Source organism: Psychrobacter sp. UBA5136 (assembly GCF_002414005.1).
In the GTDB taxonomy this organism is placed as follows: Bacteria; Pseudomonadota; Gammaproteobacteria; order Pseudomonadales; family Moraxellaceae; genus Psychrobacter.
In genome coordinates this window covers 67892-108470 of record NZ_DHYG01000054.1, presented here as the reverse complement: position 1 = coordinate 108470, position 40579 = coordinate 67892, and the positions used below count along the sequence as shown (strand labels likewise).

32 protein-coding genes and 1 riboswitch are annotated in these 40579 nt (G+C 44.9%); of the genes, 19 read left to right on the top strand and 13 right to left on the bottom strand.

Annotated features, from left to right (window positions below; all coding sequences use genetic code 11):
• The 4 genes from B4240_RS08875 to B4240_RS08860 form a co-directional block, all read right to left on the bottom strand.
• A partial coding sequence (locus tag B4240_RS08875; protein WP_296238451.1) for a hypothetical protein occupies nucleotides 1-425 on the bottom strand: 425 nt, incomplete at its 3' end.
• Between the two features lie 26 nt (nucleotides 426-451).
• Nucleotides 452-1000, bottom strand: a complete 549-nt coding sequence (locus tag B4240_RS08870) for a hypothetical protein (protein ID WP_296238449.1) — start codon at nucleotides 998-1000, stop codon at nucleotides 452-454.
• 124 nt (nucleotides 1001-1124) lie between these two features.
• On the bottom strand, nucleotides 1125-1382 hold the full coding sequence (locus tag B4240_RS08865; protein ID WP_296238448.1) for a YheV family putative metal-binding protein: 258 nt from the start codon (nucleotides 1380-1382) through the stop codon (nucleotides 1125-1127).
• Complete coding sequence (locus tag B4240_RS08860; protein ID WP_296238446.1) at nucleotides 1383-3542, bottom strand: M3 family metallopeptidase; 2160 nt, start codon at nucleotides 3540-3542, stop codon at nucleotides 1383-1385. It abuts the gene before it with no gap.
• A gap of 416 nt (nucleotides 3543-3958) precedes the next feature.
• Here B4240_RS08860 and B4240_RS08855 point away from each other — a divergent pair, with 416 nt between their 5' ends.
• From B4240_RS08855 to B4240_RS08845, 3 genes are all read left to right on the top strand, one after another.
• Nucleotides 3959-5068 carry a hypothetical protein gene (locus tag B4240_RS08855; RefSeq protein ID WP_296238443.1) on the top strand — a complete coding sequence of 370 codons (1110 nt, stop codon included), beginning with the start codon at nucleotides 3959-3961 and terminating at the stop codon, nucleotides 5066-5068.
• 185 nt (nucleotides 5069-5253) lie between these two features.
• Complete coding sequence (locus B4240_RS08850) at nucleotides 5254-6012, top strand: endonuclease/exonuclease/phosphatase family protein (RefSeq protein ID WP_296238441.1); 759 nt, start codon at nucleotides 5254-5256, stop codon at nucleotides 6010-6012.
• 75 nt (nucleotides 6013-6087) lie between these two features.
• Nucleotides 6088-7086 carry an NADP-dependent oxidoreductase gene (locus B4240_RS08845; protein WP_296238439.1) on the top strand — a complete coding sequence of 333 codons (999 nt, stop codon included), beginning with the start codon at nucleotides 6088-6090 and terminating at the stop codon, nucleotides 7084-7086.
• Between the two features lie 35 nt (nucleotides 7087-7121).
• Here the strand turns inward: B4240_RS08845 and B4240_RS08840 are convergent, their stop codons facing one another.
• From B4240_RS08840 to B4240_RS08830, 3 genes are all read right to left on the bottom strand, one after another.
• On the bottom strand, nucleotides 7122-7736 hold the full coding sequence (locus B4240_RS08840) for an alpha-ketoglutarate-dependent dioxygenase AlkB family protein (RefSeq protein WP_296238437.1): 615 nt from the start codon (nucleotides 7734-7736) through the stop codon (nucleotides 7122-7124).
• A gap of 32 nt (nucleotides 7737-7768) precedes the next feature.
• Nucleotides 7769-8671, bottom strand: a complete 903-nt coding sequence (locus B4240_RS08835) for an alpha/beta fold hydrolase (protein ID WP_296238435.1) — start codon at nucleotides 8669-8671, stop codon at nucleotides 7769-7771.
• A 72-nt stretch (nucleotides 8672-8743) separates the two neighbouring features.
• Nucleotides 8744-10681 (bottom strand): ABC transporter ATP-binding protein, encoded by a 1938-nt coding sequence (locus B4240_RS08830; RefSeq protein WP_296238432.1) that lies wholly within the window; start codon nucleotides 10679-10681, stop codon nucleotides 8744-8746.
• 292 nt (nucleotides 10682-10973) lie between these two features.
• Between B4240_RS08830 and B4240_RS08825 the strand changes: the two genes are divergently transcribed.
• Together B4240_RS08825 and B4240_RS08820 are read left to right on the top strand one after the other, a co-directional pair.
• The gene (locus tag B4240_RS08825) at nucleotides 10974-11822 is read left to right on the top strand and encodes a DMT family transporter (protein WP_296238430.1); all 849 of its coding nucleotides are present in this window, start codon (nucleotides 10974-10976) and stop codon (nucleotides 11820-11822) included.
• A gap of 160 nt (nucleotides 11823-11982) precedes the next feature.
• Complete coding sequence (locus B4240_RS08820; RefSeq protein WP_296238428.1) at nucleotides 11983-12873, top strand: fructose bisphosphate aldolase; 891 nt, start codon at nucleotides 11983-11985, stop codon at nucleotides 12871-12873.
• Between the two features lie 91 nt (nucleotides 12874-12964).
• Here the strand turns inward: B4240_RS08820 and thiC are convergent, their stop codons facing one another.
• The 3 genes from thiC to argH all read right to left on the bottom strand — a co-directional run bounded on the left by thiC (nucleotide 12965) and on the right by argH (nucleotide 17511).
• The gene (gene thiC, locus B4240_RS08815; RefSeq protein ID WP_296238425.1) at nucleotides 12965-15040 is read right to left on the bottom strand and encodes a phosphomethylpyrimidine synthase ThiC; all 2076 of its coding nucleotides are present in this window, start codon (nucleotides 15038-15040) and stop codon (nucleotides 12965-12967) included.
• 261 nt (nucleotides 15041-15301) lie between these two features.
• Nucleotides 15302-15424, bottom strand: a riboswitch (TPP riboswitch).
• Nucleotides 15425-15604: 180 nt separating this feature from the next.
• Entirely contained in the window at nucleotides 15605-15895 is a 291-nt protein-coding gene (locus tag B4240_RS08810) for an oxidative damage protection protein (RefSeq protein WP_068407860.1), read from the bottom strand.
• A gap of 242 nt (nucleotides 15896-16137) precedes the next feature.
• Nucleotides 16138-17511, bottom strand: coding sequence for an argininosuccinate lyase (argH, locus tag B4240_RS08805; RefSeq protein WP_296238459.1), 1374 nt, complete (start codon nucleotides 17509-17511; stop codon nucleotides 16138-16140).
• Nucleotides 17512-17750: 239 nt separating this feature from the next.
• Between argH and B4240_RS08800 the strand changes: the two genes are divergently transcribed.
• The 6 genes from B4240_RS08800 (at nucleotide 17751) to B4240_RS08775 (ending at nucleotide 23849) form a co-directional block, all read left to right on the top strand.
• Nucleotides 17751-18776 (top strand): sensor histidine kinase, encoded by a 1026-nt coding sequence (locus B4240_RS08800; RefSeq protein ID WP_296238423.1) that lies wholly within the window; start codon nucleotides 17751-17753, stop codon nucleotides 18774-18776.
• Nucleotides 18777-19050: 274 nt separating this feature from the next.
• Nucleotides 19051-19788 carry a LytR/AlgR family response regulator transcription factor gene (locus B4240_RS08795; RefSeq protein WP_296238422.1) on the top strand — a complete coding sequence of 246 codons (738 nt, stop codon included), beginning with the start codon at nucleotides 19051-19053 and terminating at the stop codon, nucleotides 19786-19788.
• Nucleotides 19789-20044: 256 nt separating this feature from the next.
• Nucleotides 20045-21094: a hydroxymethylbilane synthase gene (gene hemC, locus B4240_RS08790; RefSeq protein ID WP_296238421.1), complete on the top strand. Its 1050-nt coding sequence runs from the start codon at nucleotides 20045-20047 to the stop codon at nucleotides 21092-21094.
• A 190-nt stretch (nucleotides 21095-21284) separates the two neighbouring features.
• Nucleotides 21285-22283, top strand: coding sequence for a uroporphyrinogen-III synthase (locus tag B4240_RS08785; RefSeq protein WP_296238420.1), 999 nt, complete (start codon nucleotides 21285-21287; stop codon nucleotides 22281-22283).
• A gap of 69 nt (nucleotides 22284-22352) precedes the next feature.
• On the top strand, nucleotides 22353-23309 hold the full coding sequence (locus B4240_RS08780) for a hypothetical protein (RefSeq protein ID WP_296238418.1): 957 nt from the start codon (nucleotides 22353-22355) through the stop codon (nucleotides 23307-23309).
• Nucleotides 23310-23357: 48 nt separating this feature from the next.
• Nucleotides 23358-23849 carry an acyl-CoA thioesterase gene (locus B4240_RS08775; protein WP_296238416.1) on the top strand — a complete coding sequence of 164 codons (492 nt, stop codon included), beginning with the start codon at nucleotides 23358-23360 and terminating at the stop codon, nucleotides 23847-23849.
• 107 nt (nucleotides 23850-23956) lie between these two features.
• Here B4240_RS08775 and ribBA read toward each other — a convergent pair whose 3' ends face one another.
• Together ribBA and B4240_RS08765 are read right to left on the bottom strand one after the other, a co-directional pair.
• Nucleotides 23957-25069 carry a bifunctional 3,4-dihydroxy-2-butanone-4-phosphate synthase/GTP cyclohydrolase II gene (ribBA, locus tag B4240_RS08770; RefSeq protein ID WP_296238414.1) on the bottom strand — a complete coding sequence of 371 codons (1113 nt, stop codon included), beginning with the start codon at nucleotides 25067-25069 and terminating at the stop codon, nucleotides 23957-23959.
• Nucleotides 25070-25444: 375 nt separating this feature from the next.
• Entirely contained in the window at nucleotides 25445-26740 is a 1296-nt protein-coding gene (locus B4240_RS08765) for a replication-associated recombination protein A (RefSeq protein ID WP_296238412.1), read from the bottom strand.
• 291 nt (nucleotides 26741-27031) lie between these two features.
• On the opposite strand from B4240_RS08765, the gene B4240_RS08760 reads away from it, so the two are divergent.
• Nucleotides 27032-27490 (top strand): type IV secretion protein Rhs, encoded by a 459-nt coding sequence (locus B4240_RS08760; protein WP_296238409.1) that lies wholly within the window; start codon nucleotides 27032-27034, stop codon nucleotides 27488-27490.
• A gap of 179 nt (nucleotides 27491-27669) precedes the next feature.
• Entirely contained in the window at nucleotides 27670-28659 is a 990-nt protein-coding gene (locus B4240_RS08755) for a hypothetical protein (RefSeq protein WP_296238407.1), read from the top strand.
• Between the two features lie 91 nt (nucleotides 28660-28750).
• Here B4240_RS08755 and gltA read toward each other — a convergent pair whose 3' ends face one another.
• Complete coding sequence (gene gltA, locus B4240_RS08750; RefSeq protein ID WP_296238405.1) at nucleotides 28751-30031, bottom strand: citrate synthase; 1281 nt, start codon at nucleotides 30029-30031, stop codon at nucleotides 28751-28753.
• Nucleotides 30032-31200: 1169 nt separating this feature from the next.
• On the opposite strand from gltA, the gene sdhC reads away from it, so the two are divergent.
• The 6 genes from sdhC to odhB all read left to right on the top strand — a co-directional run bounded on the left by sdhC (nucleotide 31201) and on the right by odhB (nucleotide 40421).
• Entirely contained in the window at nucleotides 31201-31587 is a 387-nt protein-coding gene (sdhC, locus tag B4240_RS08745) for a succinate dehydrogenase, cytochrome b556 subunit (protein ID WP_296238403.1), read from the top strand.
• Nucleotides 31588-31607: 20 nt separating this feature from the next.
• Complete coding sequence (gene sdhD, locus B4240_RS08740) at nucleotides 31608-31994, top strand: succinate dehydrogenase, hydrophobic membrane anchor protein (protein WP_296238457.1); 387 nt, start codon at nucleotides 31608-31610, stop codon at nucleotides 31992-31994.
• A gap of 429 nt (nucleotides 31995-32423) precedes the next feature.
• Entirely contained in the window at nucleotides 32424-34274 is a 1851-nt protein-coding gene (sdhA, locus tag B4240_RS08735; protein WP_296238401.1) for a succinate dehydrogenase flavoprotein subunit, read from the top strand.
• A gap of 186 nt (nucleotides 34275-34460) precedes the next feature.
• Nucleotides 34461-35171 (top strand): succinate dehydrogenase iron-sulfur subunit, encoded by a 711-nt coding sequence (locus B4240_RS08730; RefSeq protein ID WP_296238399.1) that lies wholly within the window; start codon nucleotides 34461-34463, stop codon nucleotides 35169-35171.
• 946 nt (nucleotides 35172-36117) lie between these two features.
• Nucleotides 36118-39003 (top strand): 2-oxoglutarate dehydrogenase E1 component, encoded by a 2886-nt coding sequence (locus B4240_RS08725; RefSeq protein ID WP_296238397.1) that lies wholly within the window; start codon nucleotides 36118-36120, stop codon nucleotides 39001-39003.
• Nucleotides 39004-39158: 155 nt separating this feature from the next.
• The gene (gene odhB, locus B4240_RS08720) at nucleotides 39159-40421 is read left to right on the top strand and encodes a 2-oxoglutarate dehydrogenase complex dihydrolipoyllysine-residue succinyltransferase (RefSeq protein WP_296238395.1); all 1263 of its coding nucleotides are present in this window, start codon (nucleotides 39159-39161) and stop codon (nucleotides 40419-40421) included.
• Nucleotides 40422-40579: the final 158 nt, after the last annotated feature.

Here is a 40579-nt window from a genome sequence, read left to right as displayed (position 1 = left end):
TTATTGGGTTTGGTATTATAAACAAGCGGACGTGCTAATAGGGCAATTCTGCGCACCCCTTGATAACGGACAAGCGGGATAAGCTGTTGTTGTAAATCGACCAAAGCGGCCGTTAACCAGCGTGACCTTGATGGATGATAAGGATGGTCTGTTATCACAAGGTTGGCGATGTAACTTGGTTGACTACCATTGCTGCTGACGCCAAGCCCAGCTTGCTCACGTGCGCGTTTGTGCAGTAAACAGCTACCAACCATTAAGCTACCATCGCGGCAGGCACGATAGTAGCGTTGGTAATTATCAGGGTATAGATTTTTGCTGCGCGTAAGGATAGGGTCCAACAAAATACCAGCGTTATTCACAGGCAATATCAGCAGCTGTGCACTGCTATTTAAAATAGGGGCGTGGGTTAGTTGTAAAGTCGCCATCATCGTCCCCTTTGTAAAAATTTACGTTATTTGGCGCTGGCTTCAGCGCCTTCAGCCGCTTCTAGTTGGGCAATTTGCTGCTCAAGTAAGGCGATTTGCTCAGCCTTCATCTCTGTCAGCTGTTTATTCATTGCCAATTGCTCAGCGGCTAACTTTTCTTGTTCTGCTAAGCGCTGACGCTCATCTTCTAAACGATCTATCTCTTCTTTCGCCAAGCTATCGGTTTCTGGCAAAGGTGCGTTTAGGATAACTTCGGGATCTGGTATCTGACTGTCTGTGCTTATAGAGTCATCGGTGTTTAAAGCTGGATCATTATTATCCGCCGTATCGTTACCATTGTCTAAGGGCGTCGTATTTGATTGTGCAGCGCTGTCATTGTCTTGCTCAGTAGTCTCGGAGGTTGGTGGCACACTTTCAACAGGCGCGGTGTTGGTTTGCGGCGAATTGTTTTTCCAAACCAAGTAGCCAACTAGGAAAACAGCCAGTATGACAATTGGCCACCATTTTTGGCGCCATTTAGTAGATTTCTTTTTCGGCGAGTTAGACGTTAAAGGACGCATTTTTTTCTTATTCATACGATAATCGATTTATATCAAAAATATAAGTAAACATACTATAGCAAACTCAAAATAAAAAGCCCATCTATTGCTAGATGGGCTAGGAGTTGGAAGCACTTGAGCTGATGACTAGGTACTATATTTAGGGTTTAAACTTCACCGTACCACTGGTGCCCGTTGACATCGCATCACGGCTTAGCTGGTCCTCTAACTGATTTTTGGCACTGATAGCATCTGGGTCAGGGCGATGCTCGGTATGTCCGCACTGGGTGCATTCGATGTATTCATCAGGTTCGGGTGTGACGATATTAACTTGCCTCACCGCATCGAGCGCCTGACATTTGGGACAGCGTACACCTGCTAAAAACCGACGTTTTGGCGTTGATGATTGATAGCGCATTTAGATGACCTCGCGCGTCGTTTTAGCTTTATCAGCGTCATTTTTAGCGTGCTTAAAACCGCTGTGCCGTAGCAATGCATCGATACTGGCGCTGCGCCCGCGGAAATTTTCAAAGTTGGTCTTGGCAGGAAAACTACCACCCACTGATAAAATGGTTTCGCGGAAGGCTTTGCCTGTGATTGGGTTAAATATGCCGTCTTCTTCAAACTTACTAAAAGCATCGGCAGACAACAGCTCCGCCCATTTATATGAGTAATAACCCGCCGCATAACCGCCTGCAAAAATATGACTAAAGCCATTGGCAAAACGGTTATAATCTGGCGTCTGCATGATAGCAATATCGTCTCGAACACTATTTAGCGTCGCCAAAATACCATCATAATCAAGCGCTGGCGTGTGCGCATGAATCAACAAGTCAAAAAGCGCAAACTCGATCTGACGTAGGGTTTGCATGCCGCTTTGAAAGTTTTTTACCGCGAGTAAGGCTTCAAGTTTATCTGTCGGTAGTGGCTCGCCTGTTTCGACATGGCTACTAATTAGGGCAATGCCTTCGGCATCCCACGCCCAGTTTTCCATAAACTGGCTGGGCAGCTCGACCGCATCCCACTCAACGCCATTAACGCCAGCGACATCGCCAACGGTGACTTGGGTCAATAAATGGTGTAAGCCATGACCAAACTCGTGGAACAAGGTGAGCACTTCATCGTGGGTTAATAAGCTTGGCTTACCACCTATGGCGGGGGTAAAGTTACCGACCATAAAGCAGACAGGTAGCTGCTCGTGATCTTGCTCAGCATACGCATAACGTGACTGGAACCCACTCATCCACGCGCCGCCGCGTTTACCGCTACGGGTAAATAAGTCGAAGTAAAAACCCCCGAGCAATGTATCATCGGCGTCAAACAACTGATAAAAACGCACGTCGTCATGCCAGCGTGACACAGATTCGCTTTGCTCTTGTACTTTGATACCGTATAAACGCTCTACAATCGTAAATAATCCGCTGATGACCTTTGGCAAAGGAAAATAAGGTCTGATCTCTTCTTGCGATAAGCTAAACTCGCTTTGTTTGACTTTTTCGGCGATGTACGCGCTGTCCCATGGCTGTAACTCCTCAATGCCATAATCCTGCGCGTATTTTTGCAGCTGAGCTAAGTCTTGTTTGGCCGTCGGCGTTGCTTGCGCAGCCAAATCGCGTAAAAAGGTTTCAACTTCTGTCACGCTATCCGCCATTTTGGTCGATAATGAGACTTCTGCATAATTATCAAAGCCTAACAATTTGGCCTTTTGCTCTCTTAATTGCAGAATTTGACCCATGATATCGGCGTTATTGAGTGATTCGCCTTTGGCATTGCTATGAGTATCAAACTCAGAGGCGCGGGTAACATAAGCGCGGTATAGCGTCTCGCGCAGATTGCGATCATCGGCATGGGTCATGACGGCAAGATAAACCGGAATATTTAAGCTTACTACATAATAAGGCGTTGGCAATGCGTCGATATCCGCTTGCGTAAGCGCGCCGCTAGCAAGCTCACGCGCTTTATATTGCTCGCCTGCATCTGCCAATAGCGCCAAACCACTTTCAGTTAAACCTGCCAATTGTTCCTGCGCTAGCGGTAGCGCGTACGCTTGGGTGGCGTCCAATATGTGGTCTGAAAACGTCGCTGATAAAGTAGATAGCTCACTTTGAATGGCGGCAAATTTTTCTTGCTCAGCTTTTGGTAGCGCGACGCCTGATAACTCAAAGCTGCGTAGCGCAAGCTCAACGGCGCGCGCCCGTGCTGGCTCTAGGGCAGCAAAAAACTCTGTGTCATTGACGATGGCCTGATAACGGCTAAATAACGGCTGGTGCTGACCAACGCGCGTGCCATAAGCGGAAAGTTTGGGCAGCAGTTCATGATGGACGTGACGGATGTCATCGTTACTCATCACGCTATTTAGGTGCGACAAAATTCCCCAACTACGATCCAAGGCCAGATTCATATGGTCAAAGCGCATCACATCTGCTAACGCTTGCTTAGCGCTGATGTTGCTATCTGCTGGCATGGCATCTAAAAAGGCATTGGCCGCATCGATAGCGCTGATGACTTGATCTTGTAAGGTGTCAGGTGTGGCATTAGTAAAATCAACAAGGTGTAATTCTGAAGGTGTAGAGGTCATAAAGGTATCCGATATTCTGGTAGGGATGAATGATTATTGGCCAGATAAAGTGTTATGGATGTTATTTAAAAGGAGAGTTATCTAAAAGATGGGTATGACGCGGTTGAAATACAAGCCAGCGGTTAGATGACGTTATAAAGTATAGGGAAACTTAAATAAAAAAAGTACAGGCTTTAGGACGTGCTACTTAAAATTGGCTAAGCTTCACTTACAAAGCGCCATCATTTGCTTGCAAATTAACCCTACAGGGAGCGCGGGCAAGTTGTTAGCATCTTAGGAATAGCAGGACTAAATATAATAAATATAAGATAAATAACTATTAACTACTAATTATTAAAAATCTAACCACTAACTATTAAAAAATCCTTTTAGTCTTAAGGTATAAACCAACGATAATAAAATAAGGAGCAGTATTTATGAAAGCCACTCTTAAAAGTTTACGTGAGACCAAAGCCGACCCAGCCGTCAGTATTTTTGTCAAAACTCACCGTGAGCATCCTGAAAATCAAAAAGATCCCATTGCGCTAAAAAACCAATTAAAAGTCGTCGAAGAACGCTTAACCAATGAGTACGATAAGCGTACCGCATCCACTATTTTAGAAAATATTCAAAATAAAACCAGCGACCTTAATCACAATTATAACTTAGACACGTTAGCGATATTTGCCAGCACGGATGATGTACAAATCATTCGTATTCCCATTGATACCGCAGAGCGTGTGGTCATCTCAGACAGATTTGTGACACGTGACTTGGTCCGTGATATGGCCAGTGCGGTACACTATTATACCGTGGTGTTGACACGCGAGAATGCGCGCCTGATTGAAGCGTCTAATGATCGGGTCATCAGAGAGTTCGATAAAGACCACGATGCGCAAAATAATATGGAAGGCATCCCATTTCCTATCGAAAACAACAGCTTATACCTCACAGGCGATGGGGGTTCTGATCGCTCAGCCAATAATGAGAGTAGCTCTCTAAAAGAGTTCTTTAATCAGGTTGATAAAAGCGTGCAAGAGCTATGGGGCGAGCATAAAATGCCGCTAATTATCGTCGGCGATGCAAAAAATATCGGTTATTACCAAGAGGTTTGTGACCGTCCAGATAATATCATCGGTACCGTGACAAACGCCACCAATTTAGAGGGCAGCGCCCAGCATATCATTGATAGCGTACAAGAAGCGGTAGAAGGCTATCGCACGTCGTTACACGAAGCGGCTATGGGTGAGATTGATAAAGCGCGCGGTGCCAATATGCTACAGACCGATTTACAAGAAGTCTATCGCAGTGCTTTCCAAGGTGTCGGCGAAACCTTATACGTACGCCGCGGCTATATGCAACCTGCTAAGATAGATGAGCAGGCGCAGACGTTAACGATGGCCGATGATGCCACAGCAGAAGGCGTCACTGATGATGCGGTTGGCGAAATCATCGAGCATGTCATCCATAATGGCGGCAAAGTCGTATTTATGCCAGAAGAGATGATGGGTGAAGATCAGCCAATTGCTCTCGTTACTCGCTATTAATCGATTGCTGATTGCTGATATTTGTTAATGAATTAGCCATCGTTACGGCATAGGTATAATATGGGGCATTGGTTCGAGATGAATCAATGCTCTTTTTTATACTGATATTTTTATATTGAAATAGGTTTTAATAAAGCGCTCCCCAACTTTACTCTCACAATACTGAGTTGATGACTGATACATTTATGACTAATACCACCTCTTTTGTCTTAACCAGCTACAACATTCATAAAGGCATGTCGCCGATGAATCGCCAAGTCAAGATACAAGGCATCGCCCAAGCGCTTGATATCATTGGCTCAGACATCCTTTGCTTGCAAGAAGTACAAGGTCAAAATCTCAAGCGTAATTTGCAATACAACGAATATCCTGACCAATCGCAGCATGAATGGTTTGGTGAATATCTGCAACTGCAAAACAGCTATGGCAAAAACTCAGAATATGAAAACGGTCATCATGGCAATGCGGTACTCAGCCGCTTTCCTCTAGACCCAAAACACAACGTCAATATCACGGTCAATAAGCTTGAGCAGCGCGGTGTCTTGCACTGTGAAGTGCAGCCGCTAGGGTGGGAAATGCCTGTGGTGGTGTTATGCGCTCATTTAAATCTCTTTGAGCGCGACCGTATCAAACAATACGAAGCCATCTCCAATTATGTGCGCAATGAGATTGCTGCCGATCAGCCGCTGATTTTAGCAGGTGATTTCAACGACTGGAAAAAAATGTCTTGTGACAGGCTCGCGTCAAGCTTGGGTATGACCGAAGCCTTTAGACATTGCCATGGCAAATTGCTACCGACCTTTCCAGCAAAGCTACCCGTATTAAGCTTAGATCGTATTTATGTGCGCAACTTAAGGGTAAAGGATGCTTGGGTGCACACGGGTAAGCCTTGGTCAACGCTGTCAGATCATCTGCCGTTAAGTGCAGAATTGACACTGCCATAAAATGATTTGTTCATAATTAAAAAGTCTGTAAATTAACTAAAAAAAGGTATGCGAATAATACAAGGAGAATAAAGTATGTCTGATAGACAACTACCAACGACGCAGCACGCCGTATTAATCCGTGAGTTTGGCGAGCCTGACGTGATGAAGTATCAAGACGGCGTGGCTATTCCTGACTTAACGGATAATCAGGTATTAATTAAAGTCGCGTATGCGGGTATCAATCCGGTCGATTATAAAACCCGTCAAGGTAAAGGCTGGGGCGCTGATGCCATTCAAAAAAATAAATTTGCCAAGGACGAGCCAGCCATTTTAGGTTTTGATGTCGCAGGGACGGTGGTCAAAACCAATAGTAATAAATTTGCGCTCGGTGATAACGTTGCTGCCCTTAGTTTTGATGGCAGCTGCTACGCTGAATACGTGGCGGTTGACGGTGATTTACTGGCAGAAGTACCACAGGCGGTGACATTAGAGCAGGCAGGAGCACTGCCCTGTATCGGCCAAACGGCGCTACAGTTTGTAGAATTTGCCGACATTAAAAACGCTGAGCACGTGGTGATAAACGCGCCAGCGGGCGGCGTTGGTCATTTGGCCATTCAGTTTTTAATGAAAAAGGTGACGTCAGATAATATAAAAGTCACGGTTATTTGCTCGCCAGAAAAATATGCCAAACTTGACGATTTGATAGATAAAAGTAAGCTAGCAGGCTGGATTGATTATACCAAAGATGAAGATTTCCCTGATTTGCAAGCCGACGTGCTAATGGATTTGGTCGGTGACGATGCAGGCGTGCGCGCATTAAGCGTGCTCAAATCTGGTGGCCGCGTCAAAGTACTACCAACGATTTGGGTGGATAAACTAAAAGATGCCGGTAGCGATAAAGACTTAAGCGTTGATGGTTATGCGGTGCAGCCAAATGGTCAGGATATGGCAACAGTTTTACAAGACATCGCTGCTGGCAAGCTGACTTTGCAAATTCAGCAAACCTATCCATTGTCCGAAGTGGTCGCCGCGCACCGCGAGCTGGAAAAAGGCGATACCTTTGGCAAGATTGTATTAAAAGTTGCCCAGTAAAAGTAAGCCCTTAGAATAGATAAAAATGTGTTTTTCTAATGGCTCATCTTTCTAAAGGTCAGGCTAATACGACCGTCTAAAACTGTTTTTGTCTTAGTGACGGTATGCTTCCAAAACTTTTGCGTATCGCCATGCATGACGATAAGCTGACCGGACTCAAGGTAAAGCTCGACTTTATCTTGAGTTTTTTTATGCTTAAAGACAAACTTGCGCGTTGCTCCAAGTGACAAAGAAGCAATAATTGGCTGATGACCAAGTTCCTTTTCATCGTCCGCGTGATAGCCCATACCCTCATCGCCAGATGGATAGTAGTTGAGCAGGCAAGAATTAAAGTTGGTATTGATACCGATTTTTGCTAGTTGTTGTTCAATATGATGTTTCACATGAAACACAGAATCCGTCCATGCAATGGCTTGCCGCGTGTGACCAGAATATTGATAGCTGGCAGCGCTGTCGCCCATCCATACTATTTGCCGAGTGGTGACATGGGTTTTACCAAACAAGGTCACGATATCAGATTGCCAAGGTAGCGTCGTTAATAGGGCATAATATAAGGCGCTTGGGTAATCGATCACGATGCCTAAGTCATTTACCTTACCGTCGTAAGGCAATAAATTATCGGTCGGCGTAGGCGCAAAAAGGTCGGTCATTGCTTACTCTCTCATCGCGCAAATAGCTCAGCTTATTTACGGCTTTTATAATCTTCATTGATAATTTGCGCGCACAATTTGGGCGCCTCCATTGGCAAGAGATGACCGTAGTCTGACAAAGAGATAATTCGGTCAGCAGGGACAAATTTTTGCCACTGTTTACGTACTTTATCATTGATAAACAAAGTCGGTTTGCCCGTAATTAAGGTATAAGGGCAGCGCAGTTTTTTTAGCGCGGCATCAATGTGGGGCGCACCAAAATAATTGGCAAGCTCTTGCTCGGGGGCAAACATTAACTCATAACCACCATTGTTATTGACCGTCAAACTTTGCTCAGCAAATACTTTTAAGTGCTCATCACTGATGCGTTTATAAGCCCGCTGCGCGCGCAAATGCTCATAATAATCATCAATACTTGCCCACGTAGATTGCTTAGCCAAGGTGCTTTTAAAGGGTTCTCGGTTCAATAGCATCTTGCGCGGTAGCAAGTTGTAAAGTGTGGCTTGTTTTTTAGTAAAGGTCACAGGCTCGATAAGATATAACTGAGAGAATAAATCGGGACGTTTCGCTGCTGCCATGGCGGTGGCAGTAGCACCTTGCGAATGGCCGATACCAACGATAGGCGCGTCTTGGGTTTTGTCTAAAAACTCAATCAATAAATCGGCATCTTGCTCGCGCGTTAAGCGCTGACCTTGCGGTTTATCATACCAATAGCCGCGTAATGCCAGCGCAGATAAATCAAACTCGGTTGCCAGTTCAGTTAACAATGGCGTATAAGTACCAAGGGTAAAGCTGTTACCGCCATAAAAATGGGCAGGCGGACGCTTATGGTTGTTTGATTGGGCGGCTTGATTGTTTGCTTGATTTAACGTCTGCAAGTCATAATAGCGCGCTTGCTTGCCATCGATATCAATACGCTTGGTAAATGCTTCCATAAAAATGACACTTCCTTGTGGCGGTTTTTTAACCGTTATTTTTAAATTCTATTTTTACTTTGCAATTAACAATTAACTGTCTTCACCTAAGAAGCCGCCACTTTGACGCTGCCATAAGCGGGCATAGACGCCATTTAACGCCAATAGTTCATCATGACTGCCTTGCTCAATGATACGGCCTTTATCCATGACCACCAGTCTATCAAGCGCAGCAATGGTTGATAATCTATGGGCAATGGCAATCACGGTTTTGCCGGTCATGATGTCGTTTAGGCTCTCGGTAATGGCAAATTCAATCTCAGAATCAAGCGCACTGGTTGCTTCATCGAGTAGTAAAATCGGGGCGTTTTTAAGCATGACGCGTGAGATAGCAATGCGCTGACGTTGACCGCCGGATAGCTTAACACCGCGCTCACCGACTTGGGTATCAAGTCCGGTATTGCCTTTGTCATCGTATAAGTCTTTAATAAAATCCCATGCTTGCGCTTGTTTGGCTGCTGTGATGATTTCTTCATCGGTAGCGTCAGGACGACCATAAGCGATGTTTTCACGGACGGTGCGATGCAATAGTGACGTATCTTGGGTGACCATACCAATTTGCTGACGCAGCGACTCTTGGGTGACTTCATCAATCGCCTGCCCATCGATATAGATTTTACCTTTATCAACATCAAAAAAGCGCAACAGCAAATTAACCAAGGTGGATTTACCAGCGCCCGAGCGCCCAACCAATCCGATTTTTTCTCCCGGTTTGATATCTAAATAAAAATCATCCAGCAGCTTGGTGTGTGCATCCCCGTCTGCTGCATCAGTGCCGTTTACCGTAACGTCATCAAGGCGCTTGCCTGCTAAGTGAGCATTTAAGCCTGTGTCATTGTCTTCGCCCTCATAACTAAAATCAACATGGTCGAAAACGATACGACCCTCGCTGACTGTAAGTACAGAAGCGTTCGGCTTATCAACGATGGTTTGCGGGGCAGACAAGGTGCGCATACCGTCTTGTACCGTGCCGATACTTTCAAATAGGCTGGCAGTTTGCCACATAATCCAGCGCGTCAGACCGTTTAAGCGCAGCGCCATCGCCGTCGCGGCAGCAATCGCACCAACGCCAACCGCGCTTTGTTGCCATAAATAAATCCCGATACCCGCCGTACTGCTGACCAAAATCACACTGATAAGGTGGGTAGATACTTCTAAATAACTGACCCAGCGCATTTGCGCATGGACAGTCCCTAAAAACTGTCCCATGGCGTTTTTGGCATAATCAAGCTCACGGCGCGAATGGCTAAACAGTTTGACCGTCATGATATTGGCATACGCATCAGTGATGCGGCCCGTCATTAACGCGCGAGCATCGGCTTGTACAATCGCGGTTTGCTTAAGTTTGGGAATAAAGTACCACATCGCCAGCCACACTAAAACAAACCACACAATAAATGGAATCAATAACAAGCTGTCTAAATTAAATAAAATAATGCCAGAAGTAATAAAATAAACGGCGACGTACATAAACATATCGGTGACCGTCATCACGGTATCGCGAACCGCCAACGCCGTTTGCATCACTTTGGCTGAAACTCGGCCCGAGAATTCATCTTGATAAAACTGCATCGACTGCCCAAGCATGCGCTGATGAAAACGCCAGCGCATCTGCATCGGAAAGACACCTTGCAAGGTTTGAAAATGTATAAATGACGATAAGGCAATCCAGAACGGACTTAAAATCAGCACCGCCAATATCATAAGCAGCATATCGCCTTTTTCCGCCCATAGATTTTGCGGGGTATAAACGCCAAGCCAATCGACGATATTGCCAATCCAAGCAAACAGCATCGCCTCGTAGATACCGATGCCCGCAGACAAAATCATAAACAGCAGTAGCCAGCCGCGAAGTCCTTTAGTATACGCCCACATAAACTTCAGCATGCCATCGCGCGGTGAGGGCAGCGGCATAGGCGTGTCAGGAAAGGCGGGCAGACGGGTTTCAAAAAAGCGAAATAAAGCGTTCATAGGCAGTCAAAGAGCATTCATAGCAGTACGCCAAGACAAACGCCCTCAAGCGCTATCTTGAATCTTTACTTTTGTTATTAGGATTGCTTGCTATTTTAACAAAATTCATCCTCATGCCTGCATGCTAATTGTAAGCTGAAAAATGCAGCGCACAATAATTAGATTGCTGTAAAAGAAATATTTTGTTACATTCTGAGGTTTGGTGTTATTTAATACCGTCTGATCATAATGATTAAAAAATTGAGAATTTAAAATAAATACGCAAAGCTGCGGCTTCACAAGGATAAAGTTAATGATATATTTAACGATAGCGGTGCTATGTAGCGTCGCTGTTTCCGTACTTTTAAAAATACTGCGCCAAAAAAATATCGATATTCGCCAAACCATCGTGGCAGGTTATCCGGTGGCGTTTTTACTGACGTGGGTGTTATTAAAACCCGATGTCAGTAGCATCAGTGCCCTTGGTCACGCGTGGGGCATTGTTATTGCGCTTGGGGTATTGTTGCCGGCGGTATTTATCCTCCTTGGGCGGGCGATTGAATCGGTCGGTATGGTGGCAACCGACGCCGCCCAGCGTTTATCGCTTATCATTCCTATCGTTGCTGCTTTTTTATTGTTCGGCGAAGTGCTGACGGGTACGCGTGTATTTGGTCTGTTGTTAGGGTTTTTAGCCCTTGGCGCGCTGATTTATCGTCCGCAGCACGGGCTGATAAATAGCCAAGCAAAGCAGACGCCGCTATGGCTGTTTGGCGTTTGGCTGGGTTATGGCGTGATTGATATTTTATTTAAACAAGTTGCCAAGCAAGGTGCGGCTTTTCCTTTAACCTTGTTTGTGACCTTTGGGCTGGCAGGATTGCTACTGTTTGTTTACTTACTTAGCACGCGCGTACGCTGGCAGGGTAGTGCCTTTGGCGCAGGATTGCTGCTTGGCGCGCTCAATATGGGCAACATTTATGCTTATGTGCGCGCCCATCAAGTCTTGTCTGAGTCGCCAAGTATCGTCTTTACAGGTATGAACGTCGGCGTGATTGTGGTGGCAACTTTGATCGGGGTTGGCGTGTTTAAAGAGCGACTTAACCGCGTCAATATGCTCGGTTTATTATTAGCCATTGGCTGTGTGGCGGTATTGTTTTTACTTTAATCTGGCTACTTTTCAATGCGCGAAATTTTAACTTATCAGCAATAGGCACGCGCTATGTCCTATGATAAGGTAACTTATAATCAGGCTCATGTTATCGAGGGCTGATTGACTTATTATAATAACGTTTGTCCCTTATTAATCAGGATAGGATACCCATTCAATGGAATACGAAAAACAACTACAGCGTATAAAAAATGGTTCAGGATTTATCGCCGCGCTTGATCAAAGTGGTGGTAGTACGCCAAAAGCGCTAGAAAACTACGGCGTTAGCGGCGATGCTTATGATAACGATGAAGCGATGTTTGACTTGGTGCATGAGATGCGCGCCCGTATCATGACGTGCGACTGCTTTGATAGTGAGCGGGTGCTTGGGGCGATTTTATTTGAAGATACCATGGAGCGCGAAGTCAACGGCAAACCGACGGCGAATTATCTCTGGGAAGACAAAAACATCGTGCCGTTTTTAAAGGTAGATAAGGGGTTGGCTGAGCATATGAACGGCGTTCAGGCCATGCGCCCGATGCCAAATCTCAGCTTATTATTAGACAAGGCAAAAAACTATCCCATCTTTGGCACCAAAATGCGCTCAGTCATCTATGAGCCAAATGTCGATGGTATCGAGCTTGTCGTTCAGCAGCAGTTTGACGTGGCCAAACAAATCCTCTCCGAAGGTTTTATGCCCATCGTTGAGCCAGAAGTGGATATCAACAGTAGCAAAAAACATGACTGTGAAATCATCCTTAAAACCAGTATTTTGCACAACCTTGATTATTTAGACGATGATCATCAAGTGATGCTAAAACTGACCTTGCCGGAAGAAGCCGGATTTTATCAAGAACTTATCGACCATCCAAAGGTGCTAAAAGTGGTGGCGCTATCTGGTGGTTATAGTCGTCATGACGCCTGCGAAAAATTGAAGCAAAACCCAGGCATGATTGCTAGCTTCTCACGCGCCTTTACCGAAGGTTTAAGCAAGCAACAAAACGATGCAGAGTTTGCTGATACGATTAATACTTCTATTAAAGAGATTTATGAAGCGTCAAGGATTTAATTAATCTGCTGTTGAGATAAAACAGTTTGCAGTAAAAAAGCGCTACTGATGAGTAGCGCTTTTTTGTACGTTAAGGGTTAAGGTGAATCGCTTAAACTTCCTTATATAACTGACGGCCTTCACTGTTATATTTCTCAGTCATCTCTGCCATACCTTTATGAATCTCATCGAGGCTGGCTTCACCAACTTGCTCGACAAGTTTGGTATCCACCTCTCTAATTAAATGACCTGCATCGGTTAAGTCGCCCGTTTGCGGCGTGACTTTCATATTTGCAGCATCTTTATCAAGACCGGCTGCATACTCACGCACGTTTTGCGTGATTTTCATCGAGCAAAATTTCGGTCCACACATCGAGCAAAAGTGCGCGGACTTGTGCGCCTCTTTTGGCAAGGTTTCGTCATGATATTCGCGCGCGGTATCAGGGTCGAGCGCCAGATTAAACTGGTCATCCCAGCGAAACTCAAAACGCGCTTTGGACAGCGCATTATCTCGCGCCTGCGCCCCCGGATGACCTTTGGCAAGGTCGGCAGCATGAGCGGCAATTTTATAGGTGATAATACCGTCTTTAACGTCCTTTTTATTGGGCAAACCCAAGTGCTCTTTTGGCGTCACATAGCAGAGCATGGCGGTGCCAAACCAGCCAATCATCGCAGCGCCAATCGCACTAGTAATATGGTCATAACCGGGCGCGATATCGGTCGTTAATGGCCCTAAGGTATAAAAAGGCGCGTCGTTACATAGCTCAAGTTGTAAGTCCATATTCTCTTTAATGCGGTTCATCGCTACATGGCCAGGGCCTTCAATCATCACCTGTACATCGTGCTGCCAAGCGACTTGCGTCAGCTCGCCAAGCGTCCGCAGCTCGCCAAATTGTGCTTCGTCATTGGCATCTTGCAAACAGCCGGGACGCAAGCCATCGCCTAAGCTAAACGCTACGTCGTACTGCTTCATAATCTCGCAGATATCTTCAAAATGGGTGTATAAAAAGCTTTCTTTATGATGGGCAAGGCACCACTGCGCCATGATAGAGCCGCCACGCGAGACGATACCCGTTAAGCGATTGGCGGTTAACGGTACATAACGCAAAAGCACGCCCGCATGAATGGTAAAGTAATCAACGCCTTGCTCGGCTTGCTCGATAAGCGTGTCGCGGAATATTTCCCACGTGAGGTCTTCTGCAACGCCACCGACTTTTTCAAGCGCTTGATAAATCGGCACCGTCCCGATGGGGACTGGTGAGTTACGTATCAACCATTCGCGGGTTTCATGGATATGATTACCCGTCGATAAATCCATAATAGTATCTGCGCCCCAGCGCGTTGCCCACGTCATCTTTGACACTTCTTCATCAATAGAAGAGCCGAGCGCTGAGTTACCGATATTGGCGTTAATTTTCACTAAAAAATTGCGCCCGATAATCATTGGCTCAGACTCAGGGTGATTGATGTTATTTGGAATAATGGCGCGCCCAGCGGCGACCTCGCTACGCACAAATTCAGGGGTGATGATTTTTGGTGTATTGGCGCCAAAGCTCTCGCCGTCATGCTGGCGCATGTCAGTCAGCTCATGCTGTTTCTGCGTTTCACGGATGGCGATGTATTCCATCTCAGGGGTAATAATGCCGCGGCGCGCGTAGTGCATTTGCGTGACATTGCCTGATAAACCATTACCTGTCTTGGCACGGCGCGGTTTATCAATGCGCGCAAAGCGTAGATTGGCGGTACTGATATCGCGAGCGCGCGCCTGCCCATAAACGCTAGATAAGCCGCTTAATTGCTCAGTATCACCGCGCTCAGCTATCCAACCTTCGCGCAACTTGGGCAAGCCACGGGTCAAGTCAATCTCGACATTGGGATCGGTGTACACGCCTGAGGTGTCATAAACATAAAATGGAGGGTTTTGTTCCCACTCGGCCTCGCTCACGCCTTGGACGGGGGTAGGGTCAAGGGTAATCTCGCGCATCGGTACTTGGATATCGGGCCGAGAGCCTTCGATATAGACTTTTTTAGAGGCGGGGAGGATACGGTGTAAGTCGCGAGCGTCTTCTTCAAAACGCGCATCATTTGCCGAACGGTGGGCAGGCGTTTTTAGCGCGTCGGCTTTTTTATCGACAGTTTTATCGGTAGTTTTAACAACGGGAGTCGAGGTATTTGCTGTGAGGTTCATATGCTGTCCTAGCGTGTTGGTTTTTGAGTAAAAGCAACACCGCCAGTAGCTGCGGGGCAAGACTATGCATGATAAACAAATTCAATCATCAACTGCACGTATTATTAAGTTCAAATTTAATAAAAACTCAATCTAACGCAATTTTTTAGATAATTGATAGGCGCAGCTTTTTATTGATTGCCATACAGTAGCGTAAAACGCTATTGAATATAAAATATCGGCAAACATAAAAAGGCATTTCTGCGCGCCCTTTGTATATAGAACATAGGCTTAAGACTTCCCTGCGTCGGTACTAACCGCATCAGGTTCGGCGGGTGATCTCTCAGCGAATGTAGTAAAAGCTTATAAAGTAAGCTTTAATACACCGCACCCCGAGTCTGTCAGTGTTGTAAATCAGTCTCATACTAGCAAACTATAAGGGTGATGCCTAGGGCATATCCTCAATTCAAGCGATGAACATCTAAATGAGTACAGCCCTAGACATTTGACATTTAATAGTTGATAGTTAAGTATGAATTTCTAAGTTAACGAATGTTTTTTTAAAACCGACAATCGTCATGCGCATTATTTTTCTGGCGTCCAGCCCTGCGCGCGCTCGTAGTCTTCGTTGTCCAAAAACTTCTCACGTTGCTCGGTTAAAAATTTCTTGGCTTCAGGGTCCATCATGCTGAGATGATTTTCATTAATTAGCATGGTCTGCTGCTCAAGCCATTCTTTCCACGCTTTGTCGGAGACGGTTTCTTGCAGTTCTTGACCTTTTTTATTAGGAAAAGGTGGATGCGGCATTTTTGGCAATTCTTGCTTATATTTGCGGCAAAACACGGTGTTGGCTTGTGGATTAAAAGTTTCGGTCATGAGATACTCCTGATGCATTATATTAGGTAAATGATTCAATCAAATATTGGTATCTATCTATAATAACGGTCTTAGAAGATTTAGCCAAGGATATCAGGTGTAGAGAAGGTAACATCAAGTCTATGCGGTGATGGCAAACATTAGCGAGGGTAAAAAAACGCCCGCACAATGGCGGGCGTCAGTATAAAAGAACCATTTTAAAGGAACAGCTTTATTGTTGGCTTCATCTTTAAAAAACGCCTTTATGCAAAAGCTTTTAGGCGCGCACGACCATTAATCACCGCTTGTTTAACCTGATTTGGCGCAGTACCACCTAAGTGATCACGAGCGGCCAACGAGCCTTCTAGCGTTAGATAGTCAAACACATCGTCGCCAATGGCATCGCTAAACTGCTGTAGCTGGGCTAAAGATAAGTCGCTTAAATCAACGCCCTCTTTAATACCCAAAGCGACGGCGTTACCGACCACTTCATGGGCATCACGGAAAGCAACGCCGCGGCGAACCAAGTAGTCTGCCAAATCAGTTGCCGTTGCATAGCCTTTCATGGTGGCGGCGCGCATGGCTTCGATATTTGGGGTGATGTTCGGCAGCATATCAGCAAAGGCAAGTAGCGAACCTGTCAAGGTATCAACGCAATCAAATAGCGGCTCTTTGTCTTCTTGGTTGTCTTTATTGTAAGCAAGCGGCTGACTTTTCATCAGGCTAAGCAGCGTCATTAATTGCCCAAACACGCGTGCCGCTTTACCGCGTACCAGCTCAGGGACGTCAGGGTTTTTCTTTTGCGGCATAATAGATGAGCCAGTACAAAAGCGATCAGGGATTTGCACAAAGTTAAATTGCGCGGACATCCACAGGATAATCTCTTCGCTCATACGTGACATATGCATCATCAAAATAGAAGCTGCCGAGGTAAACTCAATAGCAAAATCACGGTCTGATACCGCATCGAGTGAGTTTTGGCAAATACCATCAAACCCTAGCAATTTGGCAGTGATGGTACGATCAATCGGGAAGGTCGTGCCAGCAAGGGCAGCGCTACCAAGTGGCATCTGATTGATACGGCGGCGCGCATCGACTAGGCGCTCGGTATCGCGGTAAAGCATCTCAAACCATGCCATCACGTGATGACCAAAGCTCACAGGCTGCGCCGTTTGTAAATGGGTAAAGCCTGGCATAATGGTGTCGGTATGCTGCTCAGCCAAATCTAATAAACCACTCTGCAAACGGACCAACAACGCAATGATGTTATCGGTTTCTTCACGCAACCATAACCGAATATCGGTGGCAACTTGATCGTTGCGGCTACGGCCAGTATGCAGTTTTTTACCAACTGCACCGACGATATCCGTCAAGCGTGATTCAACGTTCATGTGCACGTCTTCAAGGGCAATCGACCAGTTAAACTCGCCCGCTTCAATCTCGCGCAGCACTTGTTGTAGACCATCGATAATAATCGCAACGTCGTCAGCACTTAGGATGCCGCACTCTTTTAGCATGGTTGCGTGCGCAATCGAGCCTTGGATGTCGTGACGAGCAAAGCGCTGATCAAAACCAACAGAGGCGGTAAAGGCGGCGACAAAACTGTCCGTCGCTTCACTAAAGCGGCCACCCCACATTTGCTGGCCTTGACCATTTGCAGCGCTTTGCGGCACAGTAGTGTTGGTTATAGAGGCATCTGTGCTAGAATCAGAAACGGATGAATTTTTATTTGAGTCGGGATTACTATTATTTGAAGAGTTGGCGTTCATATCGGTACAAGACAAGTCAAGAGAATAAGAACTCAAGTATAGCAAATGATGAGGTTGCCTTACTAGCGGAGCGCTTAGAGTTTTTTATACCCAAGCTCATGGAGATCATGAAGCCTTGGCAATGGCTGCTGACAATCTTTTTTTGGACTTTGTTTATCGCTATTATTGATCGCCATACAGTACCAAATGGCTCACAATTTGTGATTAAGTTTGTTGCCAGATTTATTCAAATCACGCTTGCCATTCTTCCCTCTTTTTATTTAATTGACTATTTACGTCCGGTGTTAAAACGATTGCGCGTTGCTTCTGCCAGTATGTACGTGGTGCTGATTATTACCACCAATACGGCCATATCGGTGACGCTTATTTTGCTCATTTTGTTAAACTTTGGCTGGTTTAATCAAAGCTTTAATTTTCTTGTTGCTGCAGTTGTTTTTCATACCTTGATCACCGCCGGGTTTACTATAGCCGCTTTGCTGTTCTTTTTACGACGATATCGCGAGTTAAATGCGCTAAAACAATCTTTTGAGCAAAAATTGAGTGCCCAAAACGACGTGCTAAAAGCTCGCCTTGCACCGCATTTCTTTTTTAATACCATCAACACCCTCATGTCACTGATTGAATCGGATCCGCCTCGCGCCGCCGTTTTATTGCAGCACGTTTCAGCGTTATTCCGTGCCAGTTTTGATGGCGCGCGTGAAATCAGCTTTGAAGAAGAAATTGCCCTTTGTGAGCATTATCTAGCCATTGAGTCTAGCCGCTTGGCAGATAAATTGGTGGTAAACTGGCAGCTACCGAACGAAGATGTGATGTATGACATGGTCATCACGGCTTTAACCTTACAAAGCGTGATTGAAAAGATGCTAGTCAACGTGGTTAAGATGACCACTGACACTATTCATATCGATATCAAAGTCAAATGGTTACAGCACCGCGTTGAGATTGCTATTGGTGTGCAATTGCCTAAAAGAACCTTGATGATTAACCATGATTTGCGCCAACATATGGATTTTTATATTCAGGCAGAGCGCCTACGTGCGTATTTTGGTCCAAGTGCCGACATTCAAAGTAGTATAACCAATAAACAAATTCTTACTAATATTAGCTATCCACTCCAAGATGTCAGTTTATAATCTTGGTTTTAAAAGTCTTTGCTAATCAGTAAGGATGGCATACTTATTGCAATTTTTATCGTATTACTTATTGATGTAAAAGCATGAACGCTAAAGGTTTATTGATGGCTTGCGCACGTTAGGCAGTTGGTTTATAACTTAAGTAAGAGGCAGGATTTCTGCTTCATCATAACCTGTAAATGCTGCTATATGATTAATACTAAAATATCGTTAACACTAGAAAAATGTTATTACTGTTAAAAATTTCTAAGTATGCGCTTAAACAGGAGTTTGCATGCGAATTGTCGTTTGTGATGATGAGCCCTTAGCCCGTGAGCGGTTGGTTAGGATTGTTAAAGAGTCAGGTCATGAGGTGGTTGCCCAAGCAAAAACGGGCACAGAAGCCATTATTGCCGTAAAATCCCAGCAGCCAGACATTATATTGCTTGATATTCGTATGCCTGAGATGGACGGGGTAGAGTGTGCACAAGAGCTTGCAAAGCTGAAGCATCCACCCGCTATGATATTTGTCACCGCATATGACCATTATGCGATAGCAGCACTAAAAGCCAACGCCATCGGTTATTTATTAAAACCAGCAAATAAAGATGAGTTATTAGAAGCGCTAGAAAAAGCCACCAACCTAAATGCCGCGCAATTAAACGAGATTCGCAAGCTTGAAAACCCAACCGCTCGTCCAGTACGCGAACACATCACAGCGCGTACCCATCGCGGTGTTGAGCTGATTGAACTTGAAGACATTTACTATTTTACCGCCGATCAAAAATACGTCAAAGTACGCCATAAAGATGGCATTGTGCTTATTGATGACACCTTAAAAGAGCTTGAACAAGAGTTTAAAGGCAGATTGTTTCGCGTCCATCGCAACGCCATTATCAATATTAAATATTTAGACTTTTTAGAAACGCTAGATGCAGGACAATTTCAGCTGCATTTTAAAGGCATTGATGAGACGCTCGCTGTCAGCCGCCGCCATCTACCAGCGTTACGTGAAAAGATTCAAAGCATGTAACTTTAAAAATATCTAATTTTAAAACCATCTAATTTTAAAACTGTATAGCTCTAAAAGTATTAAACAGCGGCGCTGTAATCTGTTGAAATACTCATGCCATATCATCAAACCCTTATTTATGCTTAAATAGGGGTATTTTTTTGCATATATCATCTTTAAAAAACGTTTTTAGCATCCATGTTGAATGACACATTCGCATTATTGTCAAGATACTAAGTCCGTCGCTATTTTAGTATCGAACCTATTGAGGCCTTTTATGAGCACCATGCAGCAACCTGCTTTGACTACCTTAAATATCGCTACTCGCCAGAGCCCACTGGCGTTATGGCAAGCTGAGCATATTCGTGATCGCCTACTAGCGCTGTATCCAGAGATGACCATTAACCTGCTAAAAATTGTCACCAAAGGTGATAAGATTTTAGATACGCCGCTGGCTAAAATTGGCGGCAAAGGGTTGTTCGTTAAAGAGCTTGAGCAAGCTTTATATGACAAGCAGGCCGATATTGCAGTGCATTCTTTAAAAGACGTGCCGATGGAATTGCCAAAAGGCCTAACGCTCGGCGTTTACTGTAAACGTGCTTCGCCAACCGATGCCTTTGTATCGAATATCTATCATACTATCGATGAGTTGCCAAAAGGCGCGGTGGTCGGTACGGCAAGTCTACGTCGCCAGTGCCAAATCAAGGCCTATCGCCCCGATTTACAAATCAAAACCCTGCGCGGCAACGTTGGGACGCGCTTAGGAAAGCTTGACGCTGGCGAGTATGATGCCATTATCTTGGCAACCAGCGGTTTGCAGCGTATCGAGCTTGACGAGCGTATTCGTAGTGAGCTGGATATTGATATTTGCTTGCCAGCGGTTGGACAAGGCGCTCTAGCGATTGAATGCCGTGAAGGCGATGAAGAGGTTTTAAAACTGCTGGCACCGTTAAATGATGACAAAGCCCGTATCCGCCTTATCGCTGAGCGCGCGCTGAACCGTTATTTACAAGGCGGTTGCCAAGTGCCGATTGCCGCTTATGCAGTATTGCAAATGTCTGATGCAGCAGATGATAATAACGGCAAAAGCAGCAGCAAAAATGATAGCCAACACGGTAATAATGATGCAGGCGACGTTTTATGGCTGCGCGGCCGCGTCGGTCAAGAAGACGGTAGTGAGCTGCTTAAAGCAGAAAAACGCCTGACCTTAACCGGCAGTCAAGCTGAGCAAGAAGCGCAAGCCAATCAATTAGGCATTGAAGTCGCTGAGAAGTTATTAGATATGGGCGCGGGTGATATTTTATCAGCGATTTATCAGTCTAAATGATGCTTTAGACTGAATAACGCTTAAGCTAAGTAATGTTTAAAATAAGTAACGTTTAAATTAAATAACGCTTAAGCAGCATCATAGTTAAATATCGCCATCCCTTAATCATAGAGTCGTTTATTAATCATAGAGTCTCCTAAATGACTTTATGGTTAAGCTCACTTTTTAAGCCTTTTGTCACGGTATGCTTATGTCTTGGTCATCATCTACGCCCTCTGCTTTAAATCCGCCTGTTGATAAGCACTCATCACTGCCGCAAGTCGTCATCAATACGCGCCCAGTCGAGCGCGCCGCGCCACTGACGCAGCATTTGCAAGCGGCTGGGATGTCAGTGGTTGATATGCCAATGTTGACCTTAGAAGCGCGCCCAACGTCTGAGCAAGACATGACCTTGATGCATCAATGGATTGCCGGTGACTATCAGGCGCTTGTCATTGTCAGCCCAACAGCAGCAGCTTCAGGATTGGCAGTGTGGCAAGCGCTTGAGCGTGAGCGTCAAACTCAAAACTCTGAGAAAGCTGCTAGTGAGCAAGAAACTGCACAGTGTCAACAGCTAAAAGCACCAAGCCATTTGATTGCGGTTGGTGAAGCGACTGCGGCGGTGTTAAATGCTGCCAAACTAGATGCGGCGAATTATCAAGTATTGCAGCCTCTTATTGCCAACAACGAAGGTATGTTAGCAATGCCAGAAATTGACAGCCTGCAAGCTGGCGATAAGCTGTTGGTATGGCGCGGGCTTGGTGGGCGGCGTTTATTGGTCAATACGCTACAGGCGCGCGGTGTGCACATCGATAGTATCGCTTGGTATGAACGCAAGATGCCCAGTGATGCTAGGGTGCAGTATGAGAAATGGCAAGCTCAGTTTCTTGCACAAAAAACTGAGCCGCAAACACCGCAATCAGCCTTTGAATCCCAGCCAAAGCCCATTGTTATTGTCAGTAGTGGCACGGCTTTTGAGCATTGGCAGGTAATTGTTAAAGAAGTGGCTGAGCAGAGTGTAGAGTCAAGTTTAACGGTAGACAGACCAGCTAGCCTGCCGCTAAAGCTCACCGATTTTACGTATGTGGTATTGGGCGAGCGTTTAGCCAATATGGTCGCCGCGCGAGGTTTAAGCTATTGGCGGGTGGAGGATTTGGCGCCAGAAACGATTTTTGCGGCCATCCGTTCACCGCTAGTAAATTCAAATTAAAAAGAACGCTTAATTTTCTTAATCCATCTATTTAAGATTACCTATATCAATCACCAACGGTGCTGCCTTATGCCCATAAATTCTGAATCGTTGTCTAAGGAACCTTCTGCCACTCAGCAGCGCCGGCAAGCAAACATGTTTTTGATACGTCTGCAGTGGCTCGTGATATTACTGCTGATCGCCGCTTTACTCTGGTTTTTTATCAACCAGCAGCGTTTTGAGCGCAATGTAAATGAACGTTTACAAAGTAATGAGCAAGTCATCAGCCGCCTAAACGAGATGGACGATCGCATATTTGCAATGAGTCAGCAGACGCTGCCAGAGCCGCGCGTCGCCGCCAGTAGTCAAGCGCAAAACCAGCTCGATTTATTGCGCATTCAAATACAAGCCGCGGATAGATTGTTGGTAGACAATAATGACAGTGCCGCGATTGATTTGCTGCGCGGTCTGCATTGGCAACTGTCGCAAAGCAGTAATGAGATTGCCCCAGCGCTCACCGTCGTGATTAAGCAAAGCTTGATGAAAGATATTGAACGCCTGCAGGCAAGAAGCTCGCAGCCCAGCCCGTGGCAGCTACAAAACCTAGCCATTCAAAATATCCAAGAGTTTTTGCACAGTGATGAGCGTCCCACTAATACGCTTGGCCAAACTAATACTAGTGATAACAATGGAAACTTAACGCGCAGAGAGCTTACGACTCACGAAGTAATTATGACCTTAAATTTAGCCAGTCAAGCCAGCAATATGCGTGAAAAAGATCAGTTGGTCAGTTATTTGCGCCAAGCCCGTAAGCAGCTTCAGACTTTATCGCCATTAGAAACACAACCATCTGCTTCAAAATTAGCTACAAAAAATAAAACTGCTCAAGCAGAAAATACGTCAAATACTCATAAAAATAACATCCAAACCAAGTCCTCGCCTAATAATATTGCAGAAGTTATCGACTGGTTAGATCGCCTAATTGCCACTGCACCAAAACCAACGCCACTATTAACCACGCAAATTTTGGCTAAGTCTAAGCATTAATAGCAGCTTTTAAGATTTTATACAGATAACAATAAGAGACCTACAGTAATGAATAATTTTGAGCAAAATACAGATTTACGTCATACTCATTCAGATAACGACCGTCCTAGCGAGTTGGCGTACTATCCAATTATTTATCAGCAGCCGATCCATTGGGGCGAGATGGATGCTTTTAACCATTTAAATAACGTGGTCTACTATCGTTATGCCGAATCGGCTCGGATTGGCTACTTACAGGCGCTCGGCATGTTTGATGGCAGTATGGTGACGGTATTGGCGCAATCAAGTTGTCAATATTTGCGTCCTGTCACGTATCCTGACACCTTGTTATTAGGCGTACGCTGCCAGCGCTTGGGCAATACCAGCATTGTGATGGAATATAGCTATTACAGCTGCGCTCAAAAAACGATTGTCGCGACCGCTGATGCCGTAATCGTCCGTTTGGATAGTGAAGGAGAGGATAAATTACCCTGGGCTACTGAGGAGCGTGAGCGCTTATTGGCACTAGAAGCACAATTTGGCCATACGCCCAAGCTATAAAAGCTTTTAAATAACGGTAAATAAAAAACAAATAAAAAGGGCACGCTAAACGTTATTTAGCGTGCCTTTTCCTTTTTTATCGTGCTGTTCTTTTTAATTGCTAGGCTTTATTTTTGTTTAGGCGCATGAACGAAGTCAACGACATTTAAATCAAAGCCTGATAGCGCATAAAACTTCATTGGCGAAGACAGTAAGCGCATATCACGCACGCCTAAATGGCGTAAAATCTGCGCGCCAACCCCAATGCTGCGATAAGGCTGCTGGGCGATGGTTGACATTGACTGATTTTCGGCCGCTTTATCCAGCGCTTCTCCCAAGTCAATCGGCTGATGGTTGCCAATCCAAACCAGCACGCCGCGCTCTGAGTTATTGATTTCCTCCAACGCTGAACGTACGCTCCAGCCACTACGGCCAGTGGTGTCGTTTTTTGCGGCAAATAAGTCGCGTAATGGATGGAAACCATGGACCCGAACCGTGCTAACGCCTTTACTGACATCGCCTTTTACCAAGGCTAAATGGGTCTCGTCCGCACCAAACTCGCGGAAGCGATGCAAGGTAAAGGTGCCATATTCGGTCTCAAACGGATGTGATTCAACTTCTTCGACCGTCTGCTCATTGGCGATGCGGTAGTTAATCAAATCGGCAATCGTCCCGATTTTGAGGCCATGCTCTTTAGCAAATATCTCCAAATCATCGCGGCGCGCCATCGTACCATCAGCATTGATGATTTCAACGATAACCGCTGCTGGCTCTAAACCCGCTAGACGCGCCAAGTCACAGCCCGCTTCGGTATGACCAGCGCGGTGCAGGACGCCACCGTTTTGCGCCATAATAGGGAAAATATGCCCAGGCTGGACGATATCTTCTGGTTTTGCTGAAGACGAAACGGCGGCTTGAATGGTGCGAGCACGGTCGGCGGCAGAAATACCCGTGGTCACGCCTTCCGCCGCTTCAATAGAAACGGTAAAGTTGGTGCTAAATTTTGCTTCATTGCGGTCTGACATTAGCGGCAGAGCCAGTTGCTGACAGCGTGCTTGTGATAAGGTTAAACAAACCAAACCGCGAGCGTGGGTAATCATAAAGTTAATATCATCAGGGCGCACATGGGTTGCGGCCATAATAATATCGCCTTCGTTTTCGCGGTCCTCGTCATCCATTAAGATGACCATTTTGCCAGCACGAATGTCTTCGATAATCTCAGGAATCGTATTTAAACTCATAGGAAGTCTCAATATTTTATTATTTGTAGATAGGTTTGCTTAGGACCTGTCCTCATTTCAACCGATGGATAGCTAAATGGGCTAAAAATGAGGACACGCCCTAAGAATATAGATTATTATCTGCCTATTGTAGCAATAGTTTGCCCCATGCACTGTTGCGGTAAAGCAAAGCATGCCGTGATAAGAACCATATACATAAAAGCAGTGTGTTATAAAAAAGAGCCACTCAATTGGCTTGTATATTCGGCTTATATATATGGTTATGAGGTCATTTTAACGCTTTTCATCCTACTGTGCTGCCTCATCTTGCCAATATGTCAATGAATCGCTAAAAAATAGGCATAAGTATTATCAATGATGCAGATGGAACTATCGTTATTCATTACTGGCCGCTTGGTTTTTTAGCCAGTCCATAAACTGCTTGCTGTGTTGCTCACGTTGATTGTCAGCAAATTCATAAAAACGGGTACCAACTAAATTATCCGGCAGATAACTTTGCGGATAATAATGATTGGGATAGTTGTGCGGGTATACATAACCTTCGCCGTAGCCTTGATTGCGCATCAATTTGGTCACGCCATTACGCAAGTGTAGCGGTACAGGCGAGGCGTCTTTTTCTGCTAGCACCATCGCCGCATTGATGGCTTTATAGGTGCTGTTGCTTTTGGCGCTGGTTGCCAGATACACCACCACTTGTCCCAAGATAATGCGCGCTTCTGGCATGCCAATGGACTGCACACTACGCAGTGCAGCATCGGCAAGAAGTAGGGCGTTTGGATTGGCATTGCCAATATCTTCACTGGCCAAAATCACCAAACGCCGCGCAATAAAATCAGCAGGCTCGCCGCCAACCAGCATCCGCGCCATCCAATAAAGCGCTGCATCTGGGTCAGAGCCGCGTACGGACTTTATCATGGCAGAGACAATATCATAATGCTGTTCGCCATCTTTATCGTAGCGCACGAGTGCCGTTTGGGCGACGCGGGCGACCGATTCATCATCAATGATTAATGGCGACTGCTTGGTATCTGTATCTGCCGTTTGAATGGCAAGCTCTAATAAATTGAGCGCTTTTCTGGCATCACCGTGTGCCAACTGGCTAATTGTGTCCTGCGCTTGCAAATCAACGCTTAGATTTTTAAGGATATTGTCTTCTGATAGCGCGCGCTGCAATACGGCGCTGATTTGCTCAGACGTTAGCGGCTCTAAACGATACACTTGGCAGCGGGATAACAGCGCGTTATTCACACTAAATGATGGGTTTTCCGTCGTCGCGCCAATTAACGTAATATCGCCAGACTCTACGGCGCCAAGTAGCGCATCTTGCTGCGCTTTATTAAAACGGTGTATTTCATCGATAAATACCACGGGCGACTCAAAACTTAATGAATCCTTTGTTTCTAACACTTCACGTAATTGCTTCACGCCGGTATTTAAGGCCGATAACGCATGAAACGGCCTGCCAACGGCATCGGCTAACAGCATGGCGATGGTGGTTTTACCAATGCCTGCTTCGCCATGCAAAATAATCGACGGCAGGTGTCCTTGCTCCACCAAACGCCGTAAAGGTGCGCCTGCTGCTAACAGGTGCTCTTGACCAATAATAGCGTCGAGCGATGTAGGGCGCATACGCTGGGCAAGGGGAGTATCGGCATGAAAATTGGGCGGCATAGGAGACTCTTATACAGTAAATCGCTTTTAATTTTATGAGGTGATATATTTATTCTAAGCTTGACGCTGAAAAAGACGACATATTCTAGCTAGGCTAACGCAGATTTACGTTAATAAAAGTCAGCTAAGTGTACAGCTTATGTCTTAAGCGCTTTATTTTCGGGTTTATAGCCTCATTAATGGTTTATTAATGATTATAAATCATCAACCATCAGTATAAGATGCACAACAAGTAAAGGTAAGACACTAATGCGGCTGCAGACGACTTTCAAGCGTTTATTTAAGCGTACCATGTCTTCTAAAAGCAACCAGCAGCGCTCCCGTAAGCTGACTGCTGGTGAGATAGCGCTGGCACGTTCCGTGTTCGGCGATAGTATCGAGCTTGATACGGTTCAGCTTAAAACCGCCTGCTGGGTACTAAAAAATTATGCCGTTAGTCCCAATGGCAATATTTATTTTCATCCGGCAGACTGGGTCATAGATTTTAGCCAATTATCCCTAAGTAAGCAAAGCTGGCTTATCCATGAATTGACCCACGTTTGGCAATTGCAGCAAGGACTTAAAGTCGTGCGCGGCGCTATTGTTAATCGCCGCTATGCTTATGTGCTTGAAGCTGGCAAGCCGTTTTTTAACTACGGTATCGAGCAGCAGGCTAGAATGGTACAAGATTATTTCGTCAGCCGTCATCATGGTCGCGATTGTCGCGATTTTGAGGCTTGTATTCCTTTTCTAACTGCAAACGCTCGATAATACTAGCAATGGTGATACTAACAGCACATTTAAAGTTTATTCTTTCTTTTATCCTGTAATATTTATATGATGACTGAACCTTTTTATAATAATAACAAGCTGCTAGAGATATAGAAAAATAAAATATCTAGTAGCCCCAGTATATAAGCGAATTGCTTTTAATAAGGATATGAACTCAGATGTTTAAAATTTTATCAGTAAAACCTGACATTGATACTCATCATCGCTCTATCAATAAAGGCATATTTCGCTCGCAGCAGGCCCCAACATTGCTCGCCGCCGCCATGACTGGGATTTTGTTGTTAAGTGGCTGTCAGCAGCAAGCGGCAGAAGAACCGGTGCCCGAGTCTAGTCAAACTAGAGAGAAAACCGCTGCAGAAGACAGTCAGCCGATGCGTAAAAGTGACTCTGCTGCGGCGCGCATCGAACAATTTCAGCCTTTATATGTTGCCCAAGCGCAAGGATTGCAGCAGCGCTTACAAGCAGAATATGAGTCGCTACAAGCGGCAGATGCGTCCGACAGTGGCAACGATTTATTGCTTGATAGCCCTGATAATAAGGCTGACGCTACCGAAAATAATAATTCAGCGACTAATAATAGCTCGCCTGACGCAGTGGTAAATAATCCAAACTCTGCCCAAGCCACTAATGATAAATCTGCTGTCGCTAGCGCTTCTGCCAATGACAATGCTACGGATACGGATACGGATACGAATACGGATATCAATACCAGTACGGAAGTTGGCGAGCGCGATTTAACCGTGCTTAAGCGTATCAGTCTTGAGCCGCGTAAACCGGTGATGTTGTCAGAAGAGCAGTTGATAGAGCGCTATCAGCAAGCGATGGAAGCGCTTTATCAGCCGGTGACGACGCCGCTTATTGCTGAAGAGGTTGATACTTTGATTAATATAGCGACATTGGTGCCGCAGCTATTTGAACACGCAGAAATTGCGGGTCGACTGAGTGCAAAAAGTCCAGCGCTGGCACGTTTGATTATCCAACACCAAGTTTGGGAGCAAATTGAAGCCCAACAAGTACTCGATATGCAGCAAATGAAAGTCGATCAACAGCAAGAGTTTGAAAGGCTGATGGCAAAATTTAATGAAACTATTAAAGGTTATGACGAACAAATCGCCAAATACGAGCAGACGTTAAAAGAATTCCAATAAAGCATAAGTAATCATCACTTTATTAAATTTAGACCATAAAAAATCCCGCTACGTTAGCGGGATTTTTGTATATGCTACTAATAACTGTTTACTATTTGCGGTCTTCAACTTTAACGAACTCACGTTTCGTTTCACCCGTATATAACTGACGTGGGCGACCGATTTTGAACGGTGCGCTGTGCATCTCTAACCAGTGGCTGATCCAACCAGAAGTACGCGCTAGAGAGAAAATAACGGTAAACATTGACGTTGGGATACCGATGGCTTTTAAGATAATGCCAGAGTAGAAATCAACGTTTGGATACAAGTTGCGCTCAACGAAGTATGGGTCTTCTAGAGCAATTTTCTCAAGTTCCATCGCAAGCTCAAGCTTAGGATCGTTGATGCCCAACGCAGCCAATACTTCGTCACAAGTCTCTTTCATGACTTGGGCGCGTGGGTCAAAGTTTTTGTAAACACGGTGACCAAAGCCCATCAGTTTTACTTCGCGGCTTTTCACTTTTTCCATGAATTCAGGGACGTTTTCTACAGTACCGATTTCATCTAGCATTTCAAGTACGGCTTCGTTGGCGCCGCCATGTGATGGGCCCCAAAGGGCAGCGATACCCGCAGCGATACAAGCATAAGGGTTGGCACCAGTAGAACCTGCTAGACGGACGGTAGACGTTGACGCGTTTTGTTCGTGGTCAGCATGCAAGGTAAAGATTTTGTCCATCGCGCGGGTGATGACGTCGTTTGGCTCATAGTCAACATCAGCAGGGGTGGCAAACATCATGTATAAGAAGTTTTCTGCGTAATTAAAATCATTACGTGGATACATGAAGGGTTCGCCTTGCGAGTATTTATAACTCATTGCCGCAAGCGTTGGCATTTTAGCAATTAGGCGAATAGCAGTGATTTCACGGTGTGCTTCGTTGCTCACGTCTAAATTGTCATGATAAAACGCCGATAATGCACCAACGACCCCAACCATAATCGCCATTGGATGGGCGTCACGGCGGAAACCTTCAAAGAATTTACGCAATTGGTCATGAACGCCCGTGTGTTTACGGACTTTTTCATAGAAATCTGCTTTTTGCTCAGCGTTAGGCAGATCGCCATGAATCAGAGCATACGCCACTTCTAAATATTCAGCATTGTTTGCTAACTGGTCGATAGGGTAGCCGCGGTGTAATAGCTCACCTTTACCGCCATCAATATAAGTAATCTTAGATTCAACAGGAGCCGTTACTTTAAAACCAGGGTCATAAGACCAAAAACCTGAATCTTGTAGAGCAGCAACATCGATAACTGGACGCCCTAATGTACCTTCAATAATAGGAAGCTCGTATTCTTCACCATTTACGCTTAGTTTGGCATTGTTGTCAGCCATAAATTGCTCTCCATTGTTTTTTAACTTGTTGGAATAAAAATATATCGACGCATACCCTCGCGTCATCACTAGTCAAACGGCCAAAATAAATGTGACCCATTTAATATGCAGGCTATATTAGCAGTTATTACTTAAGTTTTGAAAAGACTTTTAGCAGTAATGTCTGTAATAGGGGTGCTTTAGTCGTGCTAAACGACTGTAAACTTTGTATCAAAATATGTCTATTTGGTAATTTCACTATAAGCTCTCTTTAAGTTCTGCCTTTACTATCGGCGTAATGATTATCATTAACAGTATAATAATAAAGGTTTTATAGCAAAATACGCGGGCTTAATATTTAAAGCGATGTACTATGCCACAGACAGAGTATGAGTAACCGACCAATTGCTTTGGATTTGCGAAGGATGCTAAAAGACCAATATTAATAAATTCGTAGGTCCAATAGCTAGCTTTTTGTTAAATAATCTTCGATAACCACTATTTAGGGGATAAATTTGTAATTAAGGCGCAGTCATTTTATAATTAGAGGGATTTAACTGGCACTAGCTTTGCGCAAATGGATAGGTCGCTTTAATTAAGTCATTGTTAAAGCCTAGCTTTACTTATACTTTGTTATGGTTGACTGTTCGGTTTATAGACTAAAACCTAGCTTATCGTTTGAATATTCTTGTTAACTGTTCTATTTTTAAATAGTCAACAGTGAAGTTTGCGTTAATAAAAAATGCTCATTTACCGATGACCCTATGGCGTTATCTTTTTTGTTGATGGAAACCCGTAAAAATAGAATAGTTAATCGATTTATCCCCTACTATGTACTTTATGCTGCGCCTTTATTGTCATAAAGCGCGTGGATGACGGTGTAGAAAGGGGCGATCAGTTCAACGAGCTATATGGGAAGTCTATAAGCACTTTATAAATGGAAACTGTCTAAATAGCAACTCAATAAACTGTCGCTATGGCCATAGTCTCCATGACATGAATAGACTCTATCTAAACCTTGAATGAGACTTTGTCTGCCTTTACTATTTAGCGCAAATTAAATAACGTCAGCTAGCCCTTCCTTACTTTATTCATCTCATGTGTTGCTTACCGCTTATAGAATAGTATTTTTATAAATAGTATGGCTATAAAGCGTGGATAGTAGATACAGGAGTATAACCGCAAAAAGGATGCCCGCTGTGAAAAGCAACCGACCTATTAATCTACCCTTAAGCCAAGTGTTGAGCGTAAATAGCTCACCGATTGCGATTGCTTCAATCTTGCATCGCATCTCTGGCGTTGTTTTATTTCTACTTATTCCTGTCATGCTGTGGTTATTACAAAATTCTTTGGCGTCGCCTGAGAGCTTTGAAACCGTGTTTGACAATGTCTTTGTGCGCTTTTTAGCGTGGATTTTCGTCGCCGCCATCGCTTATCACTTTGTGATGGGCGTCAAGCATTTATTTGCTGATAATGGTCAACACGAAGAGTTGAAATCGGCACGTATGGTGTCTGTTGTCAGCTTAGTGATTGCAGCGATTTTAATTGTCGCGTCATTTGTATGGGTGATGTTCTAATGATAAAAAATGATTCAGGAATCAAAAGCGCCACTGGTCTGACAGGGTCAGGCACACGAGATTGGATGGTTCAGCGTATCAGTGCGGTAATTTTGGCCGTATATAGTGTGGTGATGCTGGGCTTCTTTTTAATGCATGGTGATGTGAGCTTCGTTGAATGGTCTGATTTTATGACCAGTTTACCGATGCGTCTGTTTAGCTTAGTGGCCATTTTGGCTTTAGCTGGTCACGCGTGGGTGGGAATGTGGACAGTATTTACTGACTATATTACCTCTGGCAAGATGGGTGAAAGTGCGCCCAAACTGCGTTTAGTGCTACAAACATTGATGATTATCGCTATTTTAGTCTTCCTATTTTGGGGCATTATGATTTTTTGGGGTAACGGCTTCGGTGTTGTTGCTGTTTAACCATAAATCATATTTTTAGATTTTTATTCATTGAATATTTATAAGTATTAAGTGTTTATAAGCTTAATATTGATGAATAATGACGGAGCAACCTGACAGCATGAGCGATTTTTGCTTATGTAAAAACAGTTAGGGATAAAAAATCCGTTAGTAGCCAAAATAGGCAGAGCCAATCATAGCGTTGGGCGTCCACTGATTTAACCCGTCACTTAAATATTAGATAAGTGCATTATTGTTAAGTAAGTGAGCAAGCCCAATATAACGATAGATATGCAATTTAAGTGGTTAAAGGTTGTTTGTGATTGTTGTGATTACTGCGGTTATTGTCAGTAGCGTTAGCGCAAAAATTAGCACGCGTTGCCACATGATAGGATGCAAACCAACCTTTTTATTTACTTCTAAGCATTAACAGGCATTAGGAAAACCGTAATGGCAACTAGACAAGATAATACCATTAGCAATATTAAAACCCTGAACTATGACGCGGTCATCGTTGGTGGCGGCGGCTCAGGTATGCGTGCTTCATTGCATTTAGCCGAAGCAGGCATGAAGGTTGCAGTTTTAACCAAAGTATTCCCAACCCGCTCGCACACCGTTGCAGCGCAGGGCGGTATTGGGGCAAGTTTGGGTAACATGAGTAATGACAACTGGCACTTTCACTTTTATGACACCGTTAAAGGGTCAGATTGGTTAGGTGACCAAGACGCCATTGAATACATGTGCCGTGAAGCGCCAAAAGTGGTGTATGAGCTTGAGCACATGGGTATGCCGTTTGACCGTAACGAAGATGGCACGATTTATCAGCGTCCATTTGGTGGTCATACCTCAAACTATGGCGAAAAAGCCGTACAACGTGCTTGTGCCGCTGCTGACCGTACTGGTCACGCGCTACTACATACGCTTTATCAAAAGAACCTCCAGCAAGGTACTGAGTTCTTTATTGAGTGGATTGCACTTGATTTGATCAAAGACGACGCGGGTAACATCAACGGCGTTATCGCGATTGAGCAAGAAACAGGTACGGTTGCGGTATTCCAATCACCGATTACTGTACTAGCGACAGGCGGTGCTGGTCGTATCTTTGCGGCTTCTACCAACGCTTATATCAATACTGGTGACGGTATTGGCATGGCGGTTCGCGCTGGTATTCCACTACAAGATATGGAATTTTGGCAGTTCCACCCAACGGGCGTTCATGGTGCCGGCGTACTGTTGACCGAAGGTTGCCGCGGTGAAGGCGCTATCTTGCGTAATAAAGATGGCGAAGCCTTTATGGAGCGTTATGCCCCAACCGTTAAAGATTTGGCACCGCGTGATTTGGTATCACGCTCGATGGACCAAGAAATCAAAGAAGGTCGCGGCTGTGGTCCAAACGCTGACCATATCGTGATGGATATGACCCATTTGGGTGTTGAAACCATCATGAAGCGTCTGCCATCAGTCTTTGAGATTGGTAAAAACTTCGCCAACGTTGATATCACCAAAGAGCCAATTCCGGTTATCCCAACCATTCACTATATGATGGGCGGTATTCCAACCACGATTCATGGTCAGGTGATTGTACCGGATCTAGAAGCGGGCACCGATGAAGACGGTTTATACGCTAAAGGCAACGTCGTTAAAGGTCTTTATGCAATCGGTGAGTGTGCCTGCGTCAGTGTGCACGGTGCCAACCGTTTAGGTACCAACTCGCTACTTGATTTATTGGTCTTTGGCCGCGCTGCTGGTAAGCATATCGTTGATGAATTCCATCATGCCGACCATAACTACAAGCCACTTGATCCACACGTGCTTGACTTTACCGTGCGCCGTTTAGATAAATTGCAAAAATCTACAGAAGGCTACAATGCACAAGACGTGGCTGACGAGATTCGCGCCATTATGCAAAAACATGCCAGTGTATTCCGTACGCAGGCGCTGATGGACGAAGGCGTTGAAAAAATTCTAGCGCTTGGTGAAAAAATTGACCAAATCCATTTGGCTGATAAATCACAAGTCTTTAACACCGCGCGTATTGAAGCCTTTGAAGTGGCAAACTTGTACGAAGTGGCAAAAGCGACGATGATATCGGCCGCTAACCGTCATGAAAGCCGCGGCGCGCACAGTGTTTCTGACTATGACCGCCCAGAAGATGATGAATACGCACCAAACGGCCGTAACGATAATGACTGGATGAAGCATACCCTATGGTATTCTGAAGGCAACCGTATTATCTATAAGCCTGTGCGTAAAGTGCCATTGACCGTTGATTATGTCGAGCCAAAAGTTCGCGTTTATTAATTCTGGTCTATACAGTTTTGTATATACATAGAATTAACGTTTTATCCCTTATTCATTTATTAAAAGGTGAGCGCCAGCGATAAGCCGTTATCAGCGCTATGATGTAGTCATACTAACGCTGATAAATACAGTCTCTAGACTGCACGCTTATCTGCCCGCCATCACCAATGTGTGGAGTTTAGCATTATGAGCCGAGGTACTCGCACCATCGAAATCTATCGCTACGATCCTGATGTGGACGCAGCACCGCGCATGCAAACCTATACGATTGAGCTTTTGGACTCAGATCGTATGTTGCTTGACGTGTTATTACGCCTAAAGAAAGAAGATGAAACCCTTACTTTCCGTCGCTCGTGCCGTGAAGGCATCTGCGGTTCTGATGGCATGAATATCAATGGTAAAAATGGTCTGGCATGTTTGATTAACATGAACACCTTGCCTGAAAAAGTAACGGTTCGTCCATTACCAGGTTTACCCGTGGTTCGTGATTTGGTCGTCGACATGAACCAATTTTACGAGCAGTACGAAAAAGTTCATCCGTTCTTAATCAATGACCAGCCAGCGCCCGCAACAGAGCGTTTGCAGTCACCTGAGCAACGTGAAAAATTAAACGGTTTGTACGAGTGTATTTTATGCGCTTGTTGTTCAACCAGCTGCCCATCGTTCTGGTGGAACCCTGATAAATTCTTGGGACCAGCAGCCCTATTGAACGCCAACCGTTTCGTTTCTGACAGCCGCGATACCGATATCCGTGCTCGTCTAGCGCGTTTGGAAGATCCGTTTAGCTTGTTCCGTTGCCGCGGTATTATGAACTGCGTTTCAGTGTGTCCAAAAGGCTTAAATCCAACTAAAGCCATTGGTCATCTACGCGATTTACTTATCGATCAAGCAGGTTAGTCTACCATTTATCGTTAATTAGCTTTATAATAGCGCTGTTCAAAACACCACCTCTCATTAGGTGGTGTTTTTTATTAAACAATATTAATAATGCGTGATGAGCTAGAATAGCAAGATTGAGGTTTTAAAAGAGATTGTTGAGGGACAGTGACGAGTTAAGTATAGAAAGTAAGGCTGTATTAACAGTACGTTGCTTGTATGTAAGAAGACATGCTATATCAACCCTCTGTCTATATAATTAAGCGTGACAATACCTTTTTGTTAAGCGTTATCTTGTCATTAACCGTTCTATAAGGTTAGCCAACAAGAACTTTTAAAAGTATAGCGCACAGCACGAGTGATAAGCGTATTTAGCACTATAAGCGTCTTATCCTTATTAATAGGCGTTTATCAATAGTTATTTTTTCATAAATCAAAAATTAACAAATAGCAAAAAATGATAATTGATATTTATTATGTAAATACCTAGTATTGAACAAACAAACTATGGCGTAAAGGGTAGGCATGTTACTCTATACAGCAATGTATATTTAGCGAAATAGTATGCCTATTTCCACCATAGCAAAGCAATTCAGTGGAAATAGCCATTAATAGGCTAACTGAAAGAAGAGACGTTTGTTTAAAACCTTATTATTACAATTTGGTTATGACTAAAAGCATTATATATAAATTAATTTTGTGAAACGAGCCGCTTCAGAAAACCCGCCGTTCACAAATAATTTTAATTATAAGATTGGTATTGCAATCAAGCTTTTGATCGTTAGATAGCTTTAGACAGATGGCTTTAATGAGCAGTAGCCTCACTTAATAAACTGTTTCAATTAACCGATTACATTTAGCAGATTGTTTTAATGGTAAAGGGCGATGACTGATGTCGCTAATATACAACGAATAACACAATAATAAGCACGATTCCATTCATTTATCTATCAAATAGACGATTATTATGAATAGTATAACTAAAGAAGCCGCAAGCCTAGATCATACTGAACTGGCTGCCGATAACGCCAATTATATCGAAGCGCTCTATGAGCAATATCTCGCTGATCCTAGTAGCGTTGATAACGATTGGCAAGCGTATTTTGAACAATACAAATCACCAAATGATGCCCCGCATAATGCAATCAAAGATCAGTTCTTGTTGCTGGCGCGCAATCAGACGGCGAATAAAGTAAGCGCTGAAACATCTGGCTCAACGGCTGACGATTCGCGTAACTGTGCCGACCCAAAACAAATGGGTGTGCAGCAGCTGATTTCAGCTTACCGTCGCCGTGGTCACCGCCGCGCTAAGCTTGATCCCTTAGATTTGCATCCACGTGCAGAAGTGGAAGATTTGACGCTTGCTTACCACAATCTTTCTGAAGCCGACCTCGATACGGTATTTCCAACCAATGATTTAAATATTGGCAAGGATGAGGCGACGCTGCGTGAGATTATCGAAATTATGGAGCGGGTGTACTGCCGTTATATCGGTGTCGAGTATATGCACGTCACCACCAGCACTGAAAAACGCTGGATGGAAAAATATCTAGAGACCAACCTGGGTTATATCGAGTTTGATAAAGAAAAACGTCTCTCAATTCTTGAGCGTTTAACCGCAGCTGAAGGTTTAGAAAAGTATCTGGCTCGTAAATATACGGGCGTTAAGCGTTTTGGTCTGGAAGGTGGCGAGAGCTTTATCCCTGCTATCAATGAAATCATCCAGCGTGCTGGCGGTTATGGCACCAAAGAGATGGTCATTGGTATGGCGCACCGAGGCCGTTTAAACCTATTGGTCAATATCTTAGGTAAAAACCCTGCCGATTTGTTTGATGAGTTCGATGGTAAAGTACAGCCAGAAAAAGGCTCAGGTGACGTTAAATATCACAATGGTTTTTCATCTAACGTCATGACCCCAGGCGGTGAGGCACATTTGGCTCTAGCCTTTAACCCATCGCATCTTGAAATTGTGGCGCCAGTTTTGCAAGGCTCCGTACGCGCGCGTCAAGTTCGCCGTAATGACCAACCATTACAAGACAGTAAAACTGGTAACTCAGTATTGCCCATCGTCATTCATGGTGATGCTGCTTTTGCTGGTCAAGGCGTGGTCCAAGAAACCTTCCAAATGTCACAAACCCGTGCTTATACCACGGGCGGTACAGTCCATATTGTTATCAATAACCAAGTTGGTTTTACCACCAGCCGTCAAGAAGATGCGCGCTCAACCGAGTATTGTACTGACGTCGCAAAAATGGTTCATGCGCCTATCTTACACGTAAATGGTGATGATCCGGAGTCAGTGGTATTTGCTGCGCAGTTGGCGTTAGATTACCGTCATGAGTTTGACAAAGACATTATTATTGATTTGTTCTGTTATCGCCGTAACGGTCATAACGAAGCCGATGAGCCATCAGCGACTCAGCCACTGATGTATGCAGTCATCAAAAAATTACCAACCACTCGTACTATCTATGCGCAGCAGCTTATCAAAGACGGTGTGTTAAGCGAAGCGGAAGCCCAGCAGTACGAAGATGAGTACCGTGAATCGCTCGACCGCGGCGACTATGTGGCCAACTCTTTAGTGAGCAAACCTAACGAAGCGCTATTTGTCGATTGGAAACCTTATTTGGGTCATGACTTGGTGGATGATTGGGATACAAGTGTCGATATCGAAAAGCTAAAAGAGTATGGCCGCCGTATGGCGCAAATGCCAGAAGGCTATAAGCTTCAGCGTCAAGTCCAAAAAGTGGTCGAGCAGCGTTTAGCGATGCAAACGGGCGAAGAGCCGCTAAACTGGGGCGCTGCTGAAACGCTTGCGTACGCATCACTCGTGGATAATGATAATGTATTGGTACGTATTACTGGTGAAGATGTCGGCCGAGGTACCTTCTCACACCGCCATAGTGAAATCTATAACGTCAATGACGGCAGCATGTACGTGCCACTGTCACACATTAGTGAAACACAAGCGCGCTTTGCGACCTATAACTCATTATTGTCAGAAGAAGCGGTACTAGCATTTGAATATGGTTACGCAACAACTGTGCCAAATGCGCTAATCGTCTGGGAAGCGCAGTTTGGTGACTTCGTCAATGGCGCCCAAGTGGTGATTGACCAGTTTATCTCAAGTGGTGAGACAAAGTGGCAGCGCGTTTGTGGTCTAACCATGTTGTTACCGCACGGCTTTGAAGGTCAAGGTCCTGAGCATTCATCTGCCCGTCTTGAGCGCTTCTTACAGTTATGTGCCGAAGACAACATGCAAGTCATTACCCCAACGACGCCAGCACAAATCTATCATGCGTTACGTCGTCAAGCGGTACGTCCGATTCGTAAACCATTGATTGTTATGTCACCGAAGAGCTTGCTGCGTCATAAACTTGCGACCTCAACGCTTGAAGAACTGGCCAACGGCAAGTTTGAGACAGTACTGCCAGAGATCGATCAGCAAAACAACGACAACGTGACGCGCATGGTGCTATGCGGCGGGAAAGTCTATTATGACTTGTTAGAACAACGCCGTGCTCTCGGTTTGGATCATGTGGCGATTGTGCGTATTGAGCAGCTTTATCCATTGCCAGAAGCACGTTTGATTGCTGAAATTGAAAAGTACAGTAACTTAAAAGAAATCGTTTGGACGCAAGAAGAGCCGCTTAACCAAGGTGCTTGGTATTACTTAGCGCCGCATATGTTCCGCATTGTCGTACCGCATCCGACCAAGGCGAAAGTCATGGAACCGGTCGCGCGTCCTGCCAGTGCAGCGCCAGCGACAGGCTCGCCAATACTGCATGTTCAGCAGCAGCAAGCATTGATTGCGGGTGGCCTTGGCGTCAGTGTGGATGAGCTGTCTAAGTAATCGCTCATTTAAGCAACAGATTATGTAAGAGACACGAATCAGGCGATGACAGTCCGTACCGGTATTACCATTGCAGTAAGACAATTTAGAATGGTATTGACTGCCTATCACGACTTAATAATAAAGAGTAATATCAATATCTAAGGAGTATATCGATGGCTGAGATTAAAGCCCCCGTTTTTCCAGAATCGGTTGCCGATGGCACCATCGTGGAATGGCACGTCACTGAAGGTCAAGAAGTCAGCCGTGATGATTTATTGGCTGAAATCGAAACTGATAAAGTGGTACTAGAAGTGGTTGCACCTGACAACGGTGTGGTGACTAAAATCATTAAACAAGTTGACGACACGGTTTTATCTGACGAGCTAATCGCAGAGTTTGAAGCAGGGGCTAGCGCTAGCGCGAGTGGTGGCAGCAGCGATAGTGCTGATGCGCCAGCAGTCGATCCAGAGCAGCCGGAAGCGCCTGTGCAGCCTAGACAAGCTGCCGATGGCGGTGAGCCAGTACAAGCAACGGATAAAAAAGACGAAGCCGACCATAAAGATCAAAGCCCTGCGGTGCGTAAAGCAGCAAAAGAGTCCGGCGTTGATCCTAAAAACGTCGAAGGTAGTGGACGCGGCGGCCGCGTAACTAAGTCTGACATGGCAAATCCAACGCTAAAAGCTGACAGTTCTATCAAGTCTGATAGCGGTCGCCCTGTCGCTGAAGCAACTGGTGAGCGTACTGAAAAACGTGTGCCAATGACGCGTCTACGTAAGACAGTTGCTAATCGTCTGCTAGCGGCTTCACAAGAAACGGCCATGCTAACCACGTTTAACGAAGTCAACATGAAACCGTTGATGGACATGCGTACTAAGTACAAAGATCAGTTCGAGAAGCGTCATGGTGTGCGCCTAGGCTTTATGTCGTTATTTGTGAAAGCGGCAACCGAAGCGCTCAAACGCTTCCCAGCAGTTAACGCTTCACTAGACGGTGATGATATCGTTTATCATGGCTACTATGATATCGGTGTGGCTGTATCGTCAGATCGCGGACTAGTGGTGCCTGTATTGCGCGATACCGATCGCATGAGCATGGCGGATGTTGAAGCTAAGATTCGTGAGTACGGCGGTAAAGCAAAAGAAGGCAAGCTTGGTCTTGATGAGATGACGGGCGGTACATTTACCATTTCAAACGGCGGCGTATTTGGTTCACTCATGTCAACGCCTATCTTGAACCCACCGCAAACCGCTATCTTGGGTATGCATGCTATCAATGATCGTCCTATGGCGGTGAATGGCGAAGTGAAAATTTTACCAATGATGTATCTTGCCCTATCTTATGACCACCGTATGATTGATGGTAAAGAAGCGGTACAATTCTTGGTCACTCTGAAAGATTTGGTCGAAGATCCTACTATGCTTCTCCTAGATCTGTAAGCTTTTAAGCTTGTATCGGTAACCACTGATACAAGCTTTTTCACTTTGTGCAGATGATTTTTTAGCTATTCTTAGCATTTTTTTGCTTTGTGGTTAATAAAGAAATCGCTTATATGATGAATAAAATTAGCACCATATATGAATAATAGGAACGTACT

What these genes read in the sequence shown, in the direction of transcription:
- B4240_RS08870 (WP_296238449.1), bottom strand. Translation starts at nt 1,000, where the DNA reads ATGAATAAGAAAAAAATGCGTCCTTTAACGTCTAACTCGCCGAAAAAG.
- B4240_RS08865 (WP_296238448.1), bottom strand. Translation starts at nt 1,382, where the DNA reads ATGCGCTATCAATCATCAACGCCAAAACGTCGGTTTTTAGCAGGTGTA.
- B4240_RS08860 (WP_296238446.1), bottom strand. Translation starts at nt 3,542, where the DNA reads ATGACCTCTACACCTTCAGAATTACACCTTGTTGATTTTACTAATGCC.
- B4240_RS08855 (WP_296238443.1), top strand. Translation starts at nt 3,959, where the DNA reads ATGAAAGCCACTCTTAAAAGTTTACGTGAGACCAAAGCCGACCCAGCC.
- B4240_RS08850 (WP_296238441.1), top strand. Translation starts at nt 5,254, where the DNA reads ATGACTAATACCACCTCTTTTGTCTTAACCAGCTACAACATTCATAAA.
- B4240_RS08845 (WP_296238439.1), top strand. Translation starts at nt 6,088, where the DNA reads ATGTCTGATAGACAACTACCAACGACGCAGCACGCCGTATTAATCCGT.
- B4240_RS08840 (WP_296238437.1), bottom strand. Translation starts at nt 7,736, where the DNA reads ATGACCGACCTTTTTGCGCCTACGCCGACCGATAATTTATTGCCTTAC.
- B4240_RS08835 (WP_296238435.1), bottom strand. Translation starts at nt 8,671, where the DNA reads ATGGAAGCATTTACCAAGCGTATTGATATCGATGGCAAGCAAGCGCGC.
- B4240_RS08830 (WP_296238432.1), bottom strand. Translation starts at nt 10,681, where the DNA reads ATGAACGCTTTATTTCGCTTTTTTGAAACCCGTCTGCCCGCCTTTCCT.
- B4240_RS08825 (WP_296238430.1), top strand. Translation starts at nt 10,974, where the DNA reads ATGATATATTTAACGATAGCGGTGCTATGTAGCGTCGCTGTTTCCGTA.
- B4240_RS08820 (WP_296238428.1), top strand. Translation starts at nt 11,983, where the DNA reads ATGGAATACGAAAAACAACTACAGCGTATAAAAAATGGTTCAGGATTT.
- thiC (WP_296238425.1), bottom strand. Translation starts at nt 15,040, where the DNA reads ATGAACCTCACAGCAAATACCTCGACTCCCGTTGTTAAAACTACCGAT.
- B4240_RS08810 (WP_068407860.1), bottom strand. Translation starts at nt 15,895, where the DNA reads ATGACCGAAACTTTTAATCCACAAGCCAACACCGTGTTTTGCCGCAAA.
- argH (WP_296238459.1), bottom strand. Translation starts at nt 17,511, where the DNA reads ATGTGGGGTGGCCGCTTTAGTGAAGCGACGGACAGTTTTGTCGCCGCC.
- B4240_RS08800 (WP_296238423.1), top strand. Translation starts at nt 17,751, where the DNA reads ATGAAGCCTTGGCAATGGCTGCTGACAATCTTTTTTTGGACTTTGTTT.
- B4240_RS08795 (WP_296238422.1), top strand. Translation starts at nt 19,051, where the DNA reads ATGCGAATTGTCGTTTGTGATGATGAGCCCTTAGCCCGTGAGCGGTTG.
- hemC (WP_296238421.1), top strand. Translation starts at nt 20,045, where the DNA reads ATGAGCACCATGCAGCAACCTGCTTTGACTACCTTAAATATCGCTACT.
- B4240_RS08785 (WP_296238420.1), top strand. Translation starts at nt 21,285, where the DNA reads ATGTCTTGGTCATCATCTACGCCCTCTGCTTTAAATCCGCCTGTTGAT.
- B4240_RS08780 (WP_296238418.1), top strand. Translation starts at nt 22,353, where the DNA reads ATGCCCATAAATTCTGAATCGTTGTCTAAGGAACCTTCTGCCACTCAG.
- B4240_RS08775 (WP_296238416.1), top strand. Translation starts at nt 23,358, where the DNA reads ATGAATAATTTTGAGCAAAATACAGATTTACGTCATACTCATTCAGAT.
- ribBA (WP_296238414.1), bottom strand. Translation starts at nt 25,069, where the DNA reads ATGAGTTTAAATACGATTCCTGAGATTATCGAAGACATTCGTGCTGGC.
- B4240_RS08765 (WP_296238412.1), bottom strand. Translation starts at nt 26,740, where the DNA reads ATGCCGCCCAATTTTCATGCCGATACTCCCCTTGCCCAGCGTATGCGC.
- B4240_RS08760 (WP_296238409.1), top strand. Translation starts at nt 27,032, where the DNA reads ATGTCTTCTAAAAGCAACCAGCAGCGCTCCCGTAAGCTGACTGCTGGT.
- B4240_RS08755 (WP_296238407.1), top strand. Translation starts at nt 27,670, where the DNA reads ATGTTTAAAATTTTATCAGTAAAACCTGACATTGATACTCATCATCGC.
- gltA (WP_296238405.1), bottom strand. Translation starts at nt 30,031, where the DNA reads ATGGCTGACAACAATGCCAAACTAAGCGTAAATGGTGAAGAATACGAG.
- sdhC (WP_296238403.1), top strand. Translation starts at nt 31,201, where the DNA reads ATGCCCGCTGTGAAAAGCAACCGACCTATTAATCTACCCTTAAGCCAA.
- sdhA (WP_296238401.1), top strand. Translation starts at nt 32,424, where the DNA reads ATGGCAACTAGACAAGATAATACCATTAGCAATATTAAAACCCTGAAC.
- B4240_RS08730 (WP_296238399.1), top strand. Translation starts at nt 34,461, where the DNA reads ATGAGCCGAGGTACTCGCACCATCGAAATCTATCGCTACGATCCTGAT.
- B4240_RS08725 (WP_296238397.1), top strand. Translation starts at nt 36,118, where the DNA reads ATGAATAGTATAACTAAAGAAGCCGCAAGCCTAGATCATACTGAACTG.
- odhB (WP_296238395.1), top strand. Translation starts at nt 39,159, where the DNA reads ATGGCTGAGATTAAAGCCCCCGTTTTTCCAGAATCGGTTGCCGATGGC.